We start from the raw sequence: 57,671 nt of genomic DNA, 5'->3' as shown, positions 1-57,671 counted from the left end.
CGCGATGTAGTCGGCGTCCGGGCACAGCAGGATGGCCTGCGCCAGCTCGTCGTGCTCGGCCTGCGAGAACAGGTCCATCGCCACCCAGTCCGGGTCGGTGGTGCCGTCGCACAGCACCAGGATTTCGGACGGGCCGGCGATCATGTCGATGCCCACGGTGCCAAACACGCGGCGCTTGGCGGCGGCCACATAGGCGTTGCCGGGGCCGACGATCTTGTCCACGGCGGGAATCGTTTCGGTGCCGTAGGCGAGCGCCCCGACCGCTTGCGCGCCGCCGATGGTGATCACGCGCGTGACGCCGGCGATCGCGGCGGCAGCGAGCACCATGCGGTTCTTGACGCCGTCCGGGGTCGGCACCACCATCACGATTTCCTTGACCCCCGCCACCTGTGCCGGAATCGCATTCATCAGCACCGACGACGGATAGGCGGCCTTGCCGCCGGGGACGTAGATGCCCACACGGTCGAGCGGGGTCACGCGCTGGCCCAGCACGGTGCCGTCAGGCTCGGTGTAGGTGAAGCCGTTCAGTTCCTGCTTCTGGCGCTCGTGGAACACGCGAATGCGTTCGGCCGCCGTCTGCAGCGCGGCGCGCTGCGCTTCGGGCAGCGCGGCCAGCGCTTCATCCAGTTCTTCTTGCTTGAGGTCGAACGCGGCCATGCTGGCGGCGCCGCCGGGAATGCGATCGAAACGGTTGGTGTATTCCAGCACGGCGGCGTCGCCGCGCCGCTTCACGTCCGCGAGGATCTTTGCGACCGCGCCTTCGATCGCATCGTCGGTCTCGGCTTCAAAAGCGAGCAGCGCCGACAGGGTTTGCTTGAAGTCGGGCGCGGTGGAGTCGAGTTTGCGGATTTGTACTGCCATGATCAGCCTTGTGTCCTTGATGCGCGCTCGAACGCGTCGAGAATCGGTTGCAGCCGCTCGCGCTTGAGCTTGAGCGCGGCCTGGTTCACCACCAGCCGCGACGAGATTTCCATGATCTTTTCGACTTCGACCAGGTTGTTGGCGCGCAGCGTGCCGCCGGTCGAGACCACGTCCACGATCGCGTCCGACAGGCCCACCAGCGGCGCCAGCTCCATCGAGCCGTACAGCTTGATCAGGTCCACGTGCACGCCCTTGGACGCGAAGTGCTCACGCGCGGTGTGCACGAACTTGGTGGCCACGCGCAGGCGCGCGCCCTGGCGCACCGCGGTCTCGTAATCGAAGCCGGCGTTGACGGCCACCGACAGTCGGCAGCGCGCGATGTTCAGATCGATCGGCTGGTACAGGCCCTCGCCGCCGTGCTCGAGCAGCACGTCCTTGCCGGCCACGCCGAAGTCGGCGGCGCCATGCTGCACGTAGGTGGGCACGTCGCTCGCGCGCACGATCAGCACGCGCACGCCGGGGTCGTTGGTGGGCAGGATCAGCTTGCGCGAGGTCTCCGGGTTCTCGGTGACCGTGATCCCGGCTGCCGCCAGGAGCGGCAGGGTGTCTTCGAAAATGCGGCCTTTCGACAGCGCCAGGATGAGCTGCGGTTCAGCCGTATTGGTGGTATTCATATTCTTCGTTACTTGATGCGGACGATGTCCGCGCCCACTGCCGACAGCTTCACTTCCATCTGGTCGTAGCCGCGGTCGAGGTGGTAGATGCGGTCGATCAGGGTGGTGCCCTGGGCGGCCATGCCGGCGATGACCAGCGAGGCCGAGGCGCGCAGGTCGGTGGCCATCACGGGCGCGCCCACCAGCCGGTCCACGCCCTGGATGAAGGCGGTGTTGCCGTCGATTTCAATCGCGGCGCCCAGGCGGTTGAGCTCCTGCACGTGCATGAAGCGGTTCTCGAAAATCGTCTCGGTGACGCGGCTGGCGCCCTCGGCGATGGCGTCCACCGCCATGAACTGCGCCTGCATGTCGGTCGGGAAGCCCGGATACTCGGTGGTGCGGAACGAGACGGCGCGCGGACGCTTGTCCATGCGCGCGCGTATCGTGTTCTCGCCCAGGGTCAGTTCCACGCCCATCTCGCGCAACTTGTCCAGCGCCACGTCGAGGATGTCGGTGCGGGTGCGGGTGAGCACGATGTCCCCGCCGGTAGCCGCCACCGCGCACAGGAAGGTGCCGGCCTCGATGCGGTCGGAGATCACGCCGTGGCTGGCGCCCTTCAACTCGTTCACGCCCTGGATCACCAGGCGGTCGGTGCCGATGCCGTCGATCTTCGCGCCCATCTTCACCAACAGGTGCGCCAGGTCGGTCACCTCGGGCTCGCGCGCGGCGTTTTCCAGTACCGTTTCGCCCTCGGCCAGCGCGGCTGCCATCAAGAGGTTCTCGGTGCCGGTCACGGTGATCATGTCGGTGTGGATGCGCGCGCCCTTCAGGCGGGCGCACTTGGCGTGGATGTAGCCGCCTTCGATGCTGATCTCGGCGCCCATCTGGCGCAGGCCCTTGATGTGCTGGTCCACCGGGCGCGAGCCGATCGCGCAGCCGCCCGGCAGCGAGACCTTGGCTTCGCCGAAGCGCGCCAGCAGGGGGCCGAGCACCAGGATCGACGCCCGCATGGTCTTGACCATTTCGTAAGGCGCGACCAGGTTGTTGATGTTGGCGCCGTTGAGGGTGACGCTTTCGCCGTCCTGCTCCACCGACAGGCCGGTCTGGGCCAGCAGCTTGAGCATGGTCTTCACGTCGTGCAGGTGCGGCACGTTCGTCAGCTTCACGTCCTGCGCTGTCAACAGGCCCGCGCACAGGATCGGCAGCGCCGCGTTCTTGGCGCCGGAGATGGCGATTTCGCCTTGCAGGCGCTTGCCGCCCACGATCTGCAGCTTGTCCATGCTTATCCCTGGTATTCGGAAGGAGTGAGGGTTTTCATCGACAGCGCGTGGATCTCCTCGCGCATGCGCTCGCCCAGCGCGGCGTACACCAGCTGGTGGCGCTGGATCGGGCGCTTGCCTTCGAAAGCCGGCGAGACGATGGTCGCGAAAAAGTGCTGGCCGTCGCCCTCCACCTCCAGGTGGGTGCATTCGAGGCCGTTCTTGATGTAGCTGTGGATCAGTTCAGGAGTGGTCGCCACGATAATTCCTTTGAAACGTTCTTAGTGGCGCAGCTTGTAGCCGCGCTTGAGCAGGTTGATGGCGACGGCTGCCAGCACCGCGAAAAACACGGCGACGATGGCAAGGCTGGTCCACGGTGAGACGTCCGACTTGCCGAAGAAGCCGTAGCGGAACCCGTCAATCATATAAAAGAACGGATTGAAATGCGAGACTGCCAGCCAGAACGGCGGCAGCTTCTTGATTGAATAGAATACACCGGCCAGGAAGGTGGCAGGCATGATCAGGAAGTTCTGGAACGCGGCCAGCTGGTCGAACTTCTCGGCCCAGATGCCGGCGATGACGCCCATCGTGCCCAGGATCGCGGCGCCCAGGAAGGCGAATACCAGGATCCACAGCGGCGCCGTGAACGCCAGGTGCGCGAACCAGGCCGTGATCAAAAAGACACCGGCGCCCACCACGATGCCGCGCACCACGGAGGCCGCTACGTACGCGGAAATGATCTCCCAGTGCGACAGCGGCGGCAGCAGGATGAACACCAGGTTGCCGGTGATTTTCGACTGGATCAGCGAGGACGAGGAGTTGGCGAACGCGTTCTGCAGCACGCTCATCATCACCAGGCCCGGGATCAGGAAGGCGGTGTAGGTCACGCCTTCGAGCATTTCTACGCGGCCTTCGAGCACATTGCCGAAGATGAGCAAGTACAGCATCGAGGTGACGATCGGCGCGGCGATGGTCTGGGTGGCCACCTTCCAGAAGCGCAGCGTCTCCTTGTAGAACAGGGTGCGGAAACCCACGGACAGCATGCTCATTGGGCTTCCCCTTCCATGATCTGGATGAAAATGTCTTCCAGGTCGGCCTGCTGCAGCTGCATTTCGTCGACGACGGCGCCGCCTTCGCGCAGGCGCGCGAGGATGCCTTCGACCTCGGACGGCGCGTTGACGCGCAGGCTGTAACGCGAACCGTTGCCGTTTTCGTCATGCGAGACCAGCGCGCGCAGCGACTCGGGCAGCGCGCCGCTCTTGATGTGCACCACCAGCTGCGAGCCGGACACGCGGCGCAGCAGGCCCTGCATCGAATCGAGCGCCACCACCTTGCCCAGCTTGAGCATGGCCACGCGCTGGCACATCGCCTCGGCTTCTTCCAGGTAGTGGGTGGTCAGCACCACGGTGTGGCCCTCTCGGTTCAGGCGGCCGATGAACTTCCACAGGGTCTGGCGCAGCTCCACGTCCACGCCGGCGGTCGGCTCGTCGAGCACGATCACGGGCGGCTTGTGCACCAGCGCCTGCGCCACCAGCACGCGGCGCTTCATGCCGCCGGAGAGGGCGCGCATGTTGACGTCGGCCTTGTTGGTCAGGTCGAGGTTTTCCATGACCTCGTCGATCCACTTGTCGTTGTTCTTGATGCCGAAGTAGCCGGACTGCAGGCGCAGCGTTTCGCGCACGGTGAAGAACGGGTCGAACACCAGCTCCTGCGGCACCACGCCGAGCTTCTTGCGCGCTTCGCGGAAATCGGTGACGACGTCATGGCCGTGGATTTGCACGCTGCCCGCATCGGGGCGGATCAGGCCGGCCACGGTGGAAATCAGGGTGGTCTTGCCGGCGCCGTTGGGGCCGAGCAGGCCGAAGAATTCGCCTTCTTCAACCGTCAGGGAAACGCCCTTGAGGGCCTTGAAGCCCTTGTAGCTTTTCTCGACGTTGCTAATCTGGATCGCTGTCATTCTTGTTCGAGGCCGGCCAGAAGCGGCCGCCTTGCGGGGAAACGACCCATTATAGGGGAAATCGAAACTGGAAGAGGCTGGTGGGGATATTTACAACCAACGCGTCGTCCCCGCGGAGGCGGGGACCCATAGAACCTGTGCCGGTCGAAAAGCAATTGCCGCAGGCCCGCCGGCTCAGCATGGGTCCCCGCCAAGGCGGACGGCGAGTCCGGGGACGACGGCGCTAAGGCTGCTGGTGCTTTCAGCTGCCCGGCAGCAGGCCGTCCACGCCGTACAGGCGCGCCAGCGAATGCACGTTGGCCGGCACGTGGATGAAGGACAGCCGCTGCCCGGCCGCCAGCGCCCGGCGCTGCCAGGCCAGCATCACCGCAACGCCGGTCGAATCGGCCGCCTTCACGCCGCCCAGGTCGAACACGGTCTCGCCGGCGGCGATTGCGGCCAGGCCCTGCTCGAGCGCGGCGCGGCCGGACGCGAAGGTCAGGGCATCGAGCGAAAGCATCGGGTTCGCTTCGGCCATGGAGATTACCTCTTCGGCGCCTGCAGCGGCTTGCTGGCCAGCTGCTGGTTGCGCTCGTGGAGCTTCTTGATCAGGCCATCGACGCCGCCCTTGCTGATCTCGGACGCGAAGGTGCTCTTGTAGGTCTCGACCAGCCACGCGCCCAGCACGTTCAGGTCGAAGATCTTCCAGCCCTGCGGCGTCTTGGACAGGCGGTAGTTCAGCGTGATCGGCTCGCCGCGGGTCATGTTCACCTGCGAGCGCACCTCGACTTCGGTGTCGGCCGGGTCGGCGCGGAACGGTTTGAATTCAAGCGTCTCGTTGCGGATCTGCGCCAGCGCGCCCGAGTAGGTGTACACCAGCAGCGTGCGGAACTCGTCGGACAGGGCCTTCTGCTGTTCCGGCGTGGCCTGGCGCCAGAAGCGGCCGGCGGCCAACTGGGTCATCTTCTGCGAGTCCACGTAGGGCAGGATCTTTTCATTGACCAGGTCCATGATCTTGTTGCGGTTGCCGGCCTGGATGTCCTTGTCCGACTTGACCGACTCGATCACGTCGGTGGCGATGCGCTTGACCAGCACGTCCGGCGCCTCGGCGGAGGCCGGCGCGGGGGCGGCCAGCACGGCGGTCGCGAACATGGCGGCGGGGACGGTAACAATCAGTTGTGCGATAGGTTTCATAAATATTCTTCCATTCGTTAGCGGGGCTGCCCGCGCTCTCGTGGCGCGCGGCAGTAGCGTGTTAACTACTTTTGCGGTTCTTTGGATGACGGCGCGGGTTGCTGCGGCGGCGTGGCGGCAGCGTCGCCGTCGTCGCCATAGGCCTTCTTCATGTCGACCTTGCCGCTGGCATCGTCGTCGCCGTAGGCGCCTTTCATATCGACCTTGCCGCTGGGCTCCTGCTCATCATGCTGCTCCTGCTGGCGCAGCCGCTTCTCGTGCTTCTCTTGCGAGCGCTCGTCGTCGTACACGCGGCTCGCGCGGCGCTGCAGGTAGCCGTCGCGGATAAACTCGTAGCGGTCGAGCGCCGCCTCTTCCAGCAAGTTGGACGCGTCCAGGATCGACGCACGCTGGTCCACCGCACGCACGCCGATGCCGACGTTGCGCCAGTTGACCGGCATCTTGTGCGACCACGGGTCGCCCCACAAGTCGGCCGGAAGGGCAACGGAGTCACGCACGGTAGATGGGCCCAGGATCGGCAACATCAAGTAGGGCCCGCTTGGCACGCCCCAATAGCCGAGCGTCTGGCCCAGGTCTTCGTTGTGTTTACGCAACCCGGCCGGCGTGGCAATATCGAGCACGCCGAAAATGCCGAAGGTCGAGTTGAAGGCAAAACGGGTCAGGTCGTTCATGCCATCTCGCCCTTTTGCCTGGGCAAGATTGTTCACCCCGCTCCAGGCATCGGTCAGGTTGCCAAAGAAATTGTTCACCCCGGTTTGCAGGAAGCTCGGCGTGCGCTCCTTGTAGAGCGTGGCGGCCGGCTTGAGCGCGACGCGGTCCACCGTGTCGTTGAAGGTGAACACGGCGCGGTTGAACTTCTCGAGCGGGTCCTGCGGGTTGGCCGGGGTCGCGCAGCCGGTCAGCAGGACGGAGGCGGCCACGCCACCGAAGAGGGACAGCTGGCGGATCATTGCTGCGCGCCCCCTTCCTTGCCGCCTTCGGCAGCCTTGTTGTAGATGAACTGGTTGATCAGGTCTTCCAGCACCGCCGCGGACTGGGTGTGGGCGATGCGATCGCCATCGACCAGGTTGTTGGTGTCGCCGCCCGGCTCGATGCCGACGTACTGCTCGCCCAACAGGCCGGCGGTCAGGATCTTCAGCGAGCTATCCTTGGGAAACTTGTACTGCGGCTGCAGGTCGAGGCGCACCAGGGCCTGGTAGGACTTGTCGTCAAAATTGATGTCGCCCACGCGCCCGACCACCACGCCCGCGCTCTTGACCGGCGCCTGCGGCTTGAGGCCGCCGATGTTGTCGAACTTGGCAGTAACGGCATAGGTCTTGGTGAACGAGATGGTGCTCATGTTGCCGGCCTTCAGGGCCAGGAACAGCAAGGCCAAGGCGCCGAGCACGACAAACAGGCCCACCCAGACGTCAATCATTTTGCGATGCATACTTTTTCCTAATCAGAGAGCCGCGCCGCGCGCAGCCAGACATTTATTTGTTGAACATCAGGGCGGTCATGATGAAGTCCAGCCCAAGCACCATCAGCGAGGCCACCACGACGGTGCGGGTGGTGGCGCGCGAGACCCCCTCCGGGGTCGGCTGCGCCTCGTATCCTTGGAACAAGGCGGTGAAGGTCACCGCCGCGCCAAACACGAAACTCTTGAGCACGCCGTTCAATACGTCATGCCGCACGTCGATATTGGCCTGCATCTGCGACCAGAACGCGCCTTCGTCCACGCCGATCAATTGCACGCCGACCAGGTAGCCGCCGATCACGCCGATGGCGGAGAACACGGTGGCCAGGATCGGCATGGCAACCAGGCCGCCCCAGAAGCGGGGCGCCAGCACGCGCTGGATCGGGTTAACCGCCATCATTTCCATGGCCGACAGCTGCTCGCCCGCCTTCATCAGGCCGATTTCCGCCGTCAGCGAGGTGCCGGCACGGCCGGCAAACAGCAGCGCCGTTACCACCGGACCCAGCTCGCGCAGCAGCGACAGCGCAACCAGCTGGCCCAGCTTTTCGGTGGCGCCGAAGTCGACCAGCGTGTAGTAGCCCTGCAGCGACAGCACCATGCCAACAAACATCCCGGACACGGCAATGATCAGCAAGGAATAGTTGCCGATGAAATGGATCTGTTCAGAAATCAAGGCCGGACGCCGCAGCGCCCCCGGCATCTTGCCCAGCAGGTTGAAGAACGAGCGGGTGACAAAGCCGATCCGGGCGAACAAGCCCAGCACGAAGTCGCCGATGAAGGCCAGCGTATCGGTGATCATGCCGGGCTCCCAAGGCCAAGGTCCTCGGCCAGCGACTTGCCGGGATAATGGAACGGCACCGGACCATCGGGAGCAGCGTTCACGAATTGTTTCACGTACGGGTCCTCCGAGGCGCGCATTTCGGCCGGCGTGCCCTCGGCGACGATTTTTCCTGACGACATGAAATAAACGTAATCGGCGATCGCGAAGGTCTCGTGCACGTCGTGCGAGACCAGGATCGAGGTCGAGCCGAGGGTGTCGTTCAGGTTACGAATCAGGTTGGCGGTGACGCCCATCGAGATCGGGTCCAGGCCGGCGAACGGCTCGTCGTACATGATCAGCTCGGGGTCGAGCGCGATGGCGCGCGCCAGCGCCACGCGGCGCGCCATGCCGCCCGAGATCTCGCTGGGCTTGAGCTTGTGCGCGTTGCGCAGGCCGACCGCGTGCAGCTTCATCAGCACCAGGTCGCGGATGATCTCTTCCGGCAGGTCGGTGTGCTCGCGCAGCGGGAAGGCCACGTTGTCGAACACCGACAAGTCGGTGAACAGGGCGCCGAACTGGAACAGCATGCCCATCTTGCGGCGCAGCCCGTACAGCTCCTCGGTGTCGAGGTCGCCAACGACCTTGCCGGCCACCTTCACGGTGCCCTGCTGGGCGCGGATCTGGCCGCCGATCAGGCGCAGCACCGTGGTCTTGCCGCAGCCCGACCCGCCCATGACGGCAATGAGCTTGCCGCGCGGGAAGTCCATGCGCAGGTTCTGCAGGATGGGGCGCGACCCGTACGCGAAGTGCAGGTCGCGGATTTCGACAAGATTGGACACAGTGCTATTGGTTTTTGGGGAATCACGTATTGTAGTGCAGAAACGGCAATCTCTGCTGGCGACACCTCAGAACAGCCGGCGATATCGACGTGATAATACAACATTAATAACCGTCGAGTCAGATATTTCCGCGCCGTAAGTAATTGTTTTTCTTGAGATATGCATATTGCTCAAGCTTCAAAACGGCCAAGCATTTTAACATACATTCGCGAAGGTTAGCGCCTGTTGCGGTGCGTCAAGAATGGTGCATGGCTGCACCAAAAACGTCGCCGGTGTGGGGATGACATATTTCCATAGAGCAAGAAGAGCGACGTTGGCGGCCCGTTCCTTGAACTGTGCGAGCTCGACTTTTGATCGCGCGCTAACTCGCGGCCCGCACGATTGACATACCGTTCGCGAAGCCGAATCATGGCTTCATGAACGATGTGACACGCGAAGAAGTGGATGCCAAGCTCGTGGCTTTGGAGGCGACGGTGAACGCTCGCCTTGCAAACTTTGAAACCATCGTAAAGACCGGCTTTGCAGAGCTGCGGGCGGAGATGGCCGCGATGCGTGCGGAGATGGAAAGGAATAATGCCGAGCTCATCAAGTGGGGCGTCGGCCTGGCTGTGGCCATCGTCGGCCTGACGGTGGGTTTGCTGACCGTCTTCAGCAAGGTGCCGCAACCTCAACCGGCACCGGCACCGATCATTATCACCATTCCAGGTGGGGCCGGCGTTGCGCCGGCACCCGCCCCGGCAAAGTAGCCCCTTCGCCGCGAAGGGGCCACCGTTCCTTAGCGCGGCAGTACCGACGAGCCCATCAGGAACTCGTCCACCGCACGCGCACACTGGCGGCCTTCGCGGATCGCCCACACCACCAGCGACTGGCCACGGCGCATGTCGCCGGCCGCGAAGATCTTGGGCGACGAGGTTGCGTAGGCGTTCTCGCCGTCCACCGTCGCACGGGCGTTGCCGCGCGCATCCTTCTGCACGCCAAACGCGTCCAGCACCTGCTGCACCGGCGAGACGAAGCCCATGGCCAGGAACACCAGGTCGGCCTTCATCTCGAATTCCGAGTTCGGCACTTCGGTCATCTTGCCGTCCTTCCACTCGACGTGGCAGGCGATGAGCTTCTCGACCTTGCCGTTCTTGCCCTCGAAGCGCTTGGTCGCGACCGCGAATTCGCGCTCGCAGCCCTCTTCGTGGGAGGACGAGGTGCGCAGCTTGGTCGGCCAGTACGGCCAGACCAGCGGCTTGTTCTCGTGCTCGGGCGGCATCGGCATCAGCTCGAACTGGGTGATCGAGGCCGCGCCGTGGCGGTTGGAGGTGCCGACGCAGTCCGAACCGGTGTCGCCGCCGCCGATCACGACCACGTGCTTGCCGGTGGCCTTGATCTGGTCCTTGACCTTGTCGCCGGCGTTGGCACGGTTCTGCTGCGGCAGGAAATCCATCGCGAAATGCACGCCCTTGAGCTCGCGGCCCGGCACCGGCAGGTCGCGCGGCTGCTCGGCGCCGCCGGCCAGAATGATGGCGTCGAACTGGCTGTCCAGGTCTTCCGGGAAGATGGTCTCGCGCGCCATGTTCGACACCGTGGCCGGGAAGTCCTTGCCGATCAGGGTGCTGGTGCGGAAGGTCACGCCCTCGGCCTTCATCTGCTCGACGCGGCGGTCGATCAGGCCCTTTTCCATCTTGAAGTCGGGGATGCCGTAGCGCAGCAGGCCGCCGATGCGGTCGCTCTTTTCGAACACCGTCACGTCGTGGCCGGCGCGCGCCAGCTGTTGCGCGGCCGCCAGGCCCGCGGGGCCGGAGCCGACCACGGCGACCTTCTTGCCGGTCTTTTCGCTTGCGGGCTGCGGCACGATCCAGCCGTGCTCCCAGCCGGTGTCGGCGATCTTGCGCTCGATCGACTTGATGCCGACCGCGTCGCTGTTGAAGTTCAGCGTGCAGGCGGCCTCGCACGGGGCGGGGCAGATGCGGCCGGTGACCTCGGGGAAGTTGTTAGTGGAGTGCAGGTTGTCCAGCGCGCCACGATAGTTGCCGTGATAGACCAGGTCGTTCCAGTCGGGGATCTGGTTGTTGACCGGGCAGCCGGTGTTGCAGAACGGGATGCCGCAATCCATGCAGCGCGCACCCTGCACCTTGGCCTGCGCATCGGTGAGCGTCAGCACGAACTCTTTGTAGTTCTTGACGCGTTGGGTCGGGTCGAGGTGGCCCTCTTCCTGACGCTGAAATTCCATGAAGCCTGTGATTTTACCCACGTGTTTTGTCCTTTGCCTTTGCCGTCGTTCCCGCGCAGGCGGGAACCCATAGACCGCCTGCAGTTTCGCGAATGCCTCGACTTCGTTAGCCTCAGCATGGGTCCCCGCCTTCGCGGGGACGACGTGCTCGATTTTCGTCTTAAGGTTAAGCCGCCACTTCGGCCGCGTCGTTGGCCTCTTCCATGCTGCTGTTGTGCATCTCTTCCAGCGCGCGCTTGTACTCGGTCGGGAACACCTTCACGAACTTGCCGCGGCTGGTGGCCCAGTCGTCGAGCAGGTTGCGGGCACGGGTGCTGCCGGTGTGCTTGAAGTGGCGCTCGATCAGGCGACGCAGGATGACTTCGTCCGCCTCGCGCTCGCCGCCGCGCACCTGGCTGTGCCAGCCGGCCACGTCCTTCTGCTCCTTCTCGGGCAGCACCGGCACCAGGTCCACCATCGCGGTGTTGCACTTGCCGGCGAACTCGCCTTTCGGGTCGTACACGTAGGCCACGCCGCCCGACATGCCGGCCGCGAAGTTGCGCCCGGTCTCGCCCAGCACCACGACCGTACCGCCGGTCATGTACTCGCAGCCGTGGTCGCCGCAGCCTTCCACCACCGTGGTCGCACCCGAGTTACGCACCGCGAAGCGCTCGCCGGCCACGCCGTTGAAGAAGGCTTCGCCCGCGATCGCACCATACAGCACGGTGTTGCCGACGATGATGTTGTCCACCGCCCAGCCGCGGAACTCGGTGTTCGGGCGCACGATGATGCGGCCGCCCGACAGGCCCTTGCCCACGTAGTCGTTGCCTTCGCCAACCAGGTCGATCGTGATGCCGGCTGCGAGGAAGGCCGCGGCCGACTGGCCGGCGGTGCCCTGCAGCTGGATGTGGATCGAGTCGTCCGGCAGGCCGGCGTGACCGTAGCGCTTGGCCACTTCGCCCGACAGCATGGTGCCGACGGTGCGATTGACGTTGCGCACCGGCGAGATGAACGAGACGCGCTCGCCCTTCTCCAGCGCGGCCTTGGCTTGCGCGATCAGCTTGTGGTCGAGCGCGCGGTCCAGGCCGTGGTCCTGCGCGTCGCTGTGGTAGATCTGGTGACGCGTGTCGGTCTTGGGCTGGAAGAAGATGTTCGAGAAGTCCAGGCCTTGTGCCTTCCAGTGCTTGATCGCCTTCGACTTGTCCAGCAGGTCGGCGCGGCCGATCAGTTCGTCGTAGGAGCGGATGCCCAGCTGCGCCATGAGCTGGCGGGCTTCCTCGGCCACGAAGAAGAAGTAGTTCACCACGTGCTCGGGCTTGCCCGAGAACTTGGCGCGCAGCACCGGGTCCTGCGTGGCAACGCCCACCGGGCAGGTGTTCAGGTGGCACTTGCGCATCATGACGCAGCCTTCCACCACCAGCGGCGCGGTGGCAAAGCCGATTTCGTCCGCGCCCAGCATGGCGGCGATGACGACGTCGCGGCCGGTCTTCATCTGGCCGTCGGCCTGCACCCGGATGCGGCTGCGCAGGCCGTTGAGCACCAGCGTCTGCTGAGTTTCGGCCAGGCCCAGTTCCCACGGCGTGCCGGCGTGCTTGACCGACGACAGCGGCGAAGCGCCGGTGCCGCCGTCATGGCCTGCCACCACCAGGTGGTCGGCCTTAGCCTTGGACACGCCAGCGGCCACGGTACCGATGCCCACTTCGGACACCAGCTTGACCGAAATCGACGCGGTCGGGTTGGCGTTCTTCAGGTCGTGGATCAGCTGCGCCAGGTCCTCGATCGAGTAGATGTCGTGGTGCGGCGGCGGCGAGATCAGGCCCACGCCCGGCACCGAGAAGCGCAAGGACGCGATGTATTCCGAGACCTTGTGGCCCGGCAGCTGGCCGCCTTCGCCCGGCTTGGCGCCCTGCGCCATCTTGATCTGGATCTGGTCGGCCGAGTTCAGGTACTCCGCGGTCACGCCGAAGCGGCCCGATGCGACCTGCTTGATCTTCGAGCGCAGCGAATCGCCTTCGGCCAGCGGGATGTCGGCGACCACGCGGTCCTTGCCGAGCACCGAGGCGAGGGTCTCGCCCTTGCTGATCTTGATGCCCTTGAACTCGTTCACGTAGCGCAGCGGGTCCTCGCCGCCTTCGCCGGTGTTGCTCTTGCCGCCGATACGATTCATCGCCACGGCCAGCGTGGCGTGCGCCTCGGTGGAAATCGAGCCGAGCGACATGGCGCCGGTGGCGAAGCGCTTGACGATCTCCTTGGCCGGTTCCACTTCGTCCAGCGGAATCGCCTTGCTCGGGTCGATCTTGAATTCGAACAGGCCGCGCAGGGTCAGGTGACGCTTGCTCTGATCGTTGATGATCTGGGCGTATTCCTTGTAGGTGTTGAAGTTGTTGGCGCGCGTGGAGTGCTGCAGCTTGGCGATCGCATCCGGGGTCCAGACGTGGTCTTCGCCGCGCACGCGGTAGGCGTATTCGCCGCCCACGTCCAGCGCGTTGGCCAGCAGCGGGTCCTTGCCGAAGGCCAGGCCGTGCAGGCGCAGCGCTTCCTCGGCCACGTCGAACAGGCCGATGCCTTCCACGCCCGAGGCGGTGCCACGGAAGTACTTGTTGACCAGCTCGCGGTTCAAGCCCACGGCTTCGAAGATCTGCGCGCCGCAGTACGACATGTAGGTCGAGATGCCCATCTTGGACATCACCTTCATCAGGCCCTTGCCGATTGCCTTGGTGTAGTTGGCGATCGCCTTCTCGGCCGACATCTCGTGCGGCAGGTGGGCTGCCAGTTCGGCCAGCGTCTCCAGCGCAAGGTAGGGGTGCACGGCTTCGGCGCCGTAGCCGGCCAGCAGGGCGAAGTGGTGGGTCTCGCGCGCCGAGCCGGTTTCGACCACCAGGCCGGTCGAGGCGCGCAGGCCGCGCGCCACCAGGTGCTGGTGGATGGTCGAGGTGGCCAGCAGGGCGGGAATGGCGACCTGGCCGGCATCGACCTTGCGGTCCGAGACGATCAGGATGTTGTGGCCGGACTTGACCGCGTCCACGGCCTCGGCGCACAGCGAGGCGAGCGAGGCCTCGATGCCTTCCTTGCCCCACGAAACCGGGTAGCAGATGTTCAGTTCGTACGACTTGAACTTGCCGCCGGTGTGCGAGCTGATGTTACGCAGGCGCGCCATGTCCTCGAAGCCGAGGATCGGCTGCGACACTTCCAGGCGCATCGGCGGGTTGACGTTGTTGGTGTCCAGCAGGTTGGGCTTGGGGCCGATGAAGGACACCAGCGACATCACCATCGCCTCGCGGATCGGGTCGATCGGCGGGTTGGTCACCTGCGCGAACAGCTGCTTGAAGTAGTTGTACAGAGGCTTGAGCTTGTTGGACATGACCGCCAGCGGCGAGTCATTGCCCATCGAGCCGGTAGCTTCCTCGCCCAGCAGGGCCATCGGCGCCATCAGGAATTTCAGGTCTTCCTGGGTGTAGCCAAACACCTGCTGGCGGTCGAGCAGCGACGCGGCGGCCTTTTCGCCCTGGGCCTGCGCCGCGCCGTGGCTGCCGGAGAGCTTGATGTCGCCCAGCTTGATGCGCACCGACTTGATCCAGGCCTTGTACGGCTTGGCGTTGGCGTAGGTGTCCTTGAGCTCCTTGTCGTCGATGATGCGGCCGGCTTCCAGGTCGATCAGGAACATCTTGCCCGGCTGCAGGCGCCATTTCTTGACGATCTTCGATTCCGGAATCGGCAGCACGCCGGACTCGGACGCCATCACGACCAGGTCGTCCTCGGTGACCACGTAGCGCGCCGGGCGCAGGCCGTTGCGGTCGAGGGTGCCGCCGATGTGGCGGCCGTCGGTGAAGGCCATGGCGGCCGGGCCGTCCCACGGTTCCATCATCGCGGCGTGGTATTCGTAGAAGGCCTTGCGGTTCTCGTCCATCAGCGTGTGGTTTTCCCACGCTTCCGGGATCATCATCATCATCGCCTGGGCGATCGGGTAGCCGGCCATGACCAGGAGTTCAAGCGCGTTGTCGAAGCTGGCGGTGTCGGACTGGCCTTCGTAAATCAGCGGGAACAGCTTGGGCAGGTCGTCGCCCAGCACGGCCGACTTGAGCATGCCTTCGCGGGCGCGGGTCCAGTTGAAGTTGCCCTTCACCGTGTTGATTTCGCCGTTGTGCGCGATCAGGCGGTACGGGTGGGCCAGCGGCCACTCCGGGAAGGTGTTGGTGGAGAAGCGCTGGTGCACCAAGGCGAGGGCCGAGATGCAGCGCGAGTCCTGCAGGTCCTTGTAGTACACGCCCACCTGGTCGGCCAGCAGCAGACCCTTGTACACGATAGTGCGCGCCGACATCGACGGCACGAAGAATTCCTTGCCGTGGATCAGCTTGAGCGCCTGGATCGCGTGGCCGGACGACTTGCGGATCACATACAGTTTGCGCTCGAGCGCGTCGGTGACCATGATGTCCGGGCCGCGGCCGATGAAGATCTGGCGGATCACCGGCTCCTTGGCCTTGACGGTCGGCGACATCGGCATGGTCTCGTCCAGCGGCACGTCGCGCCAGCCGAGCACCACCTGGCCTTCGATGCGCACGGCGCGCTCGATTTCCTGCTCACAGGCGATGCGCGAGGCGTGCTCCTTGGGCAGGAACACCATGCCCACGCCATATTCGCCGGGCGGGGGCAGCTCGATGCCCTGCTTGGCCATCTCGTCGCGGAAGAACTGGTCCGGGATCTGGATCAGGATGCCGGCACCGTCGCCCATCAGCGGATCGGCGCCGACGGCGCCCCGGTGGTCGAGGTTCTTCAGGATCAAGAGGCCTTGCTCGATGATCGAATGGCTCTTGTTGCCCTTGATATGGGCGACGAAACCGACGCCACACGCGTCGTGTTCATTGACTGGATCGTACAAACCTTGGGCAATCATGAGGCTTCTCCAACAGCTTTTTTGGGGGTTGAAGGCCGAGAATAGTGCAACGCAACAGAAAGTTCAACGAGAATAATTAGGGTCGGAGTCGAATTAAATGCGAGCAGTCATCCCGTGAAAATAATTGGGGACATGGTTGCGAGGCGCGAATCGGGGCTGGACGCGTGGGCAGGAAACCTGCCCACCCTACGTATGCGACGGTTTGCGGGTAGGGCGGGCAGATCCTCTGCCCACGCGTTCAACTAACGGGAGAACAGTCGGCAAAGCTACGCCGATCAAGCGGCCGGCGGCGCCTGTTTGAAGGGCCGGCCGCGCTTGGCCGGCAGGATGCGCCGGCTGGTCTTGCGCTCCAGCTCGACCTTGAAGGTGTCGGTGGCCAGCGGCCAGCCCTTGCGCACGGCCTCGTCGATCTGCCTGAGCTCCTGCTCAGGGAGTCCTTGCTGGACCAGTTCGATGTAGGCTGCCTCGCGCTGGAACGGGGTATTGCCCAGCGACCAATACAGTGAGTGATCGCTTACTGCCGGGTCCGGCCGCAGCCCGGCGTGATGGCGGTAGCTCGACCAGGGATATTCGGCAGGGTCGGCAGCCAGCTGAGCGCGCACCGGATTGAGTTCGATGTAGCGGCAGCAGGCGAGGAAATACTTGTCGGCTTCGACCAGCGAGGTGCGGAACCGGCCCTGGAACAGGCTGCCGCTCCTGTTGTATTTTTGATTAAACCATGGCACGTACAGGCGGCCGATCTTTTGCATCATCAGCGCCAGGCCGGTGCTGTCGCTCGGGGTGGCCAGCAGGTGGAAGTGATTGGGCATCAGCACGTAGGCGTGCACGGCCACGTTGTAGAACCGGGCCGATTCCTTGAGCCAGCCAAGGAGGTGCTCGTAGTCTTCGGGCTCGCGGAAGATGAGCTGGTTGTCGTTGCCGCGATGGATGATGTGGTGCGGCTGGTTGGGCAGGATGAGGCGGGACTGGCGGGCCATGGCGTCGGTGCTGGATCGGATTTCAGTGCATTGTACTCCACAATGGCCACCCTGTCCCCATTTTCATCCAGCTGTTCAATATTTTCCAGCTACTATGTCCCCAATAATTGCCGAACACGGCATGAACGCACAAGCACCCTGTCCCCGATTGCGGGTCAGGACAAGGTAAAGCCGGCCGAGAGGCTGTAGCCCTCGCCGTAGGCGCTGCGCAGCGGCAGGTCCTGGCCCAGGCCGCTGCGGGCCTTCTTGCGCAGGCGGTAGACCAGCATGTCGACGCGGCGGCTGGCCTCGGGGTCATCCCCGCCCATGCCGGCCACGATGACCTGGCGCGGGACCGGCCGGGTGTTGATGGTCAGCAGGTGCAGGAAATTGCACTCTTTCTCGGTCAGGTCGATCACCCTGCCCATCAGCTCGAGCTGGCGGGCACTCACACGCAGCACCCATTTGCTGGGCGCCGGCGCCGGCTCCTGCGGGCGCACGCGGCGATCCAGCGCCTCGATGTGGGCGGCCAGTTCGGGGAACTTGATCGGCTTGGTCAGGTAGTGGTCGGCACCCAGCCGCAGGCCGAGGATGCGGTTATCGAAAGCAACCCGCCCGGTCAGGACCAGCAGGCCGATTTCCGGGTAGAGCTGGCGCATGCGCGGGATCACATTGAAGCCGTCCTCGTCGGGCAGGCCGAGGTCGAGTACCACGACTGCGGTCGGCGTGCGGGTCAGCGCGGCCCACATTTCGCTCGCAGTGGTCGCGACGTTCACTTCGTGGTCGAGCTCCCTGAGGAACTCGGCCATGTCGCCGGCGTAATCGCCGTTGTCTTCAACAATCAGGATTTGCGTCATGGAGATTGGCCATTGTTGTCATTGTGGTATGGGCGCCAATTCGGGCATCCACCCCGGCCTGGGTTTAACGATTATCACGGTTGGGCTCGTGTGAATCAACAACTTTCCCGCGTTCAACCGGTGTTGGCAACCAGATTTTGAACATTGCGCCGCCAAATGGACGCTCCACGAGCTCGATCGTGCCGCCATGGACCTCGAGCACCGATCGAGCCATGTACAAGCCGAGCCCATTGCCCGGTATGCCAGCTGCATTACTGCCGCGAAAACCCTTGTCGAATATGCGTGCCGCATCGTTTGCGGGTACCCCGGCGCCCTGGTCCGCGACCGCAAGTTCGACGCCGTTGGCGACCGCCCGCCCGACCAATGCGACCTCGCTGCCCGGCGGCGAAAATGCGAGCGCGTTGTCCACCAATACCTTGACCGCCAGCCGCAATCCCTGCGGGTCGCCGCGCAGCGCGGCCGGCAACGCGTCCGCCTGCATGCGCACCGGCCGTCCGGCGGCCTGCAGCAGCTGGGCCGCTTCGTCGAGCAACTGGCGCGGCGCGATGCCGGCCGCGGGCTTGCTGCGACCGAGCGCGGCCATCCGGTCCGGCGACAGGTATTCGTCCAGCATGCCGATCAGCCGGTCCACCGCCGCGCCGATCTTGCGGTAGCGCTGGCGCGTGGCCTCGTCGGCGTTGCCGCAGGTGGCTTCCAGGCGCTGGATGGCGCCGTCGATGGTCGACAGCGGGGTGCGGAACTCGTGGTTGAGCATGCTGGCGAAGCGCTTCTGCTCCGCCGCGAGCGCGCGCCTTGCCGACTGGTCGCGGATCATGCCGGCCAGCGCAACCGGGGCACCGTCGGCATCGAGGATGAGCGTGGAGATGACTTCGACGGGAACGGCCGGCCCCGACGGGGTGGGCATCTCCCATTCCCGCACCAGGCGCAGGCGCGAGGTGTCGCCGGCGGCGTAGCGCGCCAGCCGCTGCGGCAAGCCGGCGCACAGCGCGCGCAGCGGGCCGGGCTGGTCGGAACCGGCGAGCTGCTGCCGGAAAGCGGCGGGGGAATGGCCGAGCAGTGGCTCGACCGCAGGACTGATGTAGCGCAGATCGCCCGACGGGCAATCGACGATGAAGGCGATGTCACCGGCGATCTCGGCAATGGCGCGGAAAGCATCGGCCGCGCCTGGCGTCTCCATCGCCGCGGCGCCTGAACCGTTGCTGCACGCGCTGCGATCCATGGACTGGCCTTTTCAAAAGTGACACTATCGCCAGTCAGTATATCGTCCAGCTTGCGCCTCTGTATAGACAAGCGCAGCGGCGCGACAACAGGAGCGGGCAACGGTGCGCGCCGCACCGTTGCCGCGTTTTACGAGGAGGCGTCCTCGAGCGGCGCGAAGATCGCCTGCAGGTCTTCCTGCGTGAGCGCCATCTTCTGCGATTCGCCTTCGGCCAGGATCGACTGGGCCAGCTCGGACTTCTTCTGCTGCAGCTGCTGGATCTTTTCTTCCAGCGTGCCCTTGGCGATCAGCTTGTACACGAACACCGGCTTGTCCTGCCCGATGCGCCAGGCGCGGTCGGTGGCCTGGTTCTCGGCCGCCGGGTTCCACCACGGGTCGTAGTGGATCACGGTGTCGGCCGCGGTCAGGTTCAGGCCAACCCCGCCCGCCTTCAGGCTGATCAGGAAGATCGGCACCGCGCCCTGCTGGAACGCGGCCACCTGGGCCGAGCGGTCGCGCGTCTCGCCGGTCAGGATGGCGTACGGGATGTTGCGCGCGTCCAGCTCCTCCTCGATCAGCCCCAGCATGCTGGTGAACTGCGAGAACACGAGGATCTTGCGGCCTTCCTCGAGCAGGTCGTCCACCATCTGCATCAGGTCGGCCAGCTTGGCCGAGACCGGCTGCTTTTTGGACGGCAAGGCCTTGACCAGGCGCGGGTCGCAGCAGACCTGGCGCAGCTTGAGCAGCGCTTCCAGGATCACGATCTGGCTGCGCGCCACGCCCTTGCGGTCGATTTCCTCGCGCACTTTCTTGTCCATTGCCAGGCGCACCGTTTCGTACAGGTCGCGCTGGGCGCCGGTGAGCTCGACCTTGCGCACCATCTCGGTCTTTTCGGGCAGCTCCTTGGCCACGTTGTCCTTGGTCCGGCGCAGCAGGAAGGGACGGATGCGGCGGTTGAGCAAACCGCGCCGTACCGGGTCGTCCTGGCGCTCGATCGGGTGGCGGAACTGGGCGTTGAAGGTCTTTTCATCACCGAGCAGGCCCGGCAGCAGGAAATGGAACTGCGACCACAGTTCGCCCAGGTGGTTTTCCAGCGGCGTGCCGGTCAGGCACAGGCGATGGCGGGCGTTGAGCATGCCGGCCGTCTGCGCCGCCTTGGAGCGGGTGTTCTTGATGTAGTGCGATTCGTCCAGGATCACCAGGTGGTAATGGTGCTCGCGCAGCTTTTCCTCGTCGCGCGGCAACAGTGCGTAGGTGGTCAGCACCAGGTCGGCCTGGTCGATCTGGTCGAACAGCTCCATGCGCTCCTTGCCCTGCAGCAGCAGCACCTTGAGATCCGGCGCAAAGCGGCTGGCTTCCTCGACCCAGTTGGTCATCAGGCTGGTCGGCGCGATTACCAGCGCCGGACTGGTCAGGCGGCCGGCTTCCTTTTCGGCCAGGATGTGGGCCAGCGTCTGCACCGTCTTGCCCAGGCCCATGTCGTCGGCGAGGATGCCGCCCAGGTCGTATTCGCGCAGGAACTGCATCCACGACAAGCCGTCCAGCTGGTAGTCGCGCAGGGTGGCGCGCAGGCCGGCCGGGGCCGCCACTTTCTTGACGGAGCCGAAGCTGGCCAGCTTGCGGCCAGTTTCGCGCAGCTGCTCGCCGCCGGACCAGCGCAGCGCGACGCCGCGCGCCAGGTCGTCCAGCCGCGCCGCGTCCAGCGTGGACAGGCGCACCTTGTCCTTGAGCTTTTCGTTGAAATACAGCTCGCCCAGCGTGGCCAGGATGGGCTTGACGCGCCCCCACGGCAGCGCCACGCGCACGCCGTCCGGCAGGGTGGCCAGCATCTGGTCGTCTTCGGCGTGGGCGGCCAGCACCTCGGGGTTGAAATCGGTCGGCGCGCTGCGGATCAGCTGCACCAGCACCGGCAGCAGCGGCACCGGCTTGCCGTTGACCGAGATGCCCAGCTCCAGCTCGAACCAGGCCTTGCCCGCTTCCTCGGGCTCGTCGATGCGGGCATACCAGTCGTCCACCGGCACCACGTCGTAGCGGTACTTGGCGGACTTCTGCAAATGCCAGCCGGCATCGATCAGGCTGTCCAGGTCGCTTTCGGCAAAGCGCAGCCAGTGCGCCTGGCTTTCCAGCTGCAGCGCGCCCACCACGCCATTGAGCGGGGCGGTGCCCGGCTTGCGAAAGCCCAGCTTGTGCAGCTGTGCCAGCGCGTCGGCCTCGGCAGCCTCGTCGCGGTCGATGACCTCGGTGATGTCGCCCACCTGGCGCACGACGCGCTGGGCCGGGTCGAACGAGATCTGCTGGCCGTCATAGTCGTAGGACAGCACGGCGTAGTCGTGCCAGCGCTGGCCGTTAACGTCGGGCAGTTGCACCGAATCGAGCAAGAGGTGCGGCACGGGTTTGACGTCGTTGCGCACGCGCTGCGACAGCGGCTGCGGCAGTGGCATCAGTTGTTGCAGGCCATGCGCCAGCAGCAGCTGCGAGACACGCTTCTTGTCGTTGCCGGTGAGCACCGGCGCCTGCGCGACCAGCGCCTGCAGCTCGGCCAGCGAGATGTCCACCCCACCGCGGTTGAGCTCGAGCGGGCCGCAAGACAAATTGTCCACATACCACGGCGGGTCGGTCGGCAGCATGTAATCGATCTGGTCGGCGCCCGGGTGGTTCACGCCCTTGGCCGGCTCGACCGACCAGCCGAGCTTGGCGGCGCGGCCTTCGTCGCGCCAGGCCAGGTTGGCGCGGCGCACTGGACCGGCCTGCAGCGGGTACACCAGGCCGTTGGCCATGTCCTGCCACGAGTTAGCCCAGAGCAGCTTCTCTTGTTCAAGCAGCATCTGCAGCAGGATGGCGCCGACCTTGCCCTTGGGCTCGGTCGCGCTGGTGCCCTGCGAGGCGCCGCTGCGCATGGCGATGAAAAAGCGCACCAGATCGACGTCGTCGCCCTCCAGGTAGGCGGGCGGGGCCGACAGCAGCGAAAACACTTCGCTCACCGGGGCGGCCGAGGCCACCTCGCCGTTCGTGCGCAGCTTGGCCTTGCACAGGCAGATGGCAACGTGGCGGCCGCCGGAAGTCGGGGCCATCACGTACACGAATTTAAATTGGACAGCCTTCGGGTCCGTCGCTTCGGCAGTCAGCCGGGGGCGCGGGTGCGCCGCCGCTTCGACCCGTTGCAGCCAGCTCGTCACCGGGGCGGGCAGGGCCGTCGTGCGCGCGGGGGCGCGCGCCGAAGGAGCTGCTTCGCTGGTGCCGTCGCGTTGGAAATCAACAGTGTGCATGGGTCCCTTGAGCCTGTATCAAAAAACACAACAAACGCTATTATCCTTCATACGGCCACTTCTGTTTTGTTCGGAATCGCACCTTCCCGAGAAATCTTTTCAATACGAAATTGCTCTGAAGCAGAACAAACCCGGGGGCGGCCCGGACTGTTCCTGCGCTTCGACACCCCGCTGATCAGCCGGTTCGGCCAAAATGCAGTTCCCGCAACGGCGTGATGCAGCGCAAAACCCGGTCGCAGCGACGTTCTAAGGTGGCCGGACACCGGGTCCGGGCCGAACGCCGTGAACGATACCGCCACCTCTTCCGCCGCCATCGACCAATTGCTGGGGATCGTCGAGCAGGTCGCGCGCGAGAACCATCCGGGGCAAGCCTATGCCGTCACCGGGCACAGCTCGTTCGAGCGCGAACTGGGGCTGGACAGCCTGGCGCGGGTCGAGCTGGTCCAGCGCGTGGGGCGCGCGTTTGCGGTCGAACTGCCGCCGCAGGCGCTGGCCGAAGCCGACACGCCGCTGGAACTGCTGCGCTTTTTGTCGCCGCGCCGCTACGAAGACCTGCGCACGGCGGCGCTGCCACCGCAAGGCGGCGCCGGCGTCCCCGCCCAGGCCGAAACGCTGCTGGACGTGCTGGAATGGCACGCCAGCCGCGCGCCGGACCGGGTGCACATTTTGCTGCGCGACGAGCACGGGCGCGACGTGCAGATTACCCATGGCCAGCTGCTCGCCGCCGCGCGCGAGGTGGCCGCCGGCCTGCTGGCGCACGGGCTGCGCCCGCACCAGACGGTGGCGCTGATGCTGCCGACCGGCCGCGACTACCTGTCCTGCTTCTTCGGCGTGATGCTCGCCGGCGCCATCCCGGTGCCGATCTACCCGCCGGCGCGGCTGGCCAACATCGAGGACCACCTCAAGCGCCACGCCGGCATCCTGGCCAACGCACAGGCGGCGCTGATCATCACGGTGGAGGCGGGCAAGCCGGTGGCGGTGCTGCTGCAGGCGGCGGTGCCCTCGCTCGGCGCCATCGTCACCCCGGCCGAGCTGCACGGTGCGGAGCGCCTGCCGGCGCAACGGCCGGGCAGCGGCGACATCGCCTTCCTGCAGTACACCTCGGGCAGCACCGGCGCGCCGAAGGGCGTCACGCTCACCCACGCCAACCTGCTGGCCAATATCCGCGCCCTGGTGCAGGCCGCGCGCGCCGGCCCGGACGACCGCTTCGTCTCGTGGCTGCCGCTGTACCACGACATGGGGCTGATCGGCGCCTGGTTCGGGTCGCTGTACGCGGGCATTCCGCTGGTCCTGATGTCGCCGCTGGCCTTCCTGGCGCGCCCGTCCCTGTGGCTCGAAGCCATCTCGCGCCATCGCGGCACGATCTCGGCGGCGCCGAATTTCGCCTACGAGCTGTGCGCGCGGCACGTTGGCGACGAGACGCTGCGCCAGCTCGACCTGTCGTGCTGGCGCCTGGCATTGAACGGCGCCGAGCCGGTGAGCCCGGCCACACTGGCGGCGTTTGCCGAACGCTTTGCGCGCTGCGGACTGCGGCGCGAGGCGCTGGCTCCTGTGTACGGGCTGGCCGAGTCGTCGGTGGGGCTGGCGTTTCCGCCACCGGGGCGCGGCCCGCGCATCGACACCATCTTGAGCGAGCCCTTCGTGCGCGAACGCCGCGCGGTGCCGGCGCCGGCCGGCGCCAGCGACACCGTCGCGCTGGTGGGCTGCGGCATGGCGCTGCCGGGGCACGAGCTGCGCGTGGTGGACGACACCGGCGCCGAGCTGCCCGAACGCGCGGTGGGCCGCCTTGAGTTTCGCGGGCCTTCGTCCACCAGCGGCTACTACCGCAACCCGGAGGCCACGCGGCTGCTGAAGCACGGCGACTGGCTCGACACCGGCGACCACGCCTACATTGCGGACGGCGAGGTGTTCCCGGCCGGGCGCGTCAAGGACCTGATCAAGCGCGGCGGACGCAACCTGTATCCCTACGACCTGGAACAGGCGATCGGACAGATCCCCGGCATCCGCAAGGGCTGCGTCGCCGTGTTCGGCAGCCCGGACCCGGCCACCGGCAGCGAGCGGCTGGTGGTGGTGGCCGAGACGCGCGCCGCGTCCGAGCTCGATCGCGCGCGCCTGCGCCGTCAGCTGAACGAGACGGCGGTGGACGTGATCGGCATGCCGCCGGACGACATCGTGCTGGCGCCGCCGCACGCGGTGCTCAAGACCTCGAGCGGCAAGATCCGGCGGCTGGCCAGCCGCGAGGCGTACGAGCAGGGCACGCTCGCCCAGCCGGAGCAGCGGCCATGGCTGCACGGCGCACGGCTGGCGACAAAGGCGCTGCTGGCGCGGGCAAAGGTGACGGGCAGGCGCGCACTGGCCTGGCTGTATGCCGGCTACGCCTGGTTCGTCTTCGCGCTCGTGCTGCTCGCGTTCGGCGCGCCGGTGATCGCCTTGCAGCGCCCTTCTGCCGGCCGGCGCATCGTGCGCGCGGGCGCGCGGCTGGCCATGCGGCTGCTCGGCGCGCACCCGCAGGCGCACGGCCTGGAATGCCTGCCACGCGAGCCGCACATCCTGCTGGTCAACCATTCCAGCTATCTCGACGCGATCATGCTGGCCGCCGTGCTGCCGGCCACGCCCGGCTACGCCTTCACCGCCAAGCGCGAATTCGCGCGCCAGTGGTGGATGAAGCGGCTCGTCACCGGGGTCGGCGGGGTGTTCGTCGAGCGCACCGACGCGCGGCGCGGCGCCGAGGATGTGGACGCGATCGTGGCCGCACTGCGACACGGCGAGCGGCTGCTGGTGTTCCCGGAGGGGACATTCACTCGCGAGAGCGGCATCCTCGCATTCCATTCCGGCGCGTTCATGGCGGCAGCGCAGGCGAGCGCGCCCGTCGTCGTGGCGGCCCTGTCCGGTACGCGCGAAGCGCTGCGCGCCGACAGCTGGCGGCCGCGCCATGCGCGCATCGCGCTGGAAGTCGGGCCCATGCTGCGCCCGTCCGGCGCCGGCTGGGCAGACGCCGTGCAGCTGCGCGAGGCGGCGCGGCAATCGCTCGCGTCGCTGCGCGGCGAGCCCCTGGCCTGAGGATTTGCACACGCCGCCGGTACTGTCAAGACTGGCACTACGGCGCTGTTTGCGTATCATTGGCCGCTTGACTGACACCGTTTGGAACCAATGCTGCCATCCATCGAACAACGCCTTGCCCTTGAACTGTCCGCCAAGCCGGCCCAGGTTGCCGCCGCCGTCGCCCTGCTCGACGAAGGCGCGACCGTGCCGTTCATCGCCCGCTACCGCAAGGAAGCCACGGGCGGCCTGGACGACACCCAGCTGCGCCTGCTGGAAGAGCGCCTGCGCTACCTGCGCGAACTGGAAGAGCGGCGCGCGGCGATCATCGCCTCGATCACCGAACAGGGCAAGATGACGCCGGAGCTGCTCGACGCCGTCACCCACGCCGAAGACAAGACCCGCCTGGAAGACCTGTACCTGCCGTACAAGCAGAAGCGCCGCACCAAGGCCCAGATCGCGGTGGAAGCGGGCCTGGCGCCGCTGGCCGACGACCTGCTGGCCGACCCGACCCGCAATCCCGAAGAGGAAGCCGCCAAATTCCTGCGCGAGGCCTTCACCAACGCCGACGGCGTGGCCAACCCGGGCGTGCCGGACACCAAAGCCGCCCTGGACGGCGCGCGCCAGATCCTGATGGAGCGCTTCGCCGAAGACGCCACGCTGCTGCAGTCGCTGCGCGAGTACGTGCAGGAGCACGGCGTGGTCGAGTCCAGGGTCATCGAAGGCAAGCAGGACGAAGGCGAGAAGTTCGCCGACTACTTCGACTACTCGGAACCGCTGTCCACCGTGCCCTCGCACCGCGCGCTGGCGCTCATGCGCGGGCGGCGCGAGGGCGTGCTCGACGTGACGCTGCGCCTGGATTCCGAGCCCGAAAAACCGAAGTGGGACGCGCCGCACAACCCGTGCGAAAACCGCATCGCCGCGCAGTTCGGCATCAAGGGCATGGGCCGTCCGGCCGATAAATGGCTGCTCGACACCGCGCGCTGGACCTGGCGCGTGAAGAGCTTCATGCACCTGGAGACCGAACTGATGGGCGCCCTGCGCGAGCGCGCCGAGCTCGAGGCGATCCAGGTGTTCGCGCGCAACCTCAAGGACCTGCTGCTGGCCGCGCCCGCCGGCCCGCGCGCGACGATGGGCCTGGACCCGGGCCTGCGCACCGGCGTCAAGGTGGCGGTGGTGGACGCGACCGGCAAGGTGGTGGACACCGCGACCGTCTACCCGCACCAGCCGCGCAACGACTGGGAAGGCGCGCTGCACGTGCTCGGTCAGCTGGCGGAAAAGCACAAGGTCTCGCTGATCTCGATCGGCAACGGCACCGCCTCGCGCGAAACGGACAAGCTGGCGCAGGAACTGATCAAGCGCCGCCCCGAGCTCAAGCTCACCAAGATCGTCGTGTCCGAGGCCGGCGCGTCGGTGTATTCGGCCTCGGAATTCGCCTCGCGCGAGCTGCCCGAGCTGGACGTGTCGCTGCGCGGCGCGGTCTCGATCGCGCGCCGCCTGCAGGACCCGCTGGCCGAACTGGTGAAGATCGATCCCAAGTCGATCGGCGTGGGCCAGTACCAGCACGACGTGTCGCAGACCCAGCTGGCGCGCTCGCTCGACGCGGTGGTGGAGGACTGCGTGAACGCGGTGGGCGTGGACGTGAACACCGCCTCGGCGCCGCTCCTGGCGCGCGTGTCGGGCCTGTCGTCGTCGGTGGCGCAGAGCATCGTGTCGTATCGCGACATGAAGGGCGCGTTCACCTCGCGCGCGGCGCTCAAGAGCGTGCCGCGGCTGGGCGACAAGACCTTCGAGCAAGCGGCCGGCTTCCTGCGCATCATGAACGGCGAGAACCCGCTCGACGCCTCGGCGGTGCACCCGGAGTCGTACCCGGTGGTCGAGAAGATCCTGGCCGACATCAAGCGCGACATCAAGGGCGTGATCGGGGACGGCAAGCTGCTCAAGTCGCTCAATGCGTCGAAGTACGCGGACGAGAAATTCGGCGTGCCGACCGTGACCGACATCCTGAAGGAGCTGGAAAAGCCGGGCCGCGACCCGCGCCCCGAATTCACCACCGCCACCTTCAAGGAGGGCGTGGAAGAGATCTCGGACCTGAAGCCCGACATGATCCTGGAAGGCGTGGTGACCAACGTGGCCGCGTTCGGCGCGTTCGTGGACATTGGCGTGCACCAGGACGGGCTGGTGCACATTTCGGCGCTGTCCAACAGCTACGTGAAGGACCCGCACACGGTGGTGAAGGCGGGGCAGGTGGTCAAGGTGAAGGTGCTGGAAGTGGACGTGAAGCGCAAGCGCATCGCGCTGACCATGCGCCTGACCGACAGCGCGCCGCAGCCGGGCTCGCGGCCGGAGCAACGGGGCGACCGCAACGACGGCAAGCGGCTGGCGCATCACCAGCGCCAGCAGGAGCGTGCGGCCCCTGCGGGCGGCGCGATGGCCGCCGCGTTTGCGAAGCTGAAGAAGTAAGCCGATTGCGCCAGCCGCGGTCGGCTGGCCTTCAGCTATCGCGGAACAGCTGTACCAACCAGTCGGCGAACACGCGCACGCGCGCCGACAGCTGGCGCTGGCGCGGATACAGCACCGACACCGGGATCGGGGGCGGCGGCATATCGACCAGCACGGGACGCAGCAGGCCCGCGGCCAACTGGTCGGCAATGCGGTAGCGCGGTACCTGGACCAGCCCCAGGCCGGCGATCGCCGCGGCCGTGTAGGCTTCCGTGCCGGTGACGGACACCACACCCGGTGGCGTCGCCAGCTCGATGCCGGACCCGGTCACGAATTCAAACGGATAGGGCCGGCCGGTGGCGGTGGAGACGTAGTGGACCGCCCGATGCCGGGCCAGGTCGGCGAGCGTGGATGGCGTTCCGTGCCGGTCCAGGTAGGCTGGACTTGCGACGGTCAGTTGTTCCAGCTCGGCCGCCCGCCGCGCCACCATCGAGGAGTCCTGCAGCTGGCCGACGCGCAGCACACAGTCCACGCCTTCGCGCACCAGGTCCACCAGGCGGTCGTCCTCGCCCACATGCAGCTGGAGACGTGGATAGCGTGCCAGGAACGCCGGCAGGGCGGGAAACACGAAGTGGCGCGCCAGCGTGGGCTGCAGGTTCACGCGCAGCAGGCCGGCAGGTTCCGCTCCGCGGAACGCGCCCTCGGCTTCATCCAGGTCGGCCAGCAGGCGCACGCACCGCTCGTAATATGCGGCGCCGTCCTGCGTGGGCGCGACAGCGCGGGTGGTGCGGTCGAGCAGGCGGGTGCCGAGCCGGCTCTCGAGGCGCTTGATGGCATTGGTGGTGGTGGCGCGCGGAATCATGAGCTCTTCGGCCGCTTGGGTGAAGCTGCGGCGCGCGACGATGCGCACGAAAATCTGCATCTCGTGAAACCGGTCCATCTGCGTCATCGCCACCCCCTGCCCGGCATTATACGGCCGTGTGGTGCAGCCCCACGGCCGTGGCTGGGAATGGCTCAGACGGCCCCGCCGTTCGCGCGCAGCACCTGCCCGTTGACCCAGCCGCCATCCGGGCCGGCGAGGAAGGCGACCACGCCGGCGATGTCCTGCGGCTGGCCGAGGCGTTCCAGCGGCGCCATCCTGGCAAACTGCTCTATCTGCTGCGCCGACTTCCCGTTCAGGAACAGCTCGGTCGCGACCGGGCCCGGCGCCACCGCATTGCAGGTGATGCCGCGGCCACGCAGTTCTTTGGCGAACACGCGCGTCATGGCTTCGACCGCTGCCTTGGTGCCGACGTACACGCCGTAGGTGGGCGGCGCGGCGTGCAGCACGCTGGTCGAGAAATTGATGATGCGCCCTGCATCGTTCAGGCGGGTCGCCGACTCGCGCATCGTATTGAACGTTCCCTGCACGTTGATCGCGAAGGTGCGGGCAAACACCTCGTCGCTGGTGGCCGCGATGCTCACGTAGGGCAGCACGCCGGCATTGTTCACCAGGACATCGATCCGGCCCAGTTCCGCTTCGACCAGGTCGAACATGCGCCTGACGTCCCGGGGGGCGGCCACGTCCGCCCGCACGGCGAGCGCGCGGCCGCCGGCCTGCCCGATCGCCGCCACGACCGCTTCGGCCTCGGCCGCGTTGCTGGCGTAGTTGACCCCTATCGCATAGCCATCGGCGGCCAGACGGCGCGCGACAGCCGCGCCGATTCCCCGCGATGCGCCGGTCACCAGGGCGACGCGGCCGGGCTGAGTATTGTGTTCGGTGTTCATGTTGACCTCCTTGGTTGACGATGAGGCCATGATGATTGATATCGGCAGAAAGATAATCTCTTCCATGCTGACTTCACAATTCCACTTTCAATAACAATCAAGCGACACCGTAGCCACGCTGCCTGTGTGGGCTTCCCGCCACTAGCCAACCGGGGCGGCGGTTTTCTTATAAAATGACGCCATTCAAATACATTTTTTACCCGAAGGCAGATCACACCATGAGCGACGTTCAAACCTGGATCAAAGAAACCGTGACCAACACGCCGGTCGTGCTGTTCATGAAGGGCACCGCCCAGTTCCCGCAATGTGGCTTTTCCGGCCGTGCAATCCAGATCCTGAAGGCCTGCGGCGTCGAGAACATCGCCACCGTCAACGTGCTGGAAGACGCGGAAGTGCGCCAGGGCATCAAGGAATTCTCGAACTGGCCGACCATCCCGCAGCTGTACGTCAACGGCGAATTCATCGGCGGCTCGGACATCATGAACGAGATGTACGAATCGGGCGAGCTGCAAGCTCTGCTCAATGGCGGCAAGTAAGGACAAGCCGCGGCGGCTGGTCGTCGCCATCACCGGCGCCACCGGCGCCATCTACGGCGTGCGGCTGCTCCAGCAGCTGGGCGCCACTCCCGGCGTCGAGACCCATCTGGTGGTCTCGGATGCCGCCTCCCTCACCCTGCACCAGGAAGCCGGCATGCAGCGCCGCGACGTGGAAGCGCTGGCGCACGTGGTGCATCGCAACCGTGACGTGGGCGCCTCGATCGCCAGCGGCTCGTTCCAGACCGACGGCATGGTGATTGCCCCCTGCTCGATGAAGACGCTGGCGTCGGTGGCCCATGCCTTGTCCGACAACCTGATCGCGCGCGCGGCCGACGTGACGCTCAAGGAGCGCCGCCGGCTGGTGCTGATGGTCAGGGAAACGCCGTTCAATCTCGCGCATCTGCGCAACATGACGGCCGTGACGGAGATGGGCGGGATCGTGTTCCCGCCGCTGCCAAGCTTCTACCACAAGCCGGCGAGCATCGACGAGATGGTGGACCACACGGTCGCGCGCGTGATCGACCTGTTCGGGATCGAGCACGCCCTCGCGCCGCGCTGGGCAGGCATGAAGGACGTCAGCGGGAACTGAGCCCGCCCGCCGCATCGACAGCAAGATTCCCGCTGACAGCGGGAGGCAGGACTAGCGCTTGTCGGACAGCACGTCGCCGATCGCGCGCTTCAGATCGCGCGCTTCCTCCAGCATGCGCCGCTGCTCGATCCGTTTTCGCATCACTTCGGCATGGCGCGCCGCCGACATCGGCGGTGCAGTCATCAGGTCCTTGAGCTGGGCGGTGTTGCTGTAGTTACTTTTCATCATGCGGCTGCCCTCGATGCTGTTCAGTTACAAGGTGGCGTACTGCCGTTGCCGCGTAGATTATGAGGCACTCCGCCCGTTTTGTGCTGCCTTAGCGAAATAAATTTTCAATAAAGGCAAGGCACAAGCACTACTTCTGGTGGTTCATCCGCACCAGCATCCGAATGAACTCGCGCGCCAGTTGGCGGTGGTGCTCGTCCAGGCGCTGCAGGTCGGCAATCAGCTTGACGTCGGCCGACTCGAAGCGCGCGCTGGCGTTGCCGCCATCACCATTGGCAGCGCCGGCGTCGCCGCCGAAACGCAGCCAGTCGGCCGGCACGCCCAGCCACTGGGCGATCATGCGCAGCTTTTCCTGGGTCGGGATGGCCTCGCCGACCAGCCACTTGCGCGCGGCGTGCACGGTGATCGGTCGGCCTTCGAAACGAATGTTAAATTCGCGGGCGAGGCGGGTGGGACTGTCGGGGGAGTAATGGGCGTTTTTCAGGGCCTGCTGCAGGCGTTCGCTGAAGCCTTCCCGTTCGTTTGTTGAATTCATGAGTGCACTATTTCACGCCGGGACCTGAAAGTCAGTCTCTCCTTGGAAGAGACTAACTGCATCCTCGGCACGATCTTCAAGTAACAAAAATGTGGAGATTGAAGAGATTTTCCAGCCAGATCGAACAATACAGGAAAACGGCCGGCTTAGCATGAACCACTGCGAAAACGTGGGTACGGGAAAACTAAATTGCCTGATGGCGGGAGCTTGCCCGTCGAAGCGGTGGAGAGATTCTCACGGCGCCACGCGCGGCGGCGCCATAAGAGGTGAGAATCTTGGCTCAGGACAATGCAAAGCGAATAACGCCGTCGGGACCGGTTAGCCGCCGTAACTTACCGTCTTTCCACAATTTATGCAGATGAGCCAGCGCTTCGCCGAGGGCGAAACTGAGCTGGTGGGCGTCGAGCTGGCGCCGGAACATGATGGGCACAATGTCAACTGCCGAGCGCGCCTCGTTGCACGCAACCAACACTTCGGCCAGGCGCGCCTCGTGGTGCGCACGCAGTTGGGCAATGCGCGTGTGCAAGCCTCGGAACGGGCGGCCGTGCGAAGGCAGCACCAGCGTGTCTTCCGGCAGGCCGGCGAACTTGCCGAGGGAATCGAGGTAGAGCTGGAGCGGGTTGCCTTCGGGCTCGACGGCGAACACCGACACATTGGTCGAGATGCGCGGCAGCACCATGTCGCCCGACACCAGCAACCGCAGCGCATCGCAATACAGGGCCGCGTGTTCCGGCGAATGGCCAAAGCCGGTGATGACGCGCCAGTCGTGCTGGCCGATGCGCACCACCTGGCCGTCCTGCAGGCGGGTGTAGGACGCGGGTACGGACGGCACCAGCGACGGATAGTAGTTGTGGCGGCTCTTCATCTTCTCGAGCATCTCCGGGTCGGCCAGCCCGTGCCGCTGGAAGTGCGGCACGGCCGAGGGACCATCGACGCCGGGCAAGCCGGCCGCCATCATGCGCGCGAACGCGAACTCGCCGGCCGTGGCCCAGAACGGCGCCGCAAAGCGCGCGCACAGCCAGCCCGACAGGCCGACGTGGTCCGGGTGGCAGTGCGTGGCCAGCACGCGCAGCAGCGGCAGGCCGGCCATCGGCCCGGCGAACAACTGCTCCCATGCGTTGCGGGTGGCGTCGGTCGCCACGCCGCAGTCCACCAGCGCAAAGCCATCGTGGCCGTCGGCCTGGTCGTCCAGCAGCCACAGGTTGATATGGTCGAGCGCGAACGGCAGCGGCATGCGCAGCCAGCGCACGCCGGGCGCGATGTCGTGCAGGCTGCCGGGTGCGGGCAGGACGTCGCCAAACGGGTAGGCGAGCTGGGACTCGAGTGGATTCATGCGGAAAAGACCTTCGTATTCGGGCGGGTGGCGCGCTACAATGCGCTTGACGTTGACGTAAACGGAAAAGGGATCGGGTCTCTTGATTCTAAGCGATTTACGTCCCTTGCCTCTCCCTTTACCGCGGTAGACCTCATGGCCACTTACAGCATCGCCGAACTGGCGCGCGAATTCGACATTACGGCGCGCGCGATCCGGTTTTACGAAGACCAGGGATTGCTCAGCCCCATGCGCGAGGGCCAGGGCGGGCGCAACCGCGTGTACACGGCGCGCGACCGCACCCGCCTGAAGCTGACGCTGCGCGGCAAGCGGCTCGGCCTGACGCTCTCGGAAATCAAGAGCATCATGGACATGTACGAGTCGCCCAAGGACACGGTGGCGCAGATCAACCGCTTCCTCGGCGTGCTGGCCAAGCAGCGCGAGACGCTGGAGCAGCAGCGCGCCGACATCGAGGTGGCGCTGGCCGAGATCACCGCGCACGAAGAGGAATGCCGGCGCCTGCTGGCCGAGAGTGCGCAGGGCAGCGCCAGCAAGGCGGCTTAATAACTTACCCTGACCCAAAAACCGTCGTCCCCGCGCAGGCGGGGACCCATGCTGAAGCGGCTCCGCCAGCGGCGTCGATCCGGCCGAGACGACGCGACCTGTCCATGGGTCCCCGCCTCCGCGGGGACGACGTGCGAGGGCTGACAATGCTTTTTGCTGCGCTACCGCAGCCCGCCCTCTGCTTTACGTTTACGTAAACGTCAGCACTGCGGTATCATGCCCTTTCTGGCAATTCCGCCACCCCCACACCGTGAGGACGACGACATGCTGCATCTTCCTGGCTTGACCTTTGACCATGGCGAGGACATCGCCGCGCTGCGCGAGGCAGTGCAACAGTTCGCCGAGGCGGAAATCGCACCGCGCGCCGCCGAGATCGACCGCACCGACCAGTTCCCGATGGACCTGTGGAAGAAGATGGGCGAGCTTGGCCTGCTGGGCATCACGGTGGGCGAGGAATACGGCGGCAGCGCCATGGGCTACCTGGCCCACATCGTCGCAATGGAAGAAATTTCGCGCGCGTCGGCGTCGGTTGGCCTGTCGTACGGGGCCCACTCGAACCTGTGCGTCAACCAGATCAAGCGCAACGGCAACGAAGAGCAAAAGCGCAAGTACCTGCCCAAGCTGATCTCGGGCGAGCATGTGGGCGCGCTGGCCATGTCCGAGCCGAACGCTGGCTCGGACGTGGTGAGCATGAAGCTGCGCGCCGACCTCAAGGGCGACCGTTACGTGCTGAACGGCACCAAGATGTGGATCACCAACGGCCCGGACGCCGACACCCTGGTGGTGTACGCCAAAACCGACCTCGAGGCCGGCCCGCGCGGCATGACCGCGTTCCTGATCGAGAAGGGCTTCAAGGGCTTTTCGATCGCGCAGAAGCTCGACAAGCTGGGCATGCGCGGCTCGCACACGGGCGAGCTGGTGTTCCAGGACTGCGAAGTGCCGGTCGAGAACGTGCTGGGCGGCGTGGGCAAGGGCGTGAACGTGCTGATGTCGGGCCTGGACTTCGAGCGCACCGTGCTGTCGGGCGGCCCGCTGGGGATCATGAGCGCCTGCATGGACGTGGTGGTGCCGTACATCCACGAGCGCAAGCAGTTCGGCCAGGCGATCGGCGAGTTCCAGCTCATGCAGGGCAAGATCGCCGACATGTATTCGACCATGATGGCCTGCCGCGCCTACGTGTACGCGGTGGGCCAGGCCTGCGACCGTGCCACGAGCCCGGAGCAGGTGCGCGCGCTGCGCAAGGACGCCGCCGGCGCCATCCTGTACAGCGCCGAGAAGGCGACCTGGATGGCCGGCGAAGCGATCCAGACGCTGGGCGGCAATGGCTATATCAACGAGTATCCGGTCGGTCGTCTCTGGCGCGATGCGAAGCTCTACGAAATCGGCGCAGGCACCAGCGAGATCCGCCGCATGCTGATTGGCCGCGAGCTGTTTGGCGAGACGATGTAAGCAGGGCGTTAGCGGCGCCTTCTACCATCAGCCCAAAGACCGTCATCCCGGCGCAGGCCGGGATCCATGCTGAGTTTGCAGCAATGCCAGCGTTACTGACTTCGGCACCTCAGCATGGGTTCCGGCTTTCGCCGGAACGACGGTGCAAGCGATAGCGATGAAATAGAATGTCCGCTCACCCCGCGCGCGAGACGAACGATGACTAAAGTTCCGTTCCCGAAACTGCTATCGTCCCAGATAGCATTCGACATCGCGCGCGCCATCCTCGACGGCTTCGACAAGCACTACCGCCTGTTCCGCCACGCCAGCAAGACCGCCAAGCGCTATTTCGAAATCGGCGCCTGGCCCACCGCCCAGCAGGCCGCGCGCGAGCGCATCGGCTATTACGACCGCCGCGTGCAGGAATGCGTCCACGCCCTCGAGGATGAATACGCGCCCGAGGAACTGACCGACGCGGTCTGGCGCGAGGTCAAGCTGCATTACATCGGCCTGCTGTCGCACCACAAGCAGCCGGAACTTGCCGAGACCTTCTTCAATTCGGTCAGCTGCCAGATCCTGCACCGCGAATACTTCAACAACGACCACCTGTTCGTGCGGCCGACGGTCTCGACCGAGTACCTCGAGACCGAGGAACTGCAGCCGACCTACCGCGTCTATTACCCGGCCGCGGACGGCCTGCGCTTTGCGCTCAAGCGCATCGTGACCAACTTCCAGCTCGACGCGCAATTTGCCAACCTGGGCCGCGACATCGAGCTGGTCGAAGCGCGCATGGCCGCCCAGTTCGGCCTGGAAAAGCGCGAGGCCAACCAGCAGCTGCAGGTGCTGTCCAGCCTGTTCTTCCGCAACAAGGGCGCCTACATCGTCGGCAAGGCCATCAACGGGCCGCAGGTGTACCCGTTCGTGATCCCGGTCCTGCACAACCGCCGCGGCCAGCTGGTGCTCGACACCGTGATCACGGACCAGGAAACGATCACGATCCTGTTCTCGTTCACGCGCGCCTACTTCCTCGTGGATATGGAAGTGCCCTCGGCCTACGTGCAGTTCCTGAGGAGCCTGATGCCAAGGAAGCCGCGCAGCGAGATCTACACCATCCTCGGCCTGCAAAAACAAGGCAAGACGCTGTTTTACCGCGACTTTTTGCAGCACCTGAAGCACAGCTCCGACGATTTCGGCATCGCGCCCGGCATTCCGGGGCTGGTGATGCTGGTGTTCGAGCTGCCGTCCTTCCCCTACGTGTTCAAGGTGATCAAGGACTTCTACCCGCCGCCCAAGGAAACGACGCGCGCCCAGATCAAGGAGAAGTACCTGCTGGTCAAGCACCACGACCGCGTGGGCCGCATGGCCGACACGCTGGAATACTCGAACGTGGCGTTCCCGCTGGCGCGCTTTTCCGAGGAGCTGCTGGCCCAGCTGCAGCGCGACTGCCCGTCGCAGGTGGACATCGAGGGCGAGCGCATCATCATCCGGCACCTGTACATCGAGCGCCGCATGGTGCCGCTCAACATTTTCCTGACGCGCGCCGAGCAAAGCGGCAACGACGAGCTGGTCGAGCACGCGATCGTCGAATACGGCAATGCGATCAAGGACCTGGTCGCGGCCAACATCTTCCCCGGCGACATGCTGTACAAGAACTTCGGCGTCACGCGCCACGGCCGGGTGGTGTTCTACGACTACGACGAGATCGAGTACCTGACCGATTGCCAGTTCCGCGACATTCCGCAGGCGATGAACGAAGAAGATGAAATGTCGGCCGAAGTCTGGTACCCGGTTGGCAAGCACGACGTGTTCCCAGAGCAATTTGAGAGCTTCCTGCTCGGGAATGCGAAAATACGGCATTATTTCTTGAAGCACCACGCGGACTTGTTGACCCGCGCGTACTGGCAGTCACACAAGGAGCGGATACTCGCAGGCGTCGTCGAAGACGTCTTCCCGTACCCGCAGCAGATCCGTTTCAGTAACCAGGCGGCCGCCATCCCGGCGGTCTATTCGCCGTCCTATTTGGAGAACCTACACAATGAATGATCCGATCGTTATCGTTGGCGCCGCCCGTACCCCGATGGGCGCGTTCCAGGGCGATTTTTCGTCGAAGACTGCAAGCGATCTCGGCGCGGTGGCGATCAAGGCCGCGGTGGAGCGCGCCGGCGTCAAGCCGGAATCGGTCGAGCACGTCTATTTCGGCAACTGCCTGATGGCTGGCCAGGGCCAGGCCCCGGCACGCCAGGCGCTGATCAAGGCCGGCCTGCCGCTGTCCACCGGCGCGGTGACCCTGTCCAAGATGTGCGGCTCGGCAATGCAGGCCGCCATTTTCGCGCATGACCAGCTGGTGGCCGGCAGCGCCGACATCGTGGTGGCCGGCGGCATGGAGTCAATGACCAACGCGCCCTACCTGATCCCGAAGGCACGCGGCGGCTACCGCATCGGCCACGGCATGATGTTCGACCACATGATGCTCGACGGCCTGGAAGACGCCTACAGCAAGGACGAGAAGACCGGCGGCGGCCGCTCGATGGGCACCTTTGCCGAAGAGTGCGTGGCCAAGTACCAGTTCACCCGCGAAGACCAGGACAACTTCGCGATCGCGTCGGTGACGCGCGCGCAGGAAGCGACCAAAGAGGGCTACTTCAAGTGGGAAGTGGCGCCGGTGACGGTGTCCTCGCGCGCAGGCGACGTGGTGGTGGACAAGGACGAAGGCCCGCTCAAGGCCAAGCTCGACAAAATCCCGGCGCTGAAACCCGCGTTCAAGAAGGACGGCACCGTGACCGCCGCGTCGAGCTCGTCGATCAACGACGGCGCCGCAGCGCTGGTGATGATGCGCGAATCGAAGGCCAAGGAACTGGGCCTGGCGCCGATCGCCCGCGTGCTCGGCCACGCCACGTACGCGCAGGAGCCGAACTGGTTCACCACCGCGCCGATCGGCGCGATGCAGAAGTTGTTCAAGAAGACCGGCTGGACCGCGGCCGACGTGGACCTGTTCGAGATCAACGAGGCGTTTGCCGCCGTGCCGATGGCGGCGATGCGCGACCTCGACATCCCGCACAGCAAGGTGAACGTGCACGGCGGCGCCTGCGCGCTGGGCCACCCGATCGGCGCCTCGGGCGCGCGCATCATCGTCACCCTGCTGGGCGCGCTCAAGCGCACCGGCGGCAAGCGCGGCGTGGCATCGCTGTGCATCGGCGGTGGTGAAGCGACCGCGATGGCGATCGAGATGGTGTAACGACCACTCCTTTCGCACCGTCGTCCCGGCGCACGCCGGGACCCATAGACCGGGTGAGCTGCCGCGCTCCCAGCAGCGGCCACGCCCGCTCGGCATGGGTTCCGGCTTGCGCCGGAACGACGGTCGATGGAGGCACTTATGCCCACAGCACTCATCCTCGGCGCGTCGCGTGGCATCGGCTTCGAGCTGGCGCGCCAGTACAGGCAGGACGGCTGGCGCGTGATCGCGACCGCACGCAAGACCGAAGACATCGACAAGCTCGCCCGGCTCGGCGCCGAGGCGCACCAGCTGGACGTGACCAGTGCCGACTCGATCGCCGGCATGGGCTGGAGGCTGGACGACGAAAAGATCGACGCCGCCTGGCTGGTGGCCGGCGTCTACGGCCCGCGCCACGACGGCTTTCCGACGCAGCAGGAATTCGACGAGGTCATGCACACCAACGTGCTCGCCGCGATGCGCCTGATCCCGATCGTCGGGCCGCTGGTGGCCGCCACGCGCGGCAAGCTGGCCGTCATTTCCTCGAACATGGCCTCGCTCGGCCACCGCAGCCAGGCCGGCGCGACGCTGTACCGCGCCAGCAAGGCCGCGCTCAATTCGGTGCTGGTCGATGCCGCCCTGACCTACGGGCCGCAAGGCGCAACCTGCGTGTCGTTCCACCCGGGCTGGGTGCAAACCGACATGGGCAGCAAGAACGCGCCGATGCCGGTTGCCACCAGCGTATCCAACCTGCGCGCCACGCTGGCGCGGCTGGACACGTCGGCCAACGGCAGCTTCCTCAACCACGACGGCAAACCTTTGCAGTGGTAGTCTTTTTTTACGAAACCATATGATCCTGACCGAAGAACACCAGATGATCCGCGACGCCCTGCGCGCCTTTGCGCAGGAGCGCCTGGCCCCCAACGCCGCCCGCTGGGACCGTGAGCATTACTTTCCCAAATCCGAACTGAAGGAGCTCGCGCAGCTCGGCGCGTTCGGCGTGGCGGTGCCCGAAGAATACGGCGGCGCGGGCCTGGACTACGTGTCGCTGGCGCTGGTGCTGGAAGAGATCGCGGCCGGCGACGGCGGCACCTCGACCATCATCTCGGTCAACAACTGCCCGGTGTGCTCGATCGCGATGATGTACGCGAACGAGGAACAGAAGCAGCGCTGGCTGGTGCCGCTGGCACAAGGCGAGCTGCTGGGCGCATTCGCGCTGACCGAGCCGCACACCGGCAGCGACGCGTCCGCGCTGCGCACGACCGCCGTGCGCGACGGGAACGAATACGTCCTGAACGGCACCAAGCAGTTCATCACGAGCGGCAAGAACGGCGACGTGGCGATCGTCATGGCAGTCACCGACAAGGCGGCCGGCAAGAAGGGCATCAGCGCATTCTGGGTGCCGACCAGCACGCCGGGGTACATCGTGGCCGGCATCGAGCAGAAGATGGGCCAGCACTCGTCGGACACGGCGCAGATCGTGTTCGAGAACTGCCGCATCCCGGCCGAGAACCTGATCGGCGAAGAAGGCATGGGCTACAAGATCGCGCTGTCCGGCCTGGAGGGCGGGCGCATCGGCATCGCCTCGCAATCGGTGGGCATGGCGCGCGCCGCGTTCGAAGCGGCGCTGGCCTATGCGAAGGAGCGCGAGAGCTTCGGCAAGCCGCTGTTCGAGCACCAGGCGGTGCAGTTCCGCCTGTCCGAGATGGCGATGCAGGTCGAGGCCGCGCGCCAGCTGATCCTGCATGCGGCATCGATGAAGGACGCCGGCCTGCCCTGCCTGAAGGAAGCCGCGATGGCCAAGCTGTTCGCGTCCGAAATGGCCGAGCGCGTGGTGTCGAACGCGATGCAGGTGTTCGGCGGCTACGGCTACGTGGCCGATTTCCCGATCGAGCGCATCTACCGCGACGTGCGCGTGTGCCAGATCTACGAAGGCACCAGCGACATTCAGAAGATCCTGATCGCGCGGGCGCTGTAAGCCGCCAGCGAAGGAGCGTAGGGTGGGCGGGTTTCCCGCCCACGCGTTCAGGCCCAGCGTGCACTGTTTGAACGCGTGGGCAGCGAAGCTGCCCACCCTACCTTTTCCCAAAAAAGTGGGGAGCCCGCAGGCTCCCCGTCCCCCCATCAAAGCTTACTGCGTGACCACGCTGACCTTATCGAGCGTGAACGAGGTCTGCAACGAATAGTCTTCGTTCATTTCGAACGAGATCGTCACGTTCTGCCCCTTGTACGGCGTCAGGTCGAAGCTGCGCACCTGGTAGCCGGCAGCCTTGTCCAGGTTGCTGTAGGTCGCAAGCGTCGCCAGCACCGCGCCGGCCGGGTTCTTGAGCGTGACGACCAGCTTGTCGTAGGCGATCGAGCTGCTGAACTCGTTGGTGTCGATGTGCAGCGCGTAGGTGAGCGTGGCCGACTGCGCGACCGAGGGAATGGCGACCGTCTGGCTCAGCATCTCGGTGGCGGTGCGGCCGTTGCCGCCCAGGTAGGCGAAATAGCGGCCGTCATATGGCACCTCGCTGTTGTAGCCGACCCAGGTGCCGATCACGCCGGTTGTGCCGGACCATCCCGTCGCCTGTGACTCGAAGCTGCCATTGGTCACACGCTCGACCGGCGCGCTGGTGGCCACCGTCAGCGTTGCCGCGCTGCTGGTGGCACTGGTGGCGGGCGAGGCCGAATCGGTCACCTTCACCGAGAAGCGCGCCCCGTTGTCGCCCGGCGTGGCGCGCAGGCTGTAGCTCGCGGCCGAGGCGCCGGCAATGTTGGCGCCATTGCGCATCCACTGATATTTGTACGGCTGGGTGCCGCCGCTCACGCCCACCGAGAACGTGGCGGTTGCGCCGGGCGCGACGGTCACGCTTTGCGGCTGCGTGCCGATGACCACCGGACCGCCGGTCGAATTCTCGTCCACGTCGGCGCCGACATTGATCGCGGCGTAGGCGCGTTGCACCGCGATGACCTCGCGGCTGCCGGCGCCGTACAGCTCCTGCGCGGCCTGGATCACCTTCGCGCGCGCGTCGGCGTAGTCGGTGGACGAGGTGAACTTGGTGGTCAGCGCACGGAACCAGATGCGGTAGGCCTTGTCGTTGCCGATGCCGGTCATTGCGCGCGGCGATTTGGTCAGGTAGGGGCTGTAGTAGTCGCTGCCGCTGTCGGCCTTGGAACCCTGCGACAGGAAGTAGAACATGCGGTTGTTCGGACCACTGCTGTAGTGCACGTCCAGCCCGCCGATCGAGCTGCTCCAGGCGTCCGGGCTGCTGCCGTCCTTGCTCGGCTTGTACATCCAGCGCAGCGGGTCGCTGGAGCGGCTGATCTCCATGCCGATCAGCCAGTCGTTGCCGGACGGGACGGTGCTGCCGGTGCCGCCGCCGCGCGCGTAGGCTTCGGTCATCTCGCCGTTGATGTCCGAGGCCGATTCATTCAGGCCGCCGGATTCGCCGTAATACGCGAGGTTGGAGGTGGCCGCCGTCACCCCGTGCCCCATCTCGTGACCGATCACGTCGACCGAGCCGAGCGAGTAGAAGTAGGTGCCGCCGTCGCCGATGAACATGCACTTGCAGCTGTCGCTGTAGTAGGCATTGTCGTAGTTGTTATAGACGTGCGCGGCGATGTAGGTGGCGGTGTTGTTGCCGTCCAGCGAGTGCCAGCCGAGCACGTTCTTGAGCGTGTCGTAGGTGTTCATCATGCCCCACAACGCGTTCACCGCCGCGGTCTGGCCATTGGCGTTGGTGGTGGAGCCGCCCGCCACATACTGTTGGCCATCGCCCCAGGCGTTGGTGCCGTTGGTGTACACCTCGCCCGCGGTGCTGCCGTGGTCGGCGTTGGTGATGGTGTTGGCGCCGTACCTGCCGCCGGTGCCGCGCAGCGGGTCTTTCATCACGAAGCTGCCGCCGGAGGACGAGGTACTGACTGGCACCTGGCCGTTGTACTGGCTCCTGCCCACGCCGGTCTCGGTCTGCAGCGCGTTCCATTGCTGCAGCACGCGCCCGTCCACCGCGCTGACGATGGCGTCGCGGTGCAGCGGACGGTCGGCGTTGATCATGCGCGTCCTGACCAGGTAGGCCAGCTCGTAGCCGGCGACCTGGGTGACGAGGTCGGTGGCGTTGAGCTGGCTTTCGCGCTTGTGGAAGGCGGACGGGATGCGCACGCGCTTGAGCACCGGGTAGATCACCAGCTCGGCGGTGGGCGGCGAGACATGGGATGCGCCGGGCGCGCCGGTGCGCACGAGCTGCTCGATGGCGGCCTGCGGTGTGAGCGCCGGCGTGACGTCGAAGTTGGCAAAGCGCTGGCCCAGGCTGGCCGCCGAGGCGCCACGCCCCAGCCCGGCGCGCCGGTCGGCGGCCGATTCGCTGACGATGTTGCCCACCGCGTCGCTCACCACCACCGATTCGGACTGGTACACGCGCACGCCCTTGTAGGTGTGGGCAAAGCGGCTCACATAGGTGCCGTCGGTGCCGGGATGCTGGGCCGCGAGCAGGAAGCCGTGGTCCTGGTCGAGTCCGTATTTGACGCGGGTGTCGAGCAATTTGCCCTGCAGCAGAACGACCTGCTGCGGATTGGGCGCGACCGGGCCGCTCATCCGCATCGACATGCCCGGGCCGCTGGGAGCCGGGCTCGCCGCTTCAACCGTGGTTCCCAGCAACAGGGGAACAGCCGCCATCGATGCGGCAAGCAATCTCTTATTCAGGTTCATTTTTTCTCCGTTGTTTGCTTGTGGATGTCGTCGGAGAGCCGGACGGGTGAGGTCGAGCTCAGCGTTGAACATAAGCGAGCCCGGCACGGACGCTTTATGCGGCCACAACCTGTGTGCGAATTCTCGGGTCCGCAACGATCTTGGACGCCGTTTCTTGGTGGAGAGGAAATGAAAGCGGTGCGGCGCATAAGGTGCTTGCGGGAACGCGCGGTGCTTCGTCCGGGCATTTGGTCATTGAGCGAACGCAGCCAACGCGCGGAACGCGGTGCCGGTCGCCGCACCAGCGCCCGATAATGGCGGCCACCCAATCCACTGATCCAGCCTGTTCAGATGCCGCCAATGAAAACCGCACCGACGCTGCTTCTTGTCCTGTTGCTGTCATCAACGGCGCAGGGTGCCGAGCCTCAGGCCTGGTACGGTGAGCCGGATTGCCGCATCGCCGTTCTCGCTCCCGTGCCCGAGGATGGCACAGTGCTTTGGCGCGGCGCCTGCAAGGACGGCTATGCGGACGGCGCGGGGGTGCTCACGTGGCGCAGCCAGGACGGCGAGCGCAAGATAGAGGCAACGCTGGCACGCGGTGAGATCAGCGGCGAAGGAAGGCTTACCCGGAACGACGGCACCTACAACGGCACATTCAGGCACGGGCTCCCGCACGGACAAGGCTACTTCAGGTATGCGAACGACAACAGCCTGTACGAAGGCGATTTTGCCGACGGAATACGTGAGGGGACTGGCGTGTTCCTTGCGCCCGACCGTTCGCGCTACGACGGGCAATGGCGCAACGACCGGCGAAATGGGTTCGGCAAGCAGGTGTACTCAGTCGGCGGCAGTTACGAAGGCATGTGGAAGGACAACCGGTTCGAGGGCAAAGGCGTAATCGTGTACGCAGGCAGTGGTCGGCGTTACGAAGGCGAGTTCCGGGACGGTCGTGTGGCTGGAGCGCCGCCGCGCGGCGAGATCGAGCACAGGCGTTACGTGCTCAAGGCGGACCTCCCGCGAACAGGGACGGCCATCCTGGCCGATAAGGTCGTCGGCTACGGACCGCTCAACGCCACCTGGGAAGAGCTGACGCCGGAGCAGAAGAACCGCATCCGCTCGCTCTACCCCGCCCTCGAAGACGGTGACGAACCTCCTTATCCGCTGCACGGCACCCGTCGGATCTACAGCGACATTGCCGACTTGCGCGACGCAAAGTTTCGCCTGATGCGGGGAAAGCTGGGGCTCTATGTTTTGGTGGGCAAGAACGGCAAGCCAAAGTCGGTTGCTGCCTACGGGTCGCCTGACCCCGACTTCCCGCGCTACGCCTCAATGGCCCTGTTGCTGCACACGTTCAAACCTGCACAGTGCCATGGCGAGCCATGTGAAATGATTTATCCCATTTGGTTCAACTTCACACGGAATTGACGCTTACTGGCCTTCCGCCACGCGCGAGGAGTGCGAGGATACGATCGTCCAGTCGGCGCCGCGCTTGATCCACACGCGCGTGAAGCGGAACTTGCCGCTCCACGGCTGGCCGTTCGACACGCCCGACTGCACGCTGACGCCATTGACCACAGCGGTGTCGCCGTATTCGCGGATCGCCACGTCGCGGTTGTCGATCTGGCCGTTGACGCGGCTCTTGCTGCGCAAGTCGTCCAGGTAGTCGGCCTTGTGTTGCACGCGGCCGTCGGAGTGGACCAGCACGAAACCGGGGTCGATCAGCCGCTCCAGGCCCGCCACGTCGGCATGCTGGCGCAGCGCGTTCCAGGACGCGTCGCGCGCGGCGAGCAGCGGGTCCGCGGCGAACGCGAGCGGCATGGCGGTGGCCAGCACGGTTGCGGCGAATAGCGGGAGCGTCTTCACGGTCATTTCCTTGGATTTGGAAAACAATCAGCTCACCGCCGGCTCGAGCAGGGTCAGCGTCTGCCGGTCCGCGTCGAGCGTGGCCTTGACGCCGACCGGGATCGTGAACTGGTTGCGGATGTGGCCGAACGACCAGCCGGTCACCGCCGGCACCTTGAGCGGGGTGAGGTGGACGTCGAAGGTCTGGTCGAGCGTGAGCGACTCGTCGTGCTCGTCCGGGCCGCATTTGTCGCAAATGCCGATCATCAGCGCGGCCGCCTTGTCGAAGCCCACGGCCAGGTCGAGCTGGGTCATCCAGCGGTCGATGCGGTAGGGCTCTTCGTTGACCTCTTCCAGGAACAGGATGCTGTTGCGAAAATCGGCCGCGTACTCGGTGCCGGCCAGGGCACTGACCAGCGACAGGTTGCCGCCGATGAGCGGGCCGGTCGCCACGCCGCCGTGTACGGTGCGCACCGCGTAGTGCGGCTCTTCCTGCGCGCGCAACGCGTTCTCCGGCGCCATCTGGATGGTGTAGGTCGGCTGCGGGTCGGTCAGCAGTGCCAGCATGTGCTCGTTGGAGTAGTCGCACGGCGTCGATGCGGCCACCGGGCCGTGAAAGGTGACCAGGCCACAATGGCGCCGGATCGCCAGGTGCAGCGCGGTGATGTCCGAATAGCCGAGCAGGATTTTCGGATGGTTGCGGATCAGTTCGTAATCGATGTGCTTGAGCAGCGAAATCGCGCCCGAGCCGCCGCGGATGCACCACAGCGCCTTGACCTCGGGGTCGAGGAACATGCCGTGCAGGTCGGCCAGCCGCATCTCGACCGAGCCGGCGTACTTGCCGAAGGTCTCGCGGATGTAGCGCCCCACCTTGACCTTGAAGCCGAGCGCTTCGATGTGCTGCACCGATTTTTCGATGGTCTTGTCGCTGACGTGCCCGGCGGGCGCGATCAGGCCGATGGTGTCGCCTTGTGCCAGGCGTGGAGGTTTGATCAGGTGTTTCATGGATGGATACGGGGGGCGGGAAGGTCGCGCGCGGCGCGGCGCGGCGGCCAGTGCGGGGCAGGCCGGGGCCAGCGCCGCTGCCGCGATCATCGATCCAAACGCGCGCCTGCTGATCTTGCTGCTGCTGGACATGCTGGTCTCGAAATAGAAAAGGCCCGCGCGGGCGGGAGGCGTATCCTGCCTCCTCTCGCGCGGGCCTTGGGCAAGGCCTGTCAGAAGAACTTGTAGTTCACGTTCAAGGTGAAAGCACGGCCACGCGGGTCGGCCACGCGCGGATCCCAGCCGGCGCCGACGACGTCGTCCACGTTGTGGGCAGTGAACGGCGGGTTGCGGTCGAACAGGTTCTGGATGCCGAACGTGACCGTCGTGTTCTTCAGCCCGGTGTACGTGGTGGACAGGCCGAAGGTGGTGTAGCTGGCGACGTCCGGGTTGAAGCCCGCCGGCGGCGTGCCCTTGCCGCCGTTCGGCAGCTGGTCTTTGTAGCCGGACGCAAACGTGTTGCTCAGCAGGACGCTCCAGTCGCCACGGCTCACGCTGAAGGTGGCGCTGTGCTTCCAGCGCAGGTACAGGTCACGGGTGAAGAACTTGCCGACGTATTCTTCGTAGTTGCCGATTTCCGCGAACTTGTAGCTCTGGGTCCAGGTGCCGTCCAGGGTGGCGTTCCACTTGTAGCCGCCGGCGAACTTGCCATCACCGCGCAGGCCGAGGTCGGCGCCGCGGGTCTTGGCACCTGCCACGTTGATCCAGCCGGCCTGGACGTAGGCGATGGTGCCGTCCGGGTTGCGGATGATGTTGCCAGCGAGCGCAACCGGGTTGGCCAGCACGATGCTCGGGCTACGGTTCAGGATGCGGTCCTTCATGTTGATCGCCCAGTAGTCGAGCGATGCGGAGAAGCCCTTGAACGGCTCGACCACGACGCCCAGCGTGCCCTGCTTGGACGTTTCCGGACGCAGGTTCGGGTTGCCGCCCGACATGTAGCCGAATTTCTCCGGTGCGCAGAAGCGGGCGTCGCCCGGATGTTGCGCGCAGCCGACGGTGTCCACCACGCCGTTGGACAGCTCCTGGCTCAGTGCGCCAGTGTAGAGCTGGGTGAAGCTCGGCGCCAGGAAGCCCTTGTTGGCCGAGCCGCGGAACAGCAGCCACGGGGCCGGCTGGTAACGGAAGGCGATCTTCGGGTTGGTGGTGCCGCCGATCACGCTGTACTCGTCGTGGCGCACGGCCAGCTGCAGTTCGAGGTCCTTGGTCACCGGGGCGATGAACTCGGTGTACACGGCGCGCACGTAGCGGTAAGACTGGTTCAGGTTGGCGTTGCCCGGTGCCAGCAGGATGTCCTCTGCGGCCACGTCCTGGTGGTACATGTAGCTTTCGCGGCGCAGGTCGAAGCCGGCGGCCATGGCCAGCGGGCCGGCCGGCAGGTCGAAGATCTGGCCGGAGATGTTGCCGTCCACCTGGTCGAGGGTGGTGCGGCCAGTCTGGAAGCTGCCGATGTACTTGGTCTTGTTGATCGCGTCCATCGCGGCCTGGGTCTGGCCCTGGCCCGGCAGCGCCCACGGGTTCACGATGCCGCTGCCCAGCACGCTGTACAGGGCCTTGGTGTAGGCGTAGCCGTCCAGCAGGTCCATCTTGGTGGTGCTGACCGCGCGCGACAGGCCGACGCGGTAGTCCCAGTTCTTGATCGTGCCTTCGGCGCCGATCAGCAGGCGGCCGCTCTGGGTGGTGTTGTCCTGGGTGCGGTTGCCGACCGGGTTGGCGCGCCACTTGTACAGGATCGGCTTGGTCTTGTCGAAGGTCGGGATGAGGGCCGACAGATCCTGGTAGTACGGGCCGCCGACCGGGTAGGCGTTGCCGTTGGCGAACGAGGTCGAGATCTGAGCCGGGGTCAGGATCGAGGTGACGTCCGACTTCGAGCCGATCGCTTCGGCGAACACCTTGTGATCCGGCGCCAGCTTGTAGGTGCCGCGCACCAGGAAATTGCCCTGCTTGGACGGCGACTGCATCACATAGTCGGCGCCGTAGTCATACGCGCACGAATACTTGCTGCGCAGCGGCGAGGTCACGTCCTTCCACAGGTCGGACTGGTATTGCGACATGCCCGGATAGGTGTCGCACTTGCCTTGCAGGCTCAGCAGGCCAGCCTGGAGGTATTTGTTGGTATCGCCCGGCATCGTGAACCCGGTGCCCAGCGCGCTGCCGGCGCCGGTCAGCTGGTTGGCGAACGGGGTGCCGGTGGTGTCCGGCGACAGGCCGCGCGACGGTTGGAAGCCGTTGGCAAAGCTGCGCTGGCGCGAGTCGAGTTCCTCGTTCTTGGTGAACGAGAAGGTGCCCATGATGTTGTAGCCGTCGGTTTCCAGGTCGCCCTTACCGGCCAGCAGCGACGCGCGGTGGATGTTGCCGCCGCCGGCTTCCGTCACGTTGGTCGAGCCGGTCGCTTCCAGCCCCTGGTAATTGCTCTTCAGAATGATGTTCATCACGCCACCGATCGCGTCGGTGCCGTAGATCGCCGAGGCGCCATCCTTCAGGATCTCGATGCGCTGGATCGCGGCCATCGGGATCGAGTTCAGGTCGACCGCCTTGCCGCTCTTGCCGTGGGTCGGTGCGCGGCGGCCGTTGATCAGCACCAGGGTGCTGTTCGGGCCCAGGCCGCGGAACGAGGCGAACGATGCGCCGCCGCTGACGCGGTCGGCATCCGGGCCGAACACGTTGTTGCCCGAAGTCGGGTTGTCGGCGCCGGTACCGTTGGCCGAGATGACGCGCATCAGCTGTTCGGCCGAGGTGATGCCCTGCTTCTGCAACTGGTCAAACGAGATCACCTGCACCGGCAGCGCGCCTTCCTTGGCCACGCGCTTGATGCTACTACCGGTGATTTCAACACGCTGGATCGGGCCTTCAGGCTGGTCCGCACTGGACTGCGCGAAGGCAGGTGCGGCAACGCCGATCAGGGCGATCAAATGTGCTAGTTTCTTTAACTTCACGCGTCTCTCCTTGGGGTGTGCTTGGGCAGTGGTCTCGCCGACAGCCGAGATGATCTGGGTGTAATGTCAAGGCATTACGTTATGTTTTGTTCAAAAGGTAAGGCAGCAGGGAAGCTCTACCAAATGAAATATCTGGCGGGAAGTATAACTTCGCGGAATGATTACCCAGAATAAAAACGCGCCGAAACGCTCACTCAGAGTGGGTAGTCCGTTCCCTTTCCGCAACATCGACATCCAGATAACGCCAATTGGTGAATTCGACCGGGTGCCGCTTGTAGTTTTTAAGCCACGGTTGGCGGATATCGGCGGAGAGCACGTGGGTCAGCGGCACCCACGGGTTGTAGGCGTGGATCAGCTGGTTCATCTCGAAATACAGCTTCTTGCGCTCGGGACCATCCGGTAGGGCGCGCGCCTTTTCGTAGCGTTCGTTATAGGCGGGCAGGTTGAAGCGGGCATAGTTGGCGCGGCCGGCGTTGGGGCCGTACAACAACTGATAGAAGTTGTCGCCATCGGGGAAGTCGGCGACCCAGTTGCTCTCGAACATCATCACCTTGCCCAGGCGCGAGGCCTTGATGATCTCGGTTTTCTTGTCGGACTTGAACACCACGCGCAGCCCGATCGAATTCAGGCATTTGCGCCATAGTTCGTCGCGCAGGCGTCCACCGACCGTCGCTTCGCTGTGCATGGTCAGCGTCAGCGGCTGGCCGTTCGGGGCGCGGCGAAAGCCGTCGGGGTCGCGCTGGTCGTAGCCGAACTTGTCGAGCAGGGCGTTGGCCAGCGCCGGGTCGTAGGGCACCGGGCTGCGGTAGTTGGGGTCGTAGCCGATCGCATCCTGCGGAAGCGGCGAGTCGGCCTTGGTGGCCATCCCTTTCTTGAGCAGGGCGATGTCCTCGGCGTTGTTGTACGCCATCGAGATCGCGCGGCGCAGCGCCACCTTGTCCTTGCCGTAGCCGCCGATCAGCGGATTCTCCATGTTCATCCACATGTAGTAGGTCTGGAGTACGGGGAAGCGGTACAGCTGCATGCCGCGCTTTGCCAGCTCGGGCTTGAGCTTGCCGTCCTTGATGACCATGTCGGTCATCGATTCGGGCACCTGTTCGATGTAATCGTACTCGCCGTTCAAGAAGCCGAGCATGCGGCCCTGGAATTCTTCGGCGATCTTCACTTCGACGCGGTCCACGCGCGGCAGGCGCTGGCCTTCAAGCGCAGCGTCGATCTGCTTGTCCACGGGGTCGGCGCCCGGAGTGGCATGGAACACGGCGCTCGAGTTCGGATTGGCCAGCAGCACGATGCGGTCGCTGCGCTTCCAGTCGCCGATCATGAAGGGGCCGGTGCCCACCGGGTGGTTGCCGGCCTGGCCGGGGTAGGCTTCGACTACTTCGCGCGCAACTACGCCGGAGGCGGGAATGGCGAGGTAATACAGGAAATTGTTGTCCGGCTCGGCCAGGCGGATGCGCAGCGTGTACTTGTCAACCGCCTGCAGGCCCGGGATCTGGGTATCGTAGCTGAACTTGTCCTTGAGCGCGGCATCGCCGAGCAGCTTGCCCTCGAACATGTAGGCCCACGGCGATTTCAGGGCCGGGTCGTACAGGCGCTTGAGGCTGTACACGTAGTCGGCGGCGGTCACTTCGCGCTTCTTGCCCTTGAACGCCGGGTCGTCGCTGAAATAAATGCCGGGGCGCAGGCGGAAGGTGTAGGTCTTGCCGCCGTCCTCGATGCGCGGCAACTCGGTGACGGTGTTGGCGGCAAGCTTGACCGGGCGCGCCAGGTAATCGTAGCGCAGCAGCGGGTCGAACAGGTTTTCCAGCAGCGACAGCGAGGCCAAGTCCGATGCGACGGCCGGGTCCAGCCCGGTTTCGCTGGTGGACAGGAACATGTGCAGGACTTTTTCCTTGTGCTGGCCCGATGGCGCGTCGGCCGATGCGGGGACGGCAAAGCAGGCGAGCAGCAGGGCGGCGGCGGCGGTAAGGCGAAGTGTCGTCATAAAGTTAGCGTCAAGTCCGTCGTTCCCGCGCATGCGGGAACCCATGCTGAGTGTGAGTACACGCGGTCCATGGGTCCCCGCCTTCGCGGGGACGACGGCGGTAATCATAGGCGCAGAGGTTTGTGGCAGCAATAAAAACTGTTTCCCTCATAACTTTTTTGCATGGCGCGGCTGCATACTTTCATCCTTGCTGCTTGCTCTCAGCCTATACTCTCCCCTGCACAATCGTGCCGTCAGGCATCTGGCACGTCATCAGCGGGATTTTCAATGGCATTAAATTACATCTGGTCCGGTTTCTTCCTGGTCGGCTTCGCCGCCGCTTTCGCGCAGTGGCTGTTCCTCGGCGACACCGAGATCTTCAAGAAGATCATCGACGGCACCTTCGACTCGGCCAAGCTGGCGGTGATGGACATTGCGCTGCCGCTGGCCGGCGTGATGACGCTGTGGCTGGGCTTGATGAACGTGGGCGAGAAGGCCGGCGCCGTCGGCTTTCTGGCGCGCATCATCTCGCCGTTCTTCTCGCGCATCTTCCCGGATGTGCCGAAGGATCACCCGGCCACCGGCCACATGGTGATGAACTTCTCGGCCAACCTGCTGGGCCTGGACAACGCGGCCACGCCGTTCGGGCTCAAGGCGATGGAGAGCCTGCAGTCGCTGAACCCGAACAAGGACGAGGCGAGCAATCCGCAGATCATGTTCCTGGTGCTGCATACCTCGGGCCTGACCTTGATTCCGCTGGCCATCATGGCGCAGCGCGCGATCCTGGGCGCCAAGGACCCGTCGGATATCTTTATCCCGTGCATGATCGGTACCTTCATATCGGCGCTGGCCGGCATCATTGCCGTGTCGATCCGCCAGAAGATCAACCTGTTCGACCGGGTGGTCATCGGCTGGCTGGGCGGCATCACGGCGGCGATCGGCCTGTTGGTCTGGTACATGACCAACTTCCTGACCAAGCCGGAAATTGAACTGGGTTCGCGCGTGGCGAGCAACCTGATCCTGCTGCTGATCATCGTGTCCTTCATCGGCGGCGCGCTGCGCAAGAAGGTCAACGTGTACGAGTCGTTCATCGAGGGCGCCAAGGGCGGCATCCAGACTTCGCTGACGATCATCCCCTACCTGGTCGGCATGCTGGTGGCCATTTCGGTGATCCGCAACTCGGGCGTGCTCGGCTTTATCGTCAGCGGTTTCGACTGGGTGCTGGGCCAGCTCGGCCTGTCGACCGAGTTCACGCCGGCGCTGCCCACCGCGCTGATGAAGCCCTTGTCGGGCAGCGGCTCGCGCGCGATGATGATCGACGCCATGAAAACCTACGGCCCGGATTCCTTCGTCGGCCGCCTGGCCTGCATCTTCCAGGGCTCGACCGACACCACGTTCTACATCGTGGCGCTGTACTTCGGCTCGGTGGGCATCAAGAATGCGCGCTATGCCATTTCCTGTGGACTAATCGCCGACTTTGCCGGCATCATCGGCGCCATCGGCGTCGCCTATCTCTTCTTCGGATAAGGAACAACATGCTACGTCGCCTCGTCATCGCCGCCGCCTTCGCCGCCTGGCTGCCCGCGCACGCCCAGTTGCCGGAGCCCGTTGCCCGCGTGCTTGCCGACAACGGCATCCCGGAGGCGGCGCTCGGCGCGCTGGTCCTCCGCGGCGACACCGTGGTGCTGGCGCACCAGGCCACGCAGCCGATGCAACCGGCCTCGACCATGAAACTGGTCACCACGATGGTCGGCCTGGAACAGCTGGGACCGGTGTTCCGCGGCCGCACCGAGCTGCGCAGCAACGGCGAGGTCAAGAACGGCGTGCTCAAGGGCGACCTGGTCCTCAAGGGCGGCGCCGACATGGACTTTTCCAGCGAGGCGCTGGAGAACATGCTGCGCGCGCTGCGCTACCAGGGCATCCGCAAGATCGCCGGCAAGCTGGTGCTGGACCGCCAGCTGTTCAACCCGGCGCGCAGCGACGTGGGCGTGCCGCCCTTCGACGAGTCGCCGGAGGCGTATTACAACGTCATCCCGGACGCGCTGATGATCAACAAGAACATGCTGCAGATCGACATGCGCTCGACCGTCAAGCGCATCAAGCTGGAGATGCAGCCGACCTTGGAGAAGGTGTCGATCGGTTCGGACATGGTCCTCGTGGACGGCGAGTGCAAGAAATGGGAAGACGGCTGGAAGCTGCCCGAGGCGGTGCGCGACAAGAGCGGCCGCATCAAGGTGGTGCTGCACGGGACCTTCCCGCGCGACTGCGTGGCGGACAACAGCATCAACGTAGTGGACCGCAACGACTACCTGGACCGGCTGTTCCGCCTGAAGTGGAAGCAGCTGGGCGGCACCATCAGCGGCGCCACCGTCGAAGGCGCGGCGCCGCCAGACGCGCAGCTGCTGGCGGCGCACACCTCGCGGCCGCTGCCGGAGCTGGTGCGCGACATCAACAAGCCTTCCGATAACACCCTGGCGCGCACGGTGTTCCTGAGCCTGGGCAGCCTGGAAGCCGACCCGCTGCTGGGCAGCCATCCCCTGCCGCCAAGTCCTGACACCACCTACACGCGGGCCGACCAGGCGGTGCGCAACTGGATGCGCGCGCACCAGATCGACGACAGCGGCCTGGTGCTGGAAAACGGCTCGGGCCTGTCCCGCCTTGAACGGATCAGCCCGCAGCAGATGGGCGGGCTGCTCAAGGCGGGCCTTGCCAGCAACTGGGCGCCGGAGTTCCAGGCCAGCCTGCCGATCGTGGCGGTGGACGGCACCATGCGGCGGCGTCTGAAGGACAGCCCGGCGGCCGGCCATGCGCGCCTGAAGACGGGCAGCCTGAGCAATGTGGCGGCGGTGGCGGGCTATGTGCCCGATGCCAGCGGGCGCACCTGCGTGGTGGTTGGCATGGTCAACAGCGATCTGGTGAAGAATGGCAAGGGACGCGCGGTCCTGGACGCGCTGATCGACTGGGTGGCGCGCTCGGGTAGTGTGGACACCACGGTGGCGGTAAGCCATTGAGCTATCGCTTCAGGCGGGCGGTCGCTGCCGATATCCCGGCCATGTCGCGGATACGCCTGTCTGTCGCCGAAAATGTGTTGTCCGACCCGACGCGCATTACCGACGCCATGTACGAAGAATTCCTGGACAGGTCAGGCCGTGGATGGGTCGCGGAAAGCGGCGGCGAGATCGTCGCTTTTTGCTACGCGAACAGCACAAACGCGTCGATTTGGGCTTTGTTCGTGCGGCCGGACCATGAAGGGCAAGGCCTCGGCAAGGCCCTGCTTGGCCAAGCGGTGGATTGGTTGTTCAGCATTGGCCACAGCCGCGTCGAACTAAGCACGGCCGCCAACACGCGCGCGGATCGCTTTTATGCGGCGCAGGGCTGGGTGCGCCAGGCTGGCAGTGCTTCCGATGTCGCCTATTCGCTCACCCGCGTAGAGTGAACAGCTCGACTGCCCACGCGTTCGACCTGAGCGTGCAGGACGGGGACCGTGGGCAGGTCGACCTGCCTACCCTACGAGAAACACGGGTCAGCACGCCCTACGGCGCAGGGTGATCCGCCTGCCCTCGCACACGTCGGTGCGGCTCAAAGGTCGATCACCATATCGAAGCCGCCGAAGATCATGCGCTTGCCATCGAAGGGCCTGGTCTCGGGCTTCGCCAGCTCGGCCGAGCGCGGGTCCTTCATGACTTTTGCGTTGACTTCGTCGCGGTGGGCACGCGACTCGTACATGATCCACGCGAACACCACGGTTTCGCCCTCTTCGAGGTTCACGCTCTGCGGGAACGAGGTCAGCTTGCCCGGGTTGACGTCGTCGGCGATGCATTCTCGGAACTGCAAGGCGCCGTGTTCGCGGTAGATCTTGCCGACCAGCGTGGCAAGCTCCCGGTATTTGTCCATGTTGTTCTTGGGAACCGGTACCACGAATCCATCTACATAAGCCATCTCAGTCTCCTTGGAAAATGCCAGCTTGTGACGTGATGATTGGCCGGCAGGCGCCGGCCGCTGTTGCTTCAGGCTGCCTGGTCCTGCGACACGGCCAGCTCGCGCACCGGCCGCACTTCCACGCTGCCGTACTTGGCCGGCGGGATGCCGCTGGCGATCCGGATCGCTTCGTTCAGGTCGGCCGCATCGACGAGATAGAAGCCCGCCAGCTGTTCCTTGGTCTCGGCGAACGGACCGTCATAAAGGGCAACCTGGCCGTTGCGCACCCGCACCGTCGTTGCGCTCGCGACCGGATGGAGCGGCTCGGCCGCCAGCAGGCGCTGGCCCTCCACCAGTTGCTGCGCGTAAGCGGCGCAGGTGGCATCGGGGCAGGCGTTCCAGTGCTCCTGGTCGAGATAGACGAGACACAGATATTTCATGGGCTTCTTCTCCTTGTGCGACGGTCAGTGTTCGATCAGGGCGCCGTTGACGATCCAGGGCACGCCAAAGCGGTCGGTGACCATGCCCGACGCCTTGGCCCAGAACGCCGGCGCGAACGGCATGGTCACCTTGCCGCCCTCGGACAAGGCAGTAAAGATGCGCTGCGCCTGCTCCACGGTGTCATAGCTGAGGGTGAACGAGACCCCTTTGATGCCTTCGTACGGCATCGACGGCGGGCAGTCGCCGCCGAACAGCATGTTGCCATTGCGGTCAAGCGCCAGGCGCATGTGCGCGATCGAGTCAGGCTGCTCGGCCGGCGCGCCGGACGGGCAGGGCATGTCGGACATGCGGATCGTGGTTTCGATCCTCGCATCGAGGGTGCGCTCGTAAAAGCGCATTGCTTCCTCGCAGTTTCCGTTGAACACCAGATATGGCACGGGTTGCATCATGGCTATTCTCCTTTCAATGGTTGATCGGGAAGCAAATGCGCTCCTCATCCCTTTGTCGAATCGGGGGCGCGGTTTTTCGACAGGCCCTTCCACTTTTTTTCGCATCACTGCAACTGCGCAAGGCGACGGCGCAGGAAGCGGCGCTCCGGCTCCTGCCGCGCCAGCGCCAGCGCCTCTTCGTAGGCGGCCCGTGCGTCGGCGACTGCGCCCAGGCGCCGGCACAGGTCGGCCTTGGCGGCCCATGCGAGGTGGTAGTGGCGCAAGGGCTCGCGCGCCAGCAGGGCTTCGACCAGGGGCAATGCGGCCTGTGGACCATCGCGCATCGCGACGGCCACCGCACGGTTCAGTTCGATGACGGGCGCCGGCTCGTGGCGCAGCAGCACGTCGTACAGGCCGGCAATCTGGCGCCAATCGGTGTCCGCTGCCCGCGCGGCGTCCGCGTGGACGGCGGCTATCGCGGCCTGCAGGGTGTAGGAGCCGAAACGGCGCGACCGCAAGGCGCCCTCCACGCGCTCGCATCCTTCGTCGATCAAGGCGCGATCCCACCGGCTGCGGTCCTGCTCGTCCAGCGGGATCAGGTCGCCGTCGGGCGAGACGCGCGCGGCGCGGCGCGACTCGTGCAGCAGCATCAGCGCCAGCAGGCCGGAAACCTCGGGCTCGGGCAGCAGTTGTTCGAGCAGGCGCGCCAGGCGGATCGCCTCGGCGGACAGGTCGGCGCGCAGGACGGCTTCGCCGGAAGAAGCGGAATATCCTTCGTTGAACACCAGGTAGATCACCCGCAGCACGCTTTGCAGCCGCGCCGGCAGTTCGTCGGTGTCCGGCACCTGGTAGGGGATGCGGGCATCGCAGATCTTGGCCTTGGCGCGCACGATGCGCTGGGCCAGCGTGGGCGCGGCGACCATGCAGGCGTGCGCGATCTCCTCCGTGGCGAGGCCGCACACTTCGCGCAGGGTGAGGGCGACGCGGGCTTCCTCGGACAGGCTGGGGTGGCAGCAGGTGAAGATCAGGCGCAGGCGGTCGTCTTCGAGTTCCGAGGCCTCGCCCGGGCCGGGTGCCTCGTCGGCGAGGTTCTCGACCACGCCGGCCGCGTCGTCCCACGCGGTAAAGCGGCGCTGGCGGCGCAGCTGGTCGATGGCCTTGAAGCGGCCTGCGGAGACCAGCCAGGCGAACGGGTTGTTGGGGATGCCGTCGCGCGGCCAGGTTTCGGCGGCGGCGATGAAGGCGTCGTGCAGCGCTTCCTCGGCCAGGTCGAAACTGCCGAGCAGGCGCACCAGGGTCGCGAAGACGCGGCGGGCGTCGTTGCGGTAGATCGCTTCCAGTGTCGCGGTGGTCGTCGTCACGGCGCAGGCCTTTCACGTCCAGGTTGGCGGATGCGTGTCACTGTTCAGGTTCGGGGGCAAGTGTATAGCAATACACGTGCTGGAACGGCCTTCCGGCTGGCTGGGCGCAGAAACCACCCGGCAAACCTTAAGTCCTGCCGGGGCTGGTTGAACGCGTGGGCAGCGAGCAGACCACGGCCGATGCGTCGTCGGCGTTTTTCACGGACATGCCGGTGGCGCCGCCCAGTTCAAAGTCGCGTAGCTCGCGCACGAGTGCGGCCGCGCCGTGCCGGATACAAGCCGTCGCCAGCTGCTCGTCGGTGTACAAACCGTAGGGGTCGACCAGCCGGTAGAAGCCATCGGTCATCATCAACAGCACCGCCCCTGGCTCGATCTCCATGCTGACCTCGCGCGCGTCAAACGGCCCGCCCGGCGCAAGACACAGCGAGATCGGTGCGACGGTCGAATTCTGGAACTCGCGCCGCGCGCGCAGCATCGGCAGCAGTCGCTCGCGCCGCGCGGCCGGGTCGATGATGCCCTGGCCGACCAGCTTTGCGATCTCGTCGCGCACGACGCCTTCCTGCGCGTTGACGTACGGGTCCAGGTCCAGCACCGCTCCGCCGGGCAAGCGCAGCAGGGTCTTGCAGTCGCCCACGCACCAGGCCTGCAGCGCCGTGTGGCCACGCTCGTGCCAGATGCGCACCCAGGTCATCGCCGCAATGGGCCACGCGTACATTGGCACCGCCACCGCGTGCGTCTTCTCGTCGAACAGGCGACGCACCTGGTCAAGTGCCAGCCGCACGCTGTCTTCCTGACGGCGCCCGGCGCTCGCCGTGTGCGCTAACGCACGGGCGAACTCGCGCACGAACCAGACCACGTCGCCTTGCTGCGCATCGACGTAGTCCTGGTCCGCTACCGAGGAAGCGCCATCGATGATGACGATGTCGGTCCAGCCCACCTGTTCAAACACCGCAATCAGGTCTTCGTTGTGGTCGCCGTGCCCGGGGGAAGAAACTGTATCGATCGTCATCGTTCGTTGTCGCGCCTTGGAAACATGGTGCCGGGCCTGCAAGCAGGCACAGCGATTCTATCGCCAATCGCCGGCGCGAGCCGGCACGCTGGCCC

General features: G+C 65.6%; 50 protein-coding genes (2 of these 50 running past the window's edge). 16 read left to right on the top strand and 34 right to left on the bottom strand.

Translation table 11 applies throughout. The features are described 5' to 3' along the window. The 12 genes from hisD to NX773_RS18750 all read right to left on the bottom strand — a co-directional run. A protein-coding gene (gene hisD, locus NX773_RS18805) for a histidinol dehydrogenase (RefSeq protein WP_258857823.1) crosses the window boundary here: on the bottom strand, positions 1-861 show its 5' portion. Its footprint begins 462 nt before the window's first position; the window shows 861 of its 1,323 coding nt (coding positions 1-861); the start codon lies at positions 859-861; its stop codon lies beyond the left edge, outside the window. A gap of 2 nt (positions 862-863) precedes the next feature. Next, positions 864-1,535 carry an ATP phosphoribosyltransferase gene (gene hisG / locus NX773_RS18800; protein ID WP_258857822.1) on the bottom strand — a complete coding sequence of 224 codons (672 nt, stop codon included), beginning with the start codon at positions 1,533-1,535 and terminating at the stop codon, positions 864-866. A gap of 8 nt (positions 1,536-1,543) precedes the next feature. After that, entirely contained in the window at positions 1,544-2,794 is a 1,251-nt protein-coding gene (gene murA / locus NX773_RS18795) for a UDP-N-acetylglucosamine 1-carboxyvinyltransferase (RefSeq protein ID WP_258857821.1), read from the bottom strand. 2 nt (positions 2,795-2,796) lie between these two features. Further along, complete coding sequence (locus tag NX773_RS18790) at positions 2,797-3,033, bottom strand: BolA family protein (RefSeq protein ID WP_258857820.1); 237 nt, start codon at positions 3,031-3,033, stop codon at positions 2,797-2,799. Positions 3,034-3,054: 21 nt separating this feature from the next. Further along, a complete protein-coding gene (locus NX773_RS18785) occupies positions 3,055-3,822 on the bottom strand; it encodes an ABC transporter permease (RefSeq protein ID WP_258857819.1) in 768 nt (255 codons plus the stop codon). After that, positions 3,819-4,730: an ABC transporter ATP-binding protein gene (locus NX773_RS18780; protein WP_258857818.1), complete on the bottom strand. Its 912-nt coding sequence runs from the start codon at positions 4,728-4,730 to the stop codon at positions 3,819-3,821. The genes NX773_RS18785 and NX773_RS18780 overlap by 4 nt, the downstream gene beginning before the upstream one ends. Before the next feature lie 241 nt (positions 4,731-4,971). Next, positions 4,972-5,247 carry an STAS domain-containing protein gene (locus tag NX773_RS18775; protein WP_258857817.1) on the bottom strand — a complete coding sequence of 92 codons (276 nt, stop codon included), beginning with the start codon at positions 5,245-5,247 and terminating at the stop codon, positions 4,972-4,974. A gap of 5 nt (positions 5,248-5,252) precedes the next feature. After that, the gene (locus NX773_RS18770) at positions 5,253-5,903 is read right to left on the bottom strand and encodes an MlaC/ttg2D family ABC transporter substrate-binding protein (protein ID WP_258857816.1); all 651 of its coding nucleotides are present in this window, start codon (positions 5,901-5,903) and stop codon (positions 5,253-5,255) included. 65 nt (positions 5,904-5,968) lie between these two features. Beyond that, positions 5,969-6,853 carry an MlaA family lipoprotein gene (locus NX773_RS18765; protein ID WP_258857815.1) on the bottom strand — a complete coding sequence of 295 codons (885 nt, stop codon included), beginning with the start codon at positions 6,851-6,853 and terminating at the stop codon, positions 5,969-5,971. Beyond that, positions 6,850-7,332: an outer membrane lipid asymmetry maintenance protein MlaD gene (mlaD, locus tag NX773_RS18760; protein WP_258857814.1), complete on the bottom strand. Its 483-nt coding sequence runs from the start codon at positions 7,330-7,332 to the stop codon at positions 6,850-6,852. Before mlaD ends, NX773_RS18765 begins: the two co-directional genes overlap by 4 nt. Positions 7,333-7,375: 43 nt before the next feature. After that, positions 7,376-8,158, bottom strand: a complete 783-nt coding sequence (gene mlaE / locus NX773_RS18755; protein ID WP_258857813.1) for a lipid asymmetry maintenance ABC transporter permease subunit MlaE — start codon at positions 8,156-8,158, stop codon at positions 7,376-7,378. Beyond that, positions 8,155-8,958 (bottom strand): ABC transporter ATP-binding protein, encoded by an 804-nt coding sequence (locus NX773_RS18750; RefSeq protein ID WP_258857812.1) that lies wholly within the window; start codon positions 8,956-8,958, stop codon positions 8,155-8,157. Before NX773_RS18750 ends, mlaE begins: the two co-directional genes overlap by 4 nt. Before the next feature lie 416 nt (positions 8,959-9,374). Here NX773_RS18750 and NX773_RS18745 point away from each other — a divergent pair, with 416 nt between their 5' ends. Beyond that, entirely contained in the window at positions 9,375-9,704 is a 330-nt protein-coding gene (locus NX773_RS18745; protein ID WP_258857811.1) for a hypothetical protein, read from the top strand. A 29-nt stretch (positions 9,705-9,733) separates the two neighbouring features. Here NX773_RS18745 and NX773_RS18740 read toward each other — a convergent pair whose 3' ends face one another. The 6 genes from NX773_RS18740 to NX773_RS18715 all read right to left on the bottom strand — a co-directional run bounded on the left by NX773_RS18740 (position 9,734) and on the right by NX773_RS18715 (position 22,323). After that, entirely contained in the window at positions 9,734-11,197 is a 1,464-nt protein-coding gene (locus tag NX773_RS18740; RefSeq protein WP_258857810.1) for a glutamate synthase subunit beta, read from the bottom strand. A 145-nt stretch (positions 11,198-11,342) separates the two neighbouring features. Then, positions 11,343-16,046, bottom strand: a complete 4,704-nt coding sequence (locus NX773_RS18735; protein WP_258857809.1) for a glutamate synthase-related protein — start codon at positions 16,044-16,046, stop codon at positions 11,343-11,345. 275 nt (positions 16,047-16,321) lie between these two features. Beyond that, positions 16,322-17,023 (bottom strand): transposase, encoded by a 702-nt coding sequence (locus NX773_RS18730; protein WP_258857808.1) that lies wholly within the window; start codon positions 17,021-17,023, stop codon positions 16,322-16,324. Between the two features lie 155 nt (positions 17,024-17,178). Next, positions 17,179-17,859, bottom strand: a complete 681-nt coding sequence (locus tag NX773_RS18725) for a response regulator transcription factor (RefSeq protein ID WP_258824161.1) — start codon at positions 17,857-17,859, stop codon at positions 17,179-17,181. 64 nt (positions 17,860-17,923) lie between these two features. Further along, positions 17,924-19,078: a PAS domain-containing sensor histidine kinase gene (locus tag NX773_RS18720; RefSeq protein WP_258857807.1), complete on the bottom strand. Its 1,155-nt coding sequence runs from the start codon at positions 19,076-19,078 to the stop codon at positions 17,924-17,926. A gap of 128 nt (positions 19,079-19,206) precedes the next feature. Then, on the bottom strand, positions 19,207-22,323 hold the full coding sequence (locus NX773_RS18715; protein WP_258857806.1) for a DEAD/DEAH box helicase: 3,117 nt from the start codon (positions 22,321-22,323) through the stop codon (positions 19,207-19,209). 282 nt (positions 22,324-22,605) lie between these two features. Between NX773_RS18715 and NX773_RS18710 the strand changes: the two genes are divergently transcribed. Together NX773_RS18710 and NX773_RS18705 are read left to right on the top strand one after the other, a co-directional pair. Continuing rightward, a complete protein-coding gene (locus NX773_RS18710) occupies positions 22,606-25,383 on the top strand; it encodes an AMP-binding protein (RefSeq protein ID WP_258857805.1) in 2,778 nt (925 codons plus the stop codon). A 90-nt stretch (positions 25,384-25,473) separates the two neighbouring features. After that, entirely contained in the window at positions 25,474-27,825 is a 2,352-nt protein-coding gene (locus tag NX773_RS18705; RefSeq protein WP_258857804.1) for a Tex family protein, read from the top strand. A gap of 31 nt (positions 27,826-27,856) precedes the next feature. On the opposite strand, the gene NX773_RS18700 is transcribed toward NX773_RS18705, so the two are convergent. Further along, positions 27,857-28,744, bottom strand: a complete 888-nt coding sequence (locus NX773_RS18700; protein ID WP_258857979.1) for a LysR family transcriptional regulator — start codon at positions 28,742-28,744, stop codon at positions 27,857-27,859. A gap of 74 nt (positions 28,745-28,818) precedes the next feature. Further along, a complete protein-coding gene (locus NX773_RS18695) occupies positions 28,819-29,571 on the bottom strand; it encodes an SDR family oxidoreductase (RefSeq protein WP_258857803.1) in 753 nt (250 codons plus the stop codon). Between the two features lie 218 nt (positions 29,572-29,789). On the opposite strand from NX773_RS18695, the gene grxD reads away from it, so the two are divergent. Beyond that, positions 29,790-30,107 carry a Grx4 family monothiol glutaredoxin gene (gene grxD / locus NX773_RS18690; RefSeq protein ID WP_258857802.1) on the top strand — a complete coding sequence of 106 codons (318 nt, stop codon included), beginning with the start codon at positions 29,790-29,792 and terminating at the stop codon, positions 30,105-30,107. Further along, on the top strand, positions 30,094-30,696 hold the full coding sequence (locus NX773_RS18685) for a UbiX family flavin prenyltransferase (protein WP_258857801.1): 603 nt from the start codon (positions 30,094-30,096) through the stop codon (positions 30,694-30,696). Before grxD ends, NX773_RS18685 begins: the two co-directional genes overlap by 14 nt. A 51-nt stretch (positions 30,697-30,747) precedes the next feature. Here NX773_RS18685 and NX773_RS18680 read toward each other — a convergent pair whose 3' ends face one another. The 3 genes from NX773_RS18680 to NX773_RS18670 all read right to left on the bottom strand — a co-directional run bounded on the left by NX773_RS18680 (position 30,748) and on the right by NX773_RS18670 (position 32,789). Further along, positions 30,748-30,924 carry a hypothetical protein gene (locus NX773_RS18680; RefSeq protein WP_258824338.1) on the bottom strand — a complete coding sequence of 59 codons (177 nt, stop codon included), beginning with the start codon at positions 30,922-30,924 and terminating at the stop codon, positions 30,748-30,750. Positions 30,925-31,051: 127 nt separating this feature from the next. Then, the gene (locus NX773_RS18675) at positions 31,052-31,456 is read right to left on the bottom strand and encodes a hypothetical protein (protein WP_258824153.1); all 405 of its coding nucleotides are present in this window, start codon (positions 31,454-31,456) and stop codon (positions 31,052-31,054) included. A 280-nt stretch (positions 31,457-31,736) separates the two neighbouring features. Continuing rightward, positions 31,737-32,789 carry an MBL fold metallo-hydrolase gene (locus NX773_RS18670; RefSeq protein ID WP_258857800.1) on the bottom strand — a complete coding sequence of 351 codons (1,053 nt, stop codon included), beginning with the start codon at positions 32,787-32,789 and terminating at the stop codon, positions 31,737-31,739. Positions 32,790-32,924: 135 nt separating this feature from the next. On the opposite strand from NX773_RS18670, the gene NX773_RS18665 reads away from it, so the two are divergent. From NX773_RS18665 to NX773_RS18640, 6 genes are all read left to right on the top strand, one after another. Beyond that, the gene (locus NX773_RS18665; protein ID WP_258857799.1) at positions 32,925-33,332 is read left to right on the top strand and encodes a MerR family transcriptional regulator; all 408 of its coding nucleotides are present in this window, start codon (positions 32,925-32,927) and stop codon (positions 33,330-33,332) included. 264 nt (positions 33,333-33,596) lie between these two features. After that, positions 33,597-34,781 carry an isovaleryl-CoA dehydrogenase gene (locus NX773_RS18660; protein WP_258857798.1) on the top strand — a complete coding sequence of 395 codons (1,185 nt, stop codon included), beginning with the start codon at positions 33,597-33,599 and terminating at the stop codon, positions 34,779-34,781. Positions 34,782-34,979: 198 nt separating this feature from the next. Further along, positions 34,980-36,803 carry a bifunctional isocitrate dehydrogenase kinase/phosphatase gene (aceK, locus tag NX773_RS18655; RefSeq protein ID WP_258857797.1) on the top strand — a complete coding sequence of 608 codons (1,824 nt, stop codon included), beginning with the start codon at positions 34,980-34,982 and terminating at the stop codon, positions 36,801-36,803. Then, on the top strand, positions 36,796-37,995 hold the full coding sequence (locus NX773_RS18650; RefSeq protein ID WP_258857796.1) for an acetyl-CoA C-acetyltransferase: 1,200 nt from the start codon (positions 36,796-36,798) through the stop codon (positions 37,993-37,995). Before aceK ends, NX773_RS18650 begins: the two co-directional genes overlap by 8 nt. 138 nt (positions 37,996-38,133) lie before the next feature. Continuing rightward, entirely contained in the window at positions 38,134-38,802 is a 669-nt protein-coding gene (locus tag NX773_RS18645; protein ID WP_258857795.1) for an SDR family oxidoreductase, read from the top strand. A gap of 19 nt (positions 38,803-38,821) precedes the next feature. Continuing rightward, positions 38,822-39,949 (top strand): acyl-CoA dehydrogenase family protein, encoded by a 1,128-nt coding sequence (locus tag NX773_RS18640; RefSeq protein WP_258857794.1) that lies wholly within the window; start codon positions 38,822-38,824, stop codon positions 39,947-39,949. 153 nt (positions 39,950-40,102) lie between these two features. Here the strand turns inward: NX773_RS18640 and NX773_RS18635 are convergent, their stop codons facing one another. Further along, the gene (locus NX773_RS18635; RefSeq protein WP_258857793.1) at positions 40,103-42,658 is read right to left on the bottom strand and encodes a M4 family metallopeptidase; all 2,556 of its coding nucleotides are present in this window, start codon (positions 42,656-42,658) and stop codon (positions 40,103-40,105) included. Positions 42,659-42,997: 339 nt separating this feature from the next. Between NX773_RS18635 and NX773_RS18630 the strand changes: the two genes are divergently transcribed. Beyond that, on the top strand, positions 42,998-44,062 hold the full coding sequence (locus NX773_RS18630; protein ID WP_258857792.1) for an MORN repeat-containing protein: 1,065 nt from the start codon (positions 42,998-43,000) through the stop codon (positions 44,060-44,062). A 3-nt stretch (positions 44,063-44,065) separates the two neighbouring features. Here NX773_RS18630 and NX773_RS18625 read toward each other — a convergent pair whose 3' ends face one another. Further along, the gene (locus NX773_RS18625) at positions 44,066-44,500 is read right to left on the bottom strand and encodes a nuclear transport factor 2 family protein (RefSeq protein ID WP_258857791.1); all 435 of its coding nucleotides are present in this window, start codon (positions 44,498-44,500) and stop codon (positions 44,066-44,068) included. A gap of 27 nt (positions 44,501-44,527) precedes the next feature. Next, positions 44,528-45,484 (bottom strand): S66 peptidase family protein, encoded by a 957-nt coding sequence (locus NX773_RS18620; RefSeq protein WP_258857790.1) that lies wholly within the window; start codon positions 45,482-45,484, stop codon positions 44,528-44,530. On the opposite strand from NX773_RS18620, the gene NX773_RS18615 reads away from it, so the two are divergent. After that, on the top strand, positions 45,483-45,632 hold the full coding sequence (locus tag NX773_RS18615; RefSeq protein ID WP_258857789.1) for a hypothetical protein: 150 nt from the start codon (positions 45,483-45,485) through the stop codon (positions 45,630-45,632). The genes NX773_RS18620 and NX773_RS18615 overlap by 2 nt on opposite strands. Before the next feature lie 64 nt (positions 45,633-45,696). Here NX773_RS18615 and NX773_RS18610 read toward each other — a convergent pair whose 3' ends face one another. Continuing rightward, positions 45,697-48,456 carry a TonB-dependent receptor gene (locus tag NX773_RS18610; RefSeq protein ID WP_258857788.1) on the bottom strand — a complete coding sequence of 920 codons (2,760 nt, stop codon included), beginning with the start codon at positions 48,454-48,456 and terminating at the stop codon, positions 45,697-45,699. A 190-nt stretch (positions 48,457-48,646) separates the two neighbouring features. Beyond that, entirely contained in the window at positions 48,647-50,440 is a 1,794-nt protein-coding gene (locus tag NX773_RS18605; protein WP_258857787.1) for an ABC transporter substrate-binding protein, read from the bottom strand. Between the two features lie 267 nt (positions 50,441-50,707). Between NX773_RS18605 and NX773_RS18600 the strand changes: the two genes are divergently transcribed. Genes NX773_RS18600 through NX773_RS18590 form a run of 3 tightly spaced genes read left to right on the top strand, consistent with a single transcriptional unit; the run spans position 50,708 to position 53,855 of the window. Beyond that, positions 50,708-51,946, top strand: a complete 1,239-nt coding sequence (locus NX773_RS18600) for a spore maturation protein (RefSeq protein WP_258824140.1) — start codon at positions 50,708-50,710, stop codon at positions 51,944-51,946. A gap of 8 nt (positions 51,947-51,954) precedes the next feature. Continuing rightward, on the top strand, positions 51,955-53,430 hold the full coding sequence (gene dacB, locus NX773_RS18595; RefSeq protein WP_258857786.1) for a D-alanyl-D-alanine carboxypeptidase/D-alanyl-D-alanine endopeptidase: 1,476 nt from the start codon (positions 51,955-51,957) through the stop codon (positions 53,428-53,430). Continuing rightward, entirely contained in the window at positions 53,427-53,855 is a 429-nt protein-coding gene (locus tag NX773_RS18590) for a GNAT family N-acetyltransferase (protein WP_307728687.1), read from the top strand. The genes dacB and NX773_RS18590 overlap by 4 nt, the downstream gene beginning before the upstream one ends. A 143-nt stretch (positions 53,856-53,998) precedes the next feature. Here the strand turns inward: NX773_RS18590 and NX773_RS18585 are convergent, their stop codons facing one another. The 6 genes from NX773_RS18585 to NX773_RS18560 all read right to left on the bottom strand — a co-directional run. After that, positions 53,999-54,358, bottom strand: coding sequence for a DUF1428 domain-containing protein (locus NX773_RS18585; protein WP_258857785.1), 360 nt, complete (start codon positions 54,356-54,358; stop codon positions 53,999-54,001). Positions 54,359-54,426: 68 nt separating this feature from the next. After that, positions 54,427-54,777 carry a YciI family protein gene (locus NX773_RS18580; protein ID WP_258857784.1) on the bottom strand — a complete coding sequence of 117 codons (351 nt, stop codon included), beginning with the start codon at positions 54,775-54,777 and terminating at the stop codon, positions 54,427-54,429. 24 nt (positions 54,778-54,801) lie between these two features. Continuing rightward, a complete protein-coding gene (locus NX773_RS18575) occupies positions 54,802-55,227 on the bottom strand; it encodes a VOC family protein (protein WP_258857783.1) in 426 nt (141 codons plus the stop codon). A gap of 104 nt (positions 55,228-55,331) precedes the next feature. After that, entirely contained in the window at positions 55,332-56,567 is a 1,236-nt protein-coding gene (locus tag NX773_RS18570) for an RNA polymerase sigma factor (RefSeq protein ID WP_258857782.1), read from the bottom strand. Positions 56,568-56,694: 127 nt separating this feature from the next. Continuing rightward, positions 56,695-57,576 (bottom strand): PP2C family serine/threonine-protein phosphatase, encoded by an 882-nt coding sequence (locus NX773_RS18565; RefSeq protein ID WP_258857781.1) that lies wholly within the window; start codon positions 57,574-57,576, stop codon positions 56,695-56,697. Positions 57,577-57,670: 94 nt separating this feature from the next. Beyond that, on the bottom strand, position 57,671 holds a 1-nt sliver of the coding sequence (locus tag NX773_RS18560; protein ID WP_258857984.1) for a hypothetical protein. It continues 929 nt past the right edge of the window; just 1 of its 930 coding nucleotides falls inside the window; its start codon lies beyond the right edge, outside the window — the gene reads right to left on this strand; only part of the stop codon is in view: it crosses the right edge, with 1 base visible at position 57,671.

Origin of the sequence: Massilia solisilvae (assembly GCF_024753215.1) — a bacterium.
GTDB lineage: Bacteria > Pseudomonadota > Gammaproteobacteria > Burkholderiales > Burkholderiaceae_D > Telluria > Telluria solisilvae.
The sequence above is the reverse complement of the archived record's forward strand: the minus strand, read 5'-3'. Positions and strand labels throughout refer to the sequence as shown.

Coding starts and splice junctions, on each gene's coding strand:
- NX773_RS18615 (WP_258857789.1), top strand. CDS start 45,483: ATGGATGGATACGGGGGGCGGGAAGGTCGCGCGCGGCGCGGCGCGGCG.
- NX773_RS18620 (WP_258857790.1), bottom strand. CDS start 45,484: ATGAAACACCTGATCAAACCTCCACGCCTGGCACAAGGCGACACCATC.
- NX773_RS18665 (WP_258857799.1), top strand. CDS start 32,925: ATGGCCACTTACAGCATCGCCGAACTGGCGCGCGAATTCGACATTACG.
- NX773_RS18695 (WP_258857803.1), bottom strand. CDS start 29,571: ATGAACACCGAACACAATACTCAGCCCGGCCGCGTCGCCCTGGTGACC.
- NX773_RS18580 (WP_258857784.1), bottom strand. CDS start 54,777: ATGAAATATCTGTGTCTCGTCTATCTCGACCAGGAGCACTGGAACGCC.
- NX773_RS18725 (WP_258824161.1), bottom strand. CDS start 17,859: ATGACGCAAATCCTGATTGTTGAAGACAACGGCGATTACGCCGGCGAC.
- NX773_RS18785 (WP_258857819.1), bottom strand. CDS start 3,822: ATGAGCATGCTGTCCGTGGGTTTCCGCACCCTGTTCTACAAGGAGACG.
- NX773_RS18635 (WP_258857793.1), bottom strand. CDS start 42,658: ATGAACCTGAATAAGAGATTGCTTGCCGCATCGATGGCGGCTGTTCCC.
- mlaE (WP_258857813.1), bottom strand. CDS start 8,158: ATGATCACCGATACGCTGGCCTTCATCGGCGACTTCGTGCTGGGCTTG.
- murA (WP_258857821.1), bottom strand. CDS start 2,794: ATGGACAAGCTGCAGATCGTGGGCGGCAAGCGCCTGCAAGGCGAAATC.
- NX773_RS18605 (WP_258857787.1), bottom strand. CDS start 50,440: ATGACGACACTTCGCCTTACCGCCGCCGCCGCCCTGCTGCTCGCCTGC.
- NX773_RS18630 (WP_258857792.1), top strand. CDS start 42,998: ATGAAAACCGCACCGACGCTGCTTCTTGTCCTGTTGCTGTCATCAACG.
- NX773_RS18735 (WP_258857809.1), bottom strand. CDS start 16,046: ATGATTGCCCAAGGTTTGTACGATCCAGTCAATGAACACGACGCGTGT.
- aceK (WP_258857797.1), top strand. CDS start 34,980: ATGACTAAAGTTCCGTTCCCGAAACTGCTATCGTCCCAGATAGCATTC.
- NX773_RS18765 (WP_258857815.1), bottom strand. CDS start 6,853: ATGATCCGCCAGCTGTCCCTCTTCGGTGGCGTGGCCGCCTCCGTCCTG.
- NX773_RS18650 (WP_258857796.1), top strand. CDS start 36,796: ATGAATGATCCGATCGTTATCGTTGGCGCCGCCCGTACCCCGATGGGC.
- hisG (WP_258857822.1), bottom strand. CDS start 1,535: ATGAATACCACCAATACGGCTGAACCGCAGCTCATCCTGGCGCTGTCG.
- grxD (WP_258857802.1), top strand. CDS start 29,790: ATGAGCGACGTTCAAACCTGGATCAAAGAAACCGTGACCAACACGCCG.
- NX773_RS18775 (WP_258857817.1), bottom strand. CDS start 5,247: ATGGCCGAAGCGAACCCGATGCTTTCGCTCGATGCCCTGACCTTCGCG.
- NX773_RS18745 (WP_258857811.1), top strand. CDS start 9,375: ATGAACGATGTGACACGCGAAGAAGTGGATGCCAAGCTCGTGGCTTTG.
- NX773_RS18670 (WP_258857800.1), bottom strand. CDS start 32,789: ATGAATCCACTCGAGTCCCAGCTCGCCTACCCGTTTGGCGACGTCCTG.
- NX773_RS18730 (WP_258857808.1), bottom strand. CDS start 17,023: ATGGCCCGCCAGTCCCGCCTCATCCTGCCCAACCAGCCGCACCACATC.
- NX773_RS18575 (WP_258857783.1), bottom strand. CDS start 55,227: ATGATGCAACCCGTGCCATATCTGGTGTTCAACGGAAACTGCGAGGAA.
- NX773_RS18660 (WP_258857798.1), top strand. CDS start 33,597: ATGCTGCATCTTCCTGGCTTGACCTTTGACCATGGCGAGGACATCGCC.
- NX773_RS18770 (WP_258857816.1), bottom strand. CDS start 5,903: ATGAAACCTATCGCACAACTGATTGTTACCGTCCCCGCCGCCATGTTC.
- NX773_RS18645 (WP_258857795.1), top strand. CDS start 38,134: ATGCCCACAGCACTCATCCTCGGCGCGTCGCGTGGCATCGGCTTCGAG.
- NX773_RS18685 (WP_258857801.1), top strand. CDS start 30,094: ATGGCGGCAAGTAAGGACAAGCCGCGGCGGCTGGTCGTCGCCATCACC.
- NX773_RS18705 (WP_258857804.1), top strand. CDS start 25,474: ATGCTGCCATCCATCGAACAACGCCTTGCCCTTGAACTGTCCGCCAAG.
- NX773_RS18640 (WP_258857794.1), top strand. CDS start 38,822: ATGATCCTGACCGAAGAACACCAGATGATCCGCGACGCCCTGCGCGCC.
- NX773_RS18780 (WP_258857818.1), bottom strand. CDS start 4,730: ATGACAGCGATCCAGATTAGCAACGTCGAGAAAAGCTACAAGGGCTTC.
- NX773_RS18680 (WP_258824338.1), bottom strand. CDS start 30,924: ATGATGAAAAGTAACTACAGCAACACCGCCCAGCTCAAGGACCTGATG.
- NX773_RS18700 (WP_258857979.1), bottom strand. CDS start 28,744: ATGGACCGGTTTCACGAGATGCAGATTTTCGTGCGCATCGTCGCGCGC.
- NX773_RS18720 (WP_258857807.1), bottom strand. CDS start 19,078: ATGGATCGCAGCGCGTGCAGCAACGGTTCAGGCGCCGCGGCGATGGAG.
- NX773_RS18565 (WP_258857781.1), bottom strand. CDS start 57,576: ATGACGATCGATACAGTTTCTTCCCCCGGGCACGGCGACCACAACGAA.
- NX773_RS18715 (WP_258857806.1), bottom strand. CDS start 22,323: ATGCACACTGTTGATTTCCAACGCGACGGCACCAGCGAAGCAGCTCCT.
- NX773_RS18600 (WP_258824140.1), top strand. CDS start 50,708: ATGGCATTAAATTACATCTGGTCCGGTTTCTTCCTGGTCGGCTTCGCC.
- NX773_RS18585 (WP_258857785.1), bottom strand. CDS start 54,358: ATGGCTTATGTAGATGGATTCGTGGTACCGGTTCCCAAGAACAACATG.
- dacB (WP_258857786.1), top strand. CDS start 51,955: ATGCTACGTCGCCTCGTCATCGCCGCCGCCTTCGCCGCCTGGCTGCCC.
- mlaD (WP_258857814.1), bottom strand. CDS start 7,332: ATGCATCGCAAAATGATTGACGTCTGGGTGGGCCTGTTTGTCGTGCTC.
- NX773_RS18675 (WP_258824153.1), bottom strand. CDS start 31,456: ATGAATTCAACAAACGAACGGGAAGGCTTCAGCGAACGCCTGCAGCAG.